Genomic DNA, 57,671 nt, shown 5'->3' on the forward strand with positions numbered 1-57,671 from the left:
TCCGCGAGAAGTTCGATGCTGACCACGACGGCGTCGGCTGCGAGCAGCCCGCTGACTACGAGAACTCTAACTCTGTAGATAACCAGAGCAACGGTGGTCAGAACTCTGGCGGTCAGACCTCTATTAACAACCTCTCCGCTGGTCAGAACTCTGGTAACGCTACCGAGAGCCACCGTTTCCAGAACTGCGCCGACGTTGAGGCTGCAGGCCTGGCACCGATCCGCAAGGATCACCCGGACTTCCGCGAGAAGTTCGATGCTGACCACGACGGCATCGGTTGCGAATGGCCGGTTGACTACGAGAATGCTACTAACGCATCCTCCAAGAGCTCTTCTTCCCTGGCTAAGACCGGTGCATCCGATGCGATGACCGCTGCTGGTCTGGGTCTGATTGCTCTGGGTGCTGGTGGCGCGACCATCGTGGCAACCCGCATGCGCAAGAAGGCATAATAACGCCTAGTCGCTAAGTTTTTAGCTGCTTTTATGGGCTCCCTCCATATCGGAGGGGGCCCATTTTTTTGTGCCTTTTGACACCGCAGAAGATGCAGAAAACGTAGTGGAGAGAGGAAAAAATAATAGCCTCTAGTGTATCTGACCAGCAGATTTACTAGAGACTTCTAACACTTATCTCTAAGTTAAGGGCAACACAGGGCAAACACAGCTTCGACCGGGATTCTAGATACCAAGCAGAAAACGAAAGACGCAAAGCACTGAGCTGAAGAACAGACAGCGAAGAGCACCGCGAACATCACGACACGATATCTGGAGCACCCAATGACTATTCTGACCATGGCGATTGCCGATGCCATAGCCATCGCAGCTCTCTGCACCCTCTACATGGTGCGGCACCGCAACCGCGAACTGATGATTTCCTACGCGGTCATCAACGCCGGCATCTTCACCGTCTCGGTGGCGCTGGTATCCGCCGGATCGAACGCATCCGCTATGGGTATGGGCCTCTTCGGTGTCCTGTCGATTATCCGATTGCGTTCCACCGCCCTGAGCCAGCGCGAGGTGGGTTACTACTTCGTAGCCCTCTCGGTCGGCATGATCGCGGGTGTGAACATTAGCCCGGCGTACATCGCCTTCGGCCTCATGGCTACCCTGGTCGGCCTCATCGCGATTCTCGACTCGCGCAGCACCCCGGTTTCTAAGGAGCTGACTCAGACCGTCACCGCCGATCGTGCGATTAGCGACGAGGAAGAGCTCAAGGCATACCTGAGCGCTCGCCTGGGTTACACCGTCACCTCGGCGAAGATCACCGAGCTGGACATGGTGAACAACCTGACCCGCGCCACCGTCACCTACCAGCCCAAGGAAACCACCGAGGGCGGCACCCCCGCGGCAGTGGAGGCGGCACAGGCTCACGTAGCACCCATCTCGGCAGTAGCTCAACCAGCAGCACCGCAGATTACTGCAACCCGCCAGCCTGTAGCACCCACCGCCGAAGCGCACGCCACGCTGGAAACCCAGATGATTCCGCTCCAGCGCACCCCGGTGGGCAAGTAAGACCAGCCGGTATCTAAGCCTCCGATTCACTCCAACTGCACAAACATCTCCAATACCCACGACACGCCGCCCCCCAGCGCACAGCACGCGGGGACGGCACCCCAGAAGGACGAAGACCCATGACTAACGCAGTCGCAAACATCATCCCCGCAGAGTGGAAGAGCATCAGCCTCGAAGCCATGAACGAGAAGGCAGCCATGCAGACCCGCGTGGACCGCAAGTACATTGTCGACGCAGAAACTGCCGCCAAGGTACTCTCCACGCTCGATGCAGACGCCTCCGTCATGGAAATCGATGGCCAGCGCGATTTCGCCTACGACTCGGTCTACTTCGACACCCCGCAGATGCAGAGCTACCACTCGGCAGCCTACAGCCGCGACGATACCTTCAAGATTCGTACCCGTAGCTACCTGGACTCGAAGCTGACCTTCCTGGAGGTCAAGACCGACGGTGAGCAGGATATGACCGTCAAGAAGCGTATCCCGTACACCTTCGAAAACCGCGATACGCTCACTGCGGAAGGTCACGAGTACATCACCGTAGCACTCGGCGATATCCTCGCCGGCCCCGTACACAAGCTGGAGGCGGTCCTGACCACCGGGTACCGCCGTACCACGGTCTTCCTGCCGCAGAGCGAGAAGAACCCGGTCGCCTCCCGTATGACCGTAGATAACGCCCTGACCTGGACCCCTCTGTCCGAGAACATCCTCATGGCGGGCGTGAACTACCGTAACTTCCACGGCAACCTGGTCGGCACCACCTACGGCCTGCCGAACGCGGTCATCATCGAAACCAAGTCGGGTGTGGAGCCCTCCGTAGCGGATCAGCACCTCTGGGATGCGGGCATCACCCCCTCAAAGATTTCCAAGTTTGCAACCGGCATGGCGGCGCTGAACCCGCAGCTGGCAAGCAACAAGTGGGAAGAAACCCTGAAGAACTGGATGCACCTGGAACCGGTTGAGGGCACCCGCCTGAACGTGGATGACATGACCGAAGAGGATTACCAGAAGCTGCTGACCGAGCGTTTTGCAGCCGCCTAAAACGGCAATCTGGAATGCGCGGGTAGGGTAGAGCACCTACCTTGCCCGCACCCCAGCCCCTCATCTATATCCCCCGAACCAAGCACAACATCGGCCTTATTCGCCCCACACAGGCAATAACCGCTCTCACACATATTCACATTTCACATACGTCTTACCCCTGTGGCGCTGGCTCTACGCGAGTGGTCACCCAAACACAAAGGAAAACCCGTGAAAAAGAGCAATATGATTAAGAGCGCAACCTCCATTACCCTCCTGGCAGCCCTGGCGTTGACCGGCTGCTCGGCAACCTCGGCATCGAATGCCAGCGCTTCGAGTGCAATCAGTACCTCCGCTTCGAGCACTTCGGGCACCACGTCGAAGGTGGCAGACTCCTTCTCCACCGACGTGAAGAGCGGCGCGAAGCTCGCCGAGGACACCCACTACTCCGCGAAGGACGTCACCTGGGACTCCTCCAGCGAAGTTACTATCGATCTTTCTAACCCGACCGCGACCGACGGCGTGACCGTCAGCGACGGCGTCATCACCATCACCAAGGCGGGCAACTACAAGCTCACCGGCACCTACGAGGGCCAGATTAAGGTTGAGGCAGCCGACAGCGACATGGTCCGCCTGATCCTGAACAACGCGACGATCACCAACTCCACCGGTGCAGCTATCAACGTTGTTGAGGCGGACGAGGTCGTTATCTACACCGCCTCGGGTACCACCAACACCGTCTCTGACGGCTCCTCCTACTCGGATACCGCCAGTGGTAGCCCCGACGCAGCTATCTACTCCAAGAGCGACCTGACCCTGGCGGGCGAAGGTACCCTGAAGGTTGAAGGTAAGTACGAAGAGGGTATCCACACCTCTGATGGCCTGGTCATTGCCTCCGGCACCCTGGAAGTGAACGCGGCAAACACCGGCATCAAGGGTAAGGACTACGTCGATATCCTGGACGGCACCATCACCGTGACCGCAACCAAGGACGGCATCAAGGCAACTAACGACACCGACGGCAACCGCGGCTGGGTGCGCCTGAGCGGCGGTACCGTGAACATCTCTGCAGGTGATGACGGTTTCAAGGCTGAGCGCGTGCTTGAAATCTCCGGCGGTACCCTGAACATCACCCAGGCGAACGAGGGTATCGAGGCGCAGTACATCAACATCCTGGACGGCACCGTGAACGTGACCAGCTCCGATGACGGTATCAACGCCTCGTACAGCACCACCTCGACCAGCACTAGCTCGACCAGCACTGAGTCGGCTACTGCAACCTCGACTACTGCAACCTCGACTAAGCAGAGCGCGCAGGGCGGCCAGAACTCTGCACCCCAGGCGCCCAGCGGTAGCGCAGGTCAGGCACCGGCAGGTGGCGGTCAGGCTCCCTCGGGCACTATGGGTCAGCCCCCGGCTGGTGGTGGCGCAGGTGGCGGCATGGGTGGCGGCGGCACCTTCGAGGTCGTCGACGCAACCATCAACATCTCCGGCGGTACCGTCACCGTGAACACGAACGGCGACGGCATCGATTCCAACGGTACGGCAACCCTCTCCGGTGGCACGCTGATTGTGAACGGTCCCTTCACCGGTGGTAACGCATCCCTGGACACCAACGGCGACCTGCTGCTCAACGGCACGACCGTGGCCGCGGGTAACTCCGGTGACATGTTCGAGGCGCCCTCGACCAACTCCACCAGCGGCTACGTGAAGATCAGCAACGTATCGAACCTGAGCGCCGGCACCACCGTACAGGTTGCCGACTCCTCCGGTAACGTGGTGGCGAACTACAAGGTGACTAACTCCAGCACCGCACTGATCCTGGTCTCCAGCTCCAAGATCACCAAGGGCGAGAGCTACACCGTGTACACCACCACCGATAGCGTGGATGCCTCCAGTACCACCCTGGCTTCTAACGCCACCTCGCTGGGCTCCTTTACCGCAAGCTAGCAGCTCCTTCGCGGCTCCCTTGCCGCAGGCTCAGCGGCAGGGGGCTCTCCCTTAGACCCCGTGCGGGATGTCATGACCTGCACGGTACCCTCTCTGAACCCGGTCTTGTGAGTGAGCCGGTAGGAGAGACACTCGCCCCGCATCGGATGTAGTGATATATCCGGTGCGGGGCTACGTGTTATATAGGGTGTGTGGCGTCTGGGGTAAAAAAGCCGCGGGTGCAAAATAAAACGGTTGTTCCGGTGCGAAGAAGTGCTCTGATACGCAAAATAGGTGCCGTTGAGCGAGACATTCAGGGCTGAAACAGGGTACTCTATAGTGTAGTAAAGACTGTTGAACGATCCGAGAGCGATGCGCCGCGCGTGCTGTTCGCCTCGGACAGGATGAAAGAGGGGGTCACGCCATGGGGCGCGGCCGTCAGAAGGCTAAAGCAACAAGGCAGGCTCGGGAGATGAAGTACTTCAGCCCCGAGACCGACTACAGCGCACTCGAGCGCGAGCTCAGCAGCGCGAAGAAAACGAAGTCCTCCGATTCGTCCCGCCGTCGCTATGACGACGAGGACGACTACTCGGCATACGCAGAAAAGTACGCGTCCTACGAGGATGAGGCATAAAGAATACGCGGAATGATTCGGTGCATATCGACCGAGCGTATTTCATAGATGATGAACCGGCTTGAGGCCCCGCACGGGGTGCTCAGCCGGTTTTTTCGTGCCCCCAGTTTTTGTGGATGCAGTTAGGCGTACGCGAGGACAGGTTGCCCGCGGGGGTTCTTGACTATGCGGAACACAAAGCCAATACACATGTTTATACATATATATGCATAGCACCATCTGGTAATAAAGCGTGGGCAGTAATAAAAAAGTTTTAAATGAATAAGCATACATAGCTTCTGCACAGCTTAGTCATGCCTGGCGCAGAGAATAGACCGGCATTCTAGAGACATGAACAACGAACAGAACATGACTCAGAGCATTGACCAGGCAACCCAGACCGCAGCAGAACAAGCTAACGCAGCGCAAACCGCAGCAGAGCAGAAGCTAGCCAAGAAGAAGCTCACCCGTCGAATCTTCATCGGCGGCGGCCTCGGCGCACTCGCAGTAGTCGGCGGCGGCGCAGGCTGGGCCTACAACCGCTACCTGGCAGAGCACACCGAAATTGAAGACACCACCGCCTACGAGGCGGCTGCAGCTCAGGCAAACGCAAGCGCCTCCGGCTCCGCAACCGCAGACCCCACCGAACTGACCGGCGTGAAGGTCAACGGTCAGAGCCTCACCGCTAACGAAGGCTCGATTACCATCACCTCCAACACCACCGGCAGCGGTTCCGACGCGGTCGTCTCCTTCGTAGCAGACATCAAGCTCGACAACGCAACCCTGCTGCGTAGCGCCTTCGCCAACAACAAGTTCGGCCAGAACATCATCGACACCCCCTCGAACATTGCCTCCGAGCACAACGGCATCTGGGCAATCAACGGTGACTACTACGGCTTCCGTACCACCGGCATCGTGATCCGAAACGGTGTTGTCTACCGTGACTCTGGCGCACGTGAAGGCCTCGCCTTCTACCGCGACGGCTCCGTCAAGCTCTACGACGAAACCGCAACCAACGCCCAGACCCTCGTCAACGAGGGCGTGTGGAACACCCTCTCCTTCGGCCCTGCACTGGTCAAGGACTCCGCAATCGTCGACGGCATCGACAGCGTCGAGGTGGACACCAACTTCGGTAACCACTCCATCCAGGGCAACCAACCGCGAACCGGTGTGGGCGTGCTCGGCACCAACCACCTGGTCTTCATCGTGGTCGACGGCCGCTCCACCAACTACTCGCGTGGCGTGACCATGCCCGAGTTCGCCCAAATGTTCAAGGACCTCGGCTGCGTGAGCGCCTACAACCTGGACGGTGGTGGCTCCTCCGCCATGGTCTTCAACAACAAGCTGGTCAACCGCCCGCAGGGTGGCACCAAGGAACGTGGCACCAGCGACATCCTCTACATTGCAGGGAGCGCATCGTGATTATCCTGATACCCGCCTATAAGCCGGACCAATCACTGGTCCGCCTTGCCCGGGCCCTGCGCGAACAGGACCCGCACGCCGAAATCCTCGTGATTGACGACGGATCCGGCAGCGCCTACGCACCCATCTTTACCGAACTGCGCATCGACGGCGTGACCGTGCAGACCCACCCCGCCAACAAAGGCAAGGGTGCGGCACTGCGCACCGGCATCGCCTGGGCGAAAGCAAACCGCCCCGGCGAGGTCATCGTCACCGCCGACGCGGACGGCCAGCACCTACCTCGGGACATCTTCCGTGTGGGCGTGCGCACCGAAACCGCCGCGGTGGCAGGTCAGCGGAGCATCATCCTCGGCGTGCGTACCAAGCCCGACCCGAACGCCGGCGAAGAAGGTACCAAGGTGCCGCTGCGCTCCAAAATTGGCAACAGCGCAACCGTAGGCTTCTTCGCCCTGGCGACCGGAGCCCGCGTGGCAGACACCCAGACCGGTCTGCGCGGCTTCACCCCGCAGATTCTGGACTGGCTGCTGCAGATTCCCGGCGATAAGTACGAGTACGAGTTCTCCATGCTGCTACGCGCAACCCGCGCAGACGTGGAACTGGTGCAGGTACCCATCGTGAAGGTCTACGAGCCCGGCAACCCGACCAGCCACTTTAGGCCTCTGCAGGACTCGGCGCTCATTTATGCACCGCTGCTTGCCTTCCTGGCATCGTCTTTCCTGACCGGCTTCCTCGTGGATGCTATCGCCCTCTTCGTCCTGGTGGGCATGGGTGCTCCGCTACTGGCAGCCGTGGTCGGTGCCCGCATCATCTCGGCGCTGACGAACTTCACCGTCAACCGAATGCTCATGCACGACGGAGGCGCACGCCCCTCGGTATCCTCCTCGCTGGTACGGTACACCGTGCTGGCGGTGGGCATCCTCGCAGCCAACGCGGCTCTGATGGAAGCTTTGACCGGCCTGGGCGCGTCCCTGCTGGTCGCCAAGATCCTGACCGAACTGATTCTGATCCCGATCAGCTTCGCGGTCCAGCGCCGCTGGGTTTTTCTACCCACCCAGCGTCAGGAAAATACGCGAGAAAAGACTCAGGCAATCGCCGCCTCTTCCGGCTTGCGCGCGGTGAGCTACGAGTCCACTCGCATGGAGGCTGCCGGTATCCGTACCGGTGTGCGCGCCTCCCAGGTACGCCCCTAGCTCGTCTACCCTAGCGTCCAGCTCGCTAGGGGCGTACCCCAAGATTTCTCCCACCTGTCAGTCGTGAGGGTGGGTGGGAGAAGCATGCTGCAGCACCAAAAGCCGCAGCGTTCTGTTCACGAAAAGCCCCCGCTGAGAAAACTCAACGGGGGCTTTTTGTATGTGGCATCCTTCAGAAGCCTATTGGCTCACCGGCTTCCGAGCTGGCAACATGCCGATTACTGACCGGGAATCAGGCCGTGAGCAGTAATCAGGAACGGCGGGTTGTGGTTAACAGCCGGGTTAGTCACGTAACCAACACGAGCCGCACGGGTCGGGTGCTTGGGTGCACGCTTCGGCCAGGGCTTTGCCTGCGGGTTCGGGTCCTTCTTGCCCTGCACCATAGCCAGTGCGCTCGCGGCGTTCACAATGCCGGAACCGCAACCGTTCACATCGCAGGTGAGCGGCTTGGAGCTCTGCTTCAGAATCTGCTTTGCACGCTCAGCGTTCAGCGAGGGATCCACGGACTTCATCAGAGCAATCACGCCAGCAACCTGGGGTGCTGCCATGGAGGTGCCGTCGTACTCGGTGTAGCCTGCGCCGGTGGACACGGTGGTACCCAGATCCACGGTGGACATGATGTTGCTGCCGGGAGCGCTCACATCAACAATCTTGCCGTAGTTGGAGAAGTCGCTACGCTTACCGTTCTGGTCGGTAGCGCCCACCACGATCGAACCGCCGCAGTTAGCCGGAGCGACCTTGGAAGTGTCCTGACCATCGTTACCAGCAGCGACAACGAGAATCGCGCCGCGCTTGTTCACTTCAGCAATAGCCTTGGAGTAGGTTGCGGGGCAGGTGCCTTCGCCGCCGAGGGAGAGGTTAATGATCTTGGCGGGGTTGGAGTTCGCAGGAACGCCTTCAACGGTGCCGCCGGCTGCCCAAACCATTGCATCCGCAATGTCGGAGTCGTAGCCGCCGCACATGCCCAGGGCACGCACGGGCAGGATCTTGGTGGAGGGTGCCACGCCGACGATACCGCGCTTATTGTTCATAATCGCCGCGATGGAGCCGGCAACGTGGGTGCCGTGCCAGTTCGACTCGCTTGCCTCTGCATCAGCACCGCAGACGCCCGCTTCTTCCCAGTTGCCCTGGTCGGTCGGGTCGGAGTCGCGGCCGTTGCCGTCACGAGCAATGGAGGGCTCGGTGATGAAGTCGTAGCCGGGCAGGACGTTAGCGTCCAGGTCGGGGTGCTTGACGATGCCGGAGTCAATCACAGCAACGGTCACGCCGGCACCCTGGGTGGTCTTCCACGCTTCGGGGGTAGCCAGACCCTTGGTGCCGTGCAGGTTCCACTGCTGCGGGTAGAGGGTGTCGTTCGGCGCCACAACCTGGTTCGACGCCTGGGCAGCCTGGGCTACCTGAGCGACCTTGGAGTTTGCGGCGGTACGGGTGCGTGCGTTGGAGCGGCGCAGCAGGTCGGGCTCAACCGACGCGACGGAGGGGTTAGAGCTCAGCGCCGCCATGTACTTCTCTGCCTGCTCCGCGGTGAGCTTGGAGGAGAGAGTCACCACGGTTGCCTTCTGAGCGGTGGTGCGTACGTAGTTGGTCTTGATTTTGAAGAGGTCATCGACGCTCTTCACCTCGGAGGTGAGACCCTGGTAGAGGCCGTCGTTCCAGGTGGCAACCTGGGTGCCTGCGGGGCTTGCCCAGTTGATGCCACCTGCGTTCAGAGCGCTATCGGTGTAGGTGATAACGAATCGGTTGAAGCCTGCCTTCTGCTGTGCGGAGCTGAGGGAGGAAATGGTGGTGTGCGCCTTGGCGCGCTCGGCTCCGTTAGCCTTGGCGGGTGCCGCGAAGGATGCGGGGGCGCCCAGGGTCGTGACGAGTGCTGCGGCGGTGCCCAGGCTCAGCGCGGTGCGTGCGACACCGCGCGCTGAGGGGTGAGTGGTAAAAGACATCGGGGTCCTTTGCGTATGTGAGTGCCGGAAGCGGCAAGTGGGTTGGTCATCCACTCACATAAATGCACCTTCGAGAAAATATTTGCATTCTTTTGCATATTTGCTTGTGAGGAGCGAATAGAAAAAGAAAATGCACATCACTGCATTGATGTGTATTTTTCTCTAAACCCCCGTGCGGGAGTTCATCGGAAGTAGTTTATGTGGTGAGATATCGCTATCCTAGCACCTTTTTCTATGTTTGGCGGGGCTAAAACTCGATAGTGTGGCGTAAATAATGAGATTTTTCTTTCATGTAAATGCAGATAAAGAAATGCCTAGTCGGAATATTCTCGCGACTTAAAGTAGTGATTTAAGTTTTACTCATCTATGCATAAAATGACCTGCATCACAAAGGTTATTTTATTCATAAAGTAACTGAAAAAGGGTGCTAGAGTATCTCACGGTGCGTACCCGTGCACGCACATTGTGGAACCACTTCACAGCACACACAATGCACCAACACCTCACTCTTCCGTATTCACTCGTACCGAGCACACGCCCTCAACGCGAGACGGCAACGCTACGCCGCATCGTGCGCACCCGGTACCACTCACCTCAAGGACGTCCATGCTTCGCATTGCTCGCCCCTCGCAGGCACGCTCCTCACAGCGTTCCCTGCTGAGCTTCGTCACCGCAACCTGCCTGCTCTCGGCAAGCGTGATCCCCGCCGTTGCGGCACCCACCGCGCAGGCTACCCACGCAACCCAGGCTTCTGTGGCGACACAGGCTTCTAACACCACCCAGTCCGCGCCCGTGGCATACAACCGCTTCATCATCACTTACACCGATGAGGCGAAGAACGCCGCCTCCACCGATGCCACCGCAGATCAGATTGACTGGTCCGCGGCCGCCGGCACCCAGCAGGCAACCTGGAACGACGCACTCTACGCGGGCATCACCTCCGAGGTGCAGAGCATTGACGAGCTGCTGAACATTAAGACCAGCTACGTCCGCTCCACCGCGCTGGATGCCAGCGTGGTCACCACCTCCGCGGAGCTCACCCCCGCTCAGGCCCAGCAGTACATGGACGCCCTGAGCGCGAACTCCAAGGTCGCCTCCGTGTCGCCAGATATGCGCCGCTACGCCACCGTGGATAACATCTCGGAGACCGTCAAGATCAACGACCCGAAGATGAACCGAATGTGGTCCCTCACCGGTGAGAAGGGCATCTCCGCCCTGGAGGCGTGGGGCACCACCCGCGGCAAGGGCGTGACCGTGGCGGTGCTGGACTCTGGCATTACCGCCCACCCGGACCTGGACGCTAACGTGCTGCCCGGCTACGACTTCATTGCCGAGTCGGCGTTCTCCAACGACGGTAACGGCCGCGACTCCGACCCGACCGATGCTGGCAACTGGACCGTAGATAACCAGTGCTTCACCGGTTCGAAGGCGACCGCCTCCGACTGGCACGGCACCCACGTGGCGGGCACTATTGCCGCTATCGCGAACAATAACGAAGGCATTGCCGGTGTGGCACCCGAGGCGAAGATTGTGCCCGTGCGCGTTCTGGGCGCCTGCGGCGGCTTCGACTCGGACATCACCGACGGTATTATCTGGGCTGCTGGCGGTAGCGTGCGCGGCGTTCCGGCAAACCAGAACCCCGCCCAGGTCATTAACATGTCCATCGGTAGCGAGGGCACCTGCACCACCCCGTACCGCCAGGCGATTGCTCAGGCGAATAAGCGCGGCTCCATCGTGGTTGTCGCGGCGGGTAACAACAACTTTGATGCCTCGAAGTCCAGCCCCGGCAACTGCGAGGACGTCATCAATGTGGGCGCAACCGATAAGAATGGCAAGCGCTCCTACTTCTCTAACTACGGCTCCCGCGTGGACGTGAGCGCACCCGGTGGCGACCGCCGCTACTGGGGTGGCGGTATTCTCTCCACCCTGAACGCCGGTAAGACTGCTCCCGGTAAGGCCGACTACGCCGAGTACCAGGGCACTTCCATGGCGGCACCGCATGTTGCCGGTATTGTGGCGCTCATGAAGTCGGTCGACCCGAAGCTGACGTATGCTCAGGCGAAGAAGGCTCTGCAATCCACCTCTCAGGGTGTTGAGTGCGACCAGTCCGCGTGCGGTTCCGGCATTGTGAATGCGGCGCGCGCGGTTCAGCAGGTCCGCTCCGACCGTGAGGCTGCGGATGCTGCCGCGGCTGAAGAGGCAGCACGCAAGAAGGCTGAGGAGGAAGCCGCACGTAAGAAGGCGGCTGAAGAGGCGGCACGCAAGAAGGCTGAAGAGGACGCTAAGCGTCAGCAGGCCCCCGCGCCTAAGGCAACCCCGGCTCCGAAGGTGACCCCCGCTCCTAAGGCTAGGACCCGCCCGTCCCGCCCGGTGACTCGCCCCTCCTACCCGTCGCGTCCGCGTCACGGTCACACCTCCCGTTACCGCTCCTGGTACGGTGCTTCTGCGAACACCTACCCGAGCAGCGGTTACCCGAGCAGTGCATACCCGAACACTGGCTACCTGGGCTTCGCGACCGGTAATCACCGCTAGTCAAAACTGATTTTAGATACGAAAAGCCCCCGATGAGTTCTCTCATCGGGGGCTTTTACTATGCGCTGTCGACTGGGCCTGGTGCGAAGCCGGTAGCGGATAGCTTATTGTTCATTGACCTCGCGGGGCTTCTGGGCGGGGTTGGTGACTAGCGGTTCGTCCTGGGTGATGGGCTCGGCGTCACCGTTCAGGTCGTAGACCTGGGCATCTTCGGGGATTTCCATGGCGGGAGCGCCGGGAATCCGGTCGTAGTCACCGGTGAGGCTCTCGCCGTTGGCTCCTGCCGTGAGAGCTTCTGTGGTTGCTTTGGCTGCCTCGGCGGCGGCGGCTCTATCGGCAATCTTGGTGTTAGACGCGCCTGCGCTCAGTCCCTTAGAGATCACCTTGATCGTCTTGCGCGGTCGTAGGTAGGTCACCCTACCGTTCGCGTCCAGGTTTCCAGCCTGTTTAGCCAGTTTGAAGCTGTTGATAATGCCTCGTCCACAGAAGTACTTATCGCATTTGATGCGGTTCGTCCCCATGAGAGTAAACGCCTCCTCGACCTGCTTAGTGGTCATGGAGGTGCCGTTGACCAGCTGCTGCGCCAGCAGAGCGGAGACGTGCGGTGCCGACATGGAGGTGCCGCTCTCATAGTCGTAGCTGAACTTAGTATTATCAGGGCGGTCGAGGCTGTTCATGGACAGGGTGAGGATGTTTTCACCCGGTGCCAAGATGTTAACCCTCGTGCCGTAGTTCGAGAATGATGCTCGCGTGCCAGCCTTAGTGGTTGCGCCAACCGTGATGACGCCCATGCAGTTGGCGGGCGCGTACTTGGAGGCCTCCGTGTTGCCGTTACCCGCTGCTGCGACCACGATTGCGCCCTTGGAGCGGGCGATGTTGATGGCGCGCTGGTAAGCGGCGGGGCACTGGGTTACGGTGCCGATGGACATGTTGATAATCTTGGCGGGGTAGGTGTTATCAGGCACCCCGTCGACGTGTCCGCCGGCTGCCCAGATGATGGCGTCGGCAATGTCGGAGGTGCGGCCACCGCATCGGCCCAGCACGCGCACGGGCTGCACACGGGCGAGGTCGGCGGTACCAACCATGCCCATGCCGTTGTTGCCGCGGGCGCCGATAATGCCGGCAACGCTGGTGCCGTGCCAGGTGGAGGTGTGGGCGTTCGCTTGATCCTTGCAGAGGTTGTAGGGCGCGTAGTCGCCTTCATCCTTGGGGTTGGGGTCGCGGCCGTCGCCGTCGCGGGCGCTGAGGGGGTCGCTGACGAAGTCGTAGCCGTTCGCCATGCCGGTGACCAGGTCGGGGTGCGGTACGTAGCCGGTGTCGAGTACGGCGACCTTCACGTATGCGCCGCGGCGCAGGCGTGCGTTACCGGTGTTCTGAACGCCGGTGGTGGGGTTGGTGAGGTTCCACTGCTTGCTGTACTGCGGGTCGTTGTACTGGAAGGTGATGTCGCCCTCTGCGGCGGGGTAGTTGATGTAGTCGGGTTCGACGGAGGCTACGTCCGGGTCGGAGGCGACCTTCGCCATGAACTCCTTCGCCTCGTTTTTGTTGAGGGTTTTGGAGGTCTGGATGACGGCGTCATCGGTGGAGGTACTGCGCAGGATTTGAGTGTCAACGTTCAGAGATTCACTGGCAACATCAACGGTGTCTTTAACGTCATTAGCAATGTCTTGGATTGCATCCCGATTGCCTTCGTTCTGCTGCTTACGCTGCTTGGCTTCGTCGGTGTAGGTGACGATGAATCGGTCGAAGTTCTGCTGGGGAAGCGTGCCGGGGGCTGCCGCGGTGGGGGTGGTGGGGCGTGCTACGCCGTTGCGTGTGAGGGTGAGGGGGCTGACGGGGCCTTCAATCTGGGGCGCTGCCTGAGCTGCTGCCAGGATGGCTTCGTCGCTGGGTGCCTGCGCGAGGACGGCGGGTAGGTCGCCTCCGAAGAGGAGTGCGCCGGCGGCGAGCAGGCTCATGGCTGCGTGTGCGGGGCGCTTGCGGCGGCGGTTATCGGGGCAGGGGTCATCGGTGCGGCGGTTATCGGTGTAGAGGTTATCGGTGCGGCGGTTATCGATGCGGGGGCGAGGAGGTGTTTCGGTGCGCTGCGCACCGATGTATGGAAGCCTCATCTGGTTCTCCTGATGTAGGTGGTATGCGGACTGTGTGATGTGTACTGGTGCTTCCGTCTGCAGATGCACGAGGTGCGTATAGGGTTTTTACAGGGCACTAAAAGGGACCTCTTTGGGTGCGCTGAAGTAATGAATGGGGTGAGGGAATAGTGTTTTGTAGACCCTTTTTCGTACCGAAAGAACCCTTTTTTGGACGGTGTGCAACGTACATTTCTAAGGTATCACCTCAAGGTGAACTTGAGGGATTTTTGAGGTGCTTTTCACGGGTTAATGTGCAGAAAATCAACCTCTGGAGGCTGAATAGTGCCCAATGATTGAGAGTTTATGTAAGTAAAGCTTGAGGGTTGGAATATGCGAGGCAGGATATGCGGTACCTCTTGCTGACAGGGGAGAGAAATAAATGTTTTAACACTGTGGTGTAAGCACTGAAATGCATTAAAAATGCAGTTGATAGCAAAAAATAAAAATAGCCCAAAATACGCGTGAAAATAAATAAAAAGCTGGCATCAAACACACGGGGCAGCACGCCCCGCCGGTAGACACACAAAGACCGGGGCGGCCACCGCATCGGTGACCGCCCCGGTCTATAGAATCATCAGCACCAGCAAACTGGCGCTCGCTACCTACTGGAGAAAGCGTCCTTAGGAAGCGTAGGAGCCCAGCAGGCGAACCGCGCCGCCGTCCACGCCCTTAGCGCCCTGAACGTAATCGGGGTTGTTAGCCTCGGGCTCACCGGCGGCAACAACGTCACCCATAATCCAGGAGGGGATACCGCGGTCGTTCAGACGCTTGGTAGCAGCCTCAGCCACGGAGGGGTCAACGATAGCAATCATGCCCACGCCCAGGTTCAGGGTGCGCTCCAGGTCGGCAAGGGGCACGTTGCCCAGCGAACCGATCAGGGAGAAGATGGCGGGAATCTGCCAGGTGGAGCGGTCCACGCGACCCTCCAGGCCCTGAGGCAGAACGCGAGCCAGGTTAGCAGCCAGGCCGCCGCCGGTCACGTGCGAGAAGCCGCGTACACCGCTACCGGTGGTGCCGTCTTCGCCGTTGACGGGGAATGCCGCCGCCAGATCCAGGCAGTCCGCCGCGTACACGCGGGTGGGCTCGAGTAGCTCCTCACCGATGGTGCGACCCAGCTCGTCCACCTGGCGCTCCAGGCCCCAGCCGGCTACGTTCAGGACCTTGCGGACCAGGGAGTAGCCGTTGGAGTGAATACCGGAGGACGCCATAGCGATCAGCACGTCACCCTCGCGCACGCGGTCCGGGCCGAGCAGCTCGTCCGCTTCAACCAGACCGGTTGCGGCACCGGCGACATCGTACTCATCCTCGGCCAGCAGGCCGGGGTGCTCAGCGGTTTCGCCGCCAACCAGGGCGGTGCCAGCCTGTGCACATGCGCCAGCGATACCGCGCACAATGTCAGCGATACGCTCGGGAACGACCTTGCCGGTGGCAATGTAGTCGGTCATGAACAGCGGCTTAGCGCCGCAGACCACGATGTCGTCCACGACCATGCCGACCAGGTCGTAGCCGATGGTGTCGTGAATATCGAGTGCCTGCGCAATAGCGACCTTGGTGCCCACACCGTCGGTGGAGGTAGCCAGGTAGGGCTTGCGGTACTTGACGAGCTCGGAGACGTCGTACAGGCCCGCGAAGCCGCCCACGCCACCAACGACGGAGGAGTTGTGGGTCGCCTTGATAGCGCCCTTCATCAGCTCAACGGCGCGATCGCCAGCCTCTACGTCAACACCTGCGCTCGCGTAGGTTACGGTGGTGGTGTTCTCGCTCATTAGGATTCCTTCGGGGTAGCGGTAGCGGAGGAGTTTGCGGGGATGCGGTCCTGCTCGGTGAGCAATGCCTCGAGGTCGGCGTCGGGGCCGGGGTTGCACATGCCCATACCGGCGTCGTCTGCGGCAACCTGTACTGCGGAAGGGTCGAACTTCGTTTCGAGAGTTTCGGTGCCTTCGCGGGTCTCAATGGAGACGGCCTCGGCGTGCTCAGGCTTGGAGGGGACGGGGCGCTCCACGGTCACCTCAGCTGCCTTGCCGGCGAGGGGTCCGCCCTTGCCCTTTTCTCCAGCGTCGAAGAGGGACTTGCCGCGTCGTTCCTCGCTCGGCAGCTCGATCGGGTATTTGCCGGTGAAGCATGCGGTGCACATGTTTTCGGCGGGCTGCTCGGTGGCTGCCATCATGCCGTCCTGAGAGATGAAGCCGAGCGAATCGGCACCCAGGGAGGACGCGATTTCGTCCACGGACAGACCGTTCGCAATCAGCTCCGCACGGGAGGCGAAGTCAATACCGTAGAAGCAAGGCCACTTCACGGGCGGGGAGGAGATGCGCACGTGCACTTCCTTCGCGCCAGCTTCGCGGAGCATACGCACGAGGGCACGCTGAGTGTTACCGCGAACAATGGAGTCGTCAATGACGACGAGGCGCTTACCGGCAACCACGGACTTCAGCGGGTTCAGCTTCAGGCGGATACCGAGCTGGCGGATAGTCTGCGAGGGCTGAATGAAGGTTCGGCCCACGTAGGCGTTCTTGACCAGGCCGTTACCGTAGGGGATGCCGGACTCTTCGGCGTAACCAATAGCAGCCGGAACACCGGATTCGGGGGTGGGCATGACCAGGTCAGCTTCAACAGCGTGTTCGCGGGCGAGCTGACGGCCCATTTCTACGCGGGATTCGTAGACGCTACGGCCGGAGATGGTGGTGTCCGGGCGTGCGAGGTAGACGTACTCGAAGACGCAACCGGCGGGCTTAGCTTCTGCGAAACGCTGGGAACGCAGACCGTTCTCGTCAATGGTGAGGAATTCGCCGGGCTCCACTTCACGCACGTAGGATGCGCCGACAATATCAAGTGCCGCGGTTTCGGATGCGACAACCCAGCCACGCTCCAGACGACCGAGCACGAGGGGGCGTACACCCTGCGGGTCGCGTGCAGCGTAGAGGGTGTGCTCATCCATGAAGGTGAGGCAGAAAGCACCGCGAAGGGTCGGCAATAGGTCGAGTGCTGCTTCTTCAAGGGAATCGAAGTCATGCTCTGCCAGTAGAGCCGTAACGAGTGCGGTGTCGGTGGTGTTACCCTGAGCAAGCTCACCGTGCTTGGGGGGCTTGCCGCCGTTCTTTTCGAGGATACGGTCGTAAAGGTCAGCGGAATTGGTGAGGTTACCGTTGTGCGCCAGGCAGAGCGTGCCGTGCGGGGTGGTACCGAGGGTGGGTTGTGCGTTAGCCCAGTGGGATGCGCCGGTGGTGGAGTATCGGGCGTGGCCGATAGCGTGGTCGCCGGGCATGGAGCTGAGGGTGGCTTCGTCAAAGACCTGGGAGACGAGTCCCATATCTTTGTACACGTGGATGCGTTTGCCGTTACTGGTTGCGATACCTGCTGATTCCTGGCCGCGGTGCTGGAGCGCGTACAGGCCGTAGTAGGTTAGCTTTGCCACGTCCTCGCCGGGTGCCCACACGCCGAAGACGCCGCAGGCGTCCTTGGGGCCGTGGTCAATCGGATCGAGGTCGTGAGTGAGTTTTCCGTCGGGGCGAATCAATTCACTTCTTTTCGACGATGGGACTGCGGATGCGTCTGTGCAAGCGCAAGATTAGGGCGTGTTGCCGCACTCACACCTGCCTGTGTGTGCTGTAGCATACACCAGACCTTTAAAAGTGTACCGGGTTTCGGAGCCGATGCGGTGAAAGATGCGCTAAATACCTCAGGATGGACCACTAGAACAGGCACCAAACACGCCAAATCACGAAAACTGCGTGGACCTGTGAGCTCGTAGCGAACTCTAGAAGAGCGGCAACAAACCCGAAAGGTCACTACGCTCACCCGACGCATCCAGCGCACCGGCACTCACCGCCTGCGCCCACGAACAGGCACCCAGAACCAGCGCCGCCCACACGAGCGGAGGCGCCTCCACCACGGACGGCGGGGTGCCGCGCGTATGGCGAGGACCCGCCACGCACTGGGTCACGCCCAGCGGGGGCACACGTACCTCCACACTATTGCCGGGGGCGAGGGTCGCCAGCTCCTCCAGGGTGAAGCGCACAAAGGTAGCGCGCACCGGGCGGGGGAGCGCGGCAAACGCCTGCTCCACCTCGGGGCTGTTCAGCAGGTACTCGCCTCGGGCATGCGAATCTGCAAGTTCACCGGCTGCCGCACGCTGCGCCTCAAAGAAGGCACGCACTTCGCGTACCGCCGCCATGCCCGCTTCTTCGCTAGTCTTACGCCGAATCGCCATGACTAGTTCTCTTCCGGGGAGCCGGGAACCAAATCCTCGCGGGTGAAAAGCTCCTCATGTACGCGCAGCTCACCCACCACAACCGGCTTGCCGTCCACGTAGCCGCCGGTCACCGGACGCACCACCAGCGCGAGCAGGCGCTCGCATTCCTCGGCGCTCAGGTAGCCGCCAGCTTGCAGAGCACGCAGAGCCACGGCGTACATGGCGCGGTGCGAACCGTCGCTCATCTTCACCACCACGGACGCGCCCGAACGCAGACCAATGCAGAGCACGCCCTCCGCGCCGCCCTTGACGATTGCGTCCAGTTCTTCGCTGAGCACGGTGTCGGGGGAGCCGGGTGCCTGAATCAGTTCGGGGTAGTCCACCATGGCGGTGGCGACCGTGGAGGCGCGCGCATCCGCCCCGAGGTTGCGGATTGCTGAGCCGAGGGTCGAGTAGGCGCGTGCGGCACCGGCAAGGGAGACGGCGTGCACGGGTGCGCCGCAACCGTCAACGCCGATGGTGGCTACCGGCTCGCCGGTGAACGCCTCAATTTCTTCGGTGATGACCTGCTGCAGCGGGTGTGCGGGGTCGAGGTAGTTGTGCAGGGTCCAATTCTGCGAGCCCTCTTCGAGGTCGCCGCGCTCAAGCTTGGCGGTGCACGCCCACAGGAATGCTGCGTGCTTGCCGGAGCAGGGGTGCGCCAGGGCAGTAGCGGCAAGGTTCGCCTGAGTCATTGCCTGGCGTGCCTGCTTATCGGCAGGGAGCATGGGCTTGAGCGCCAGGTTTGCCGGGGTGAGCGGGTTGGTTTCGGTGCTGCCCTGGGTGAGTACGTCCTGCACGGCGCGCATCTGTTCGAAGGTGCCGCGGTGCGAACCGCAGGCGATGGCGACCTGGGAACCGCGCAGGGGTGCGCCCGCCTTCATAGATCCGATGGCCTGCAGTGGCTTGAGCGCCGAGCGCAAGAAGAAAGGCTTGCGGGCGTCGCCGAGGCTCAGGGCGACTTCTCCCTTGGGAGAGAGGACGACGAGGCGTCCGCGGTAGGTGGCTTCGACTAGGTCGTTGCGGGTGAGCTGCGCGAGTTCTACGTCGAAGGCGCTGCTGTGGTCGGTGGTGTGAGTGGTTGCCTGTGGGGTGGTGCTGTTGGTCATTCTTCTAGTTTAAACGGGGCGTGCGGCTTGGCCCTATTTGTCTCTGGTGGCGCGGAGCTAGGATGGGCTGGCGCAGTCGAGGGAGGGGCGTGTGAAGAGATTCACGTTTACTGCGAGTTGAAGTTATGAGTAACTCATTTTTATAATTGAAGTGCGCTCAAGCGCAACGGGTAAGACTAAGGTACGTGAGCGAGGCACAGCCCGCACGAACCGAAAAACCCAGCACCGCATAGGACCGACCACGATCGACGCCCGACGAACCATTCCGGAGCCTCGACGTACCGCCTCATGAATATGGCGATGACCAAGGCAGCGGCAGATGAGCAAAACCCCACCCCGTCAATCGATGAGCTATGAGTGTATCCATGGTTCATCATCTCTGACATGCCCCAATATGCAGTCTGAGAACGGGTATATGTATCCAGTTAGGAAATTGATGCGGCCCCGGGGTCCTATATCTAGGCGAAACTAGTTAGACGCGACCCGGTACGAGTATGCATCCTTAACGCCGCTCACCCCTCAACTCACTCTTGATTGGTGAGCGGCAAACCATGTAAAGGAGTACATCCATGGCAGAGCAGAACAACACCTCCGCAAACACCTCCGCACAGAACACCTCCCCCAAGGGCGGTTTGAGCGCAGAATCTGAATTCCACGCAAAGTTCTTCCCCATCCTGGCTCGCGTTGCTTCTGTGACTGCAGTGCTCATGTACGTGTTCTACTTCCCGCAGATTATCGGTAACCTGAACGGTCACAAGGGTGACTGGATCCAGCCTCTGGTTGCTGCTGTGAACTGCACCCTGTGGGTTCTGTACGGTCTGTGGCGCCCCAAGAAGGATGTTCCGATTATCATCGCGAACGCTCCCGGTATTCTTTTCGGCGGCCTGGCAGCTATTACCGCCCTCATCTAGTGCTTTTAGCTTGATTCGGTAGCTTCGGTTACCGCGCTGTGCGGCTCTTCTCTAGCGTGCATTCTTGCGAATGTGCCGCTACATGAGAAGGGCCGCATTTTTAGTGTGCTCAGCTCACATTTTTGAGAGGGTACCGGGTACCCTAAATACTATGAAGGTTTTGGTACTGGGCCCCGGCGGCCGTGAACACGCTATTATCCGTGCGCTTCTGCGCGACCCTGAGGTGACTGAGGTGCACAGCGCCCCCGGCAACGCCGGTATTGCTCAGGATGTTCCCGTCCACGCAATTGATGCGAATGATCCCGCCCAGGCAACCGCCCTGGCACGCGAACTGAACGCCGACCTGGTCGTTATTGGCCCGGAGGCACCGCTGGTCGCCGGTGTTTCTGATGCACTGCGTGAGGCGGGTTTTGATGTTTTCGGCCCCTCTGCAGCTGCCGCTCAGCTGGAGGGTTCTAAGGCTTTCGCTAAGCAGGTCATGGAAGAGGCTTCCGTGCCGACCGCTCGCGCCTACGTGGCAACGAACGCCGCTGAGGCGCAGGCGGCACTGGATGAGTTCGGTGCACCCTACGTGGTCAAGGATGACGGCCTGGCTGCGGGTAAGGGCGTTGTGGTGACCGAGGACCGTGCTGCGGCGCTGGAGCACGCTCAGGCTTGCTTCAACGCTGGCGGCACCGTGGTCATCGAAGAGTTCCTGGACGGCCCCGAGGTGTCCCTCTTCGTCATCTCTGACGGTAAGAACGTTCTGCCGCTGTCCCCGGCTCAGGACTTCAAGCGCATTTTCGACAACGACGAGGGCCCGAACACCGGCGGTATGGGCGCCTACACCCCGCTTCCCTGGCTGCCCGAGGGCTTCGTACAGGAGGTCGTGGAGAAGGTTGCCCGCCCGACCGTGGCACGTATGGCTGAGCGCGGCACCCCGTTCGTGGGCGTGCTCTTCTGCGGTCTGGCTGTGACCAGCCGCGGCGTGCGCGTTATCGAGTTCAACGCCCGCTTTGGCGACCCCGAAACCCAGGCGGTTCTGGCGCGTCTGCGCACCCCGCTGGGCCAGCTGCTGCGTGCGGCTGCTCGCGGTGAAATTTCTGAGGGTACCGAGCTGGAGTGGGATCCCCGCACCGCAGTGGACGTGGTCATGGCTGCTGAGAACTACCCGGACACTCCCCGCAAGGGTGACGTCATCTCCGGTCTGGACGAGGCGAACGCTCTGGAGGGCGTGCACGTGATTCACGCGGGCACCGTGGTTTCCGGCGAGGAGATTCACACCGCTGGCGGCCGCGTGCTGGCTGTTGTGGCGCTCGGTGAGAACCTGGGCGCTGCCCGCGATGCCGCCTACGAGGGCGTCCGCGCTATCTCCTGGGCTGGCGCGCAGTACCGCACCGACATCGCGCTGAAGGCTGTGGAGAACCGCATCCAGATTCCCGCCCCGCGCGGCTAAAACCTAAGGTGACCGGCTTCCCCGCTTGAGGGTGGGGGAGCCGGTCGCTTCTTTGCCACTCGCTTCTTTATTCCTCGCCGCCTCAGCTTTTCCCGGGTTCATTTCCTCAGCTCGGGGTGCTGTCGGCGGCGACCGGGGCAGGTTGGGCTCTCAAGATTGTGCCGTATTGATGACTGGTTGGCACTATCGGGAGCCGTGCCTGTCGCGGTATTGTAATTACACAGACTTTTTGCATCCACATCACACCACCTCATCAGGAGAAATTCTCATGACTTCTCGTTCTAACCCCGTGGAAATCCCGGGCTGGACTCACATTTATTCCGGTAAGGTCCGCGACCTGTACGTTCCGAATGAGGAACGTTTTGATGCTACCGGCTTGACCGTCAATGATGACGCTGAGCTGCGTGCCGGTTCGGTTATGGTTGTTGCCTCGGACCGTATTAGCGCTTTTGACCGTATTCTGCCCACCGAGATTCCGGATAAGGGCAAGATTCTGACTCAGATGTCCCTGTGGTGGTTTGAGCAGCTTAAGCAGGTTCCGAACCACGTGCTGTCCACTGACGTTCCGGATGTTGTGGCTGGTCGAGCAATGATTTGCCGCTCCCTGAACATGTTCCCGGTGGAATGCATTGTGCGCGGTTACCTGACCGGTTCGGGTTTGGCTGTGTACAACGAGACTGGTGAGATTGCTGGCGTGAAGTTGCCTGCGGGTCTGGTGGATGGTTCCCGCCTGGAGACCCCGATTTTCACTCCGACCGGTAAGGCTGAGGTCGGTGAGCATGATGAGCTGGTGACCCGTGAGGAGCTGTACGCTGAGGTTGGTCAGCCGGTGGGTGAGCGCCTGGAGGAGCTGAGCCTGAGCCTGTACACCACTGCGGAGAAGATTGCTCGTGAGCAGGGCATTATTCTGGCGGATACCAAGATGGAGTTCGGTACCGATTCGTACCGCGGCGAGATCACTCTGGGTGATGAGGTTCTGACCCCGGATTCTTCGCGTTTCTGGGATGCCCAGCAGTACGAGCCGGGTCATGCCCAGCCGAGCTTCGATAAGCAGTATGTGCGTGACTGGCTGCGTTCCCCGGAGGCGGGTTGGGACGGTTCGGATAACGTGCCGCACCTGCCTGAGGAGGTTGTGGAGAAGACTCGTGCCCGTTACGTTGAGGCGTATGAGCGTCTGACCGGCACGAAGTTCTAAACTCTATATTTCGGGCTGAAATAAGTCTTTGAGATAGCTAAAGGGCGGTGCCCCGGAAGGTCATTCTTCCGGGGCACCGCCCTTTAATCCATAAGCTCTTTTACATGCATTCTTATAGGTGCTATACGTCATAAATACATCTTGTGTGTCTATTGTACGGGGGGGGTTGTCCTCTATCATACTTAGTAATCGGCTCATGATGCTTCTACTCCGCAAAACGCAGGTTTACACCATATAGCTGGTCTGTAGATAGCCCTCACGATACGCTCGTATCACTGCCGGTTCTCGCCCATCAATGATGCTTGAGAAAGGTGAAGTCCATGGCAAAGAAGCCCTTCGCATCCCTCGCCCTTATCGGTATTGCCTGTTGCCTAGGCGTATCGAGTTGCTCCACCACTGTTGAAGTTAAGCAAGACATTCGTAATGTCCTGGCAAGCTACGAGAATCCCTCCCCGGATATTAACGTGGCCCTCGTCAACGAGGTCAAAAAGTGTATGAGCGAGAAGTCCTTCACCTACTCCGGTAGCCAGAACATTATTGACGGCTCCTCCGTTCATGAACTTGCGATGAGTGGCGCCCACTTCGCCAACGAAGAAGCGGCCACCCAGGGATACTGGTCCACCCGGCAGGGCAACGCTAGCTCCAGCAATGCACCCGCGATGGAAAACCCGGCATATCGGAAAGCATTTCAAGGCGACCCCCAAGCCGCAGACAGCAAAACCGTTACCATCACGATGAGTAACGGCGCTCAGTTCGGCATGGCAACAGATTCTTGCATCGGACGTGCGGCAGAAGCTGTCTTCGGCTCAGCAGAAAACTACCTCAAATACACCAACTTCGTTAACGAACTCATCACGGGTGGATCCAAAAATAACGCGGTAGAAGAAATGGGGAAATACTACCGTAATGACACCACCTACGGTGCATGCATGAAAGAAGGCGGATACGCCGATATCCAGCACTTCGGAGATGCTCCCAGCTACGCAGAGAAAACCTGGGGTAAGTACAAGGCAGCCAATGTAGCCGCCAATGCGGAAGAGCAGTCCCTAGCTCACGCCGACTACAACTGCCAAAAGTCCACTGGAATCCTGACTAAGGCACAGAATATCTACTACGAAAAGGCCGCGACCTGGCTCAATGAGCATGAGCCGCTCATCCTTGAAGTACGCGATATCGAACGTCAGGCCCAGGAGCGTGCCGCAGCTCTACTCAACGGCAACTAGCCAAGGGCAACTAGCCAACGGCAAATAGTAAACGCTGATTCCTCGTTGGACATTTTCTAGCGAGATTTTTCTACCGATCCTCTGCTCTCAACCGCTTTCACCAGCGGATGAGGGCAGAGGATACAGCCCTTTATTCAGTCCCCGCCACGTTGTTTCCCTCAGCAATTACCTCTAGTCCCGCCCCATATTTCACCGCAGAAAGGTGAACCCATGAACACGCAGCAGAGTTCAGAAAACCCCCGCCGCGCCGCCACGACGGCAACCATACGCGCCTACCTGGTTCCGGTGCTCGTCATTCTGCTCGTCATCACCGGCGGGTTCTCCATCTACGCGCTCAACACGGGGCTACGCACCAATGTTGAATCCAATGCGCAGCCGTCCCGCGCCGCGCAACTAACAACCCGAATCAGCACGCAGACTGTTACCCGCACCTACTCGGGAGAAGTCAGCGTGTCACCCGCCCGAAGCTACACCGTAGGAACCCCTCAAGGGGTGGTGACCAGGGACGGCGCCAAAGCGGGCACCCAGCTGAGTAACGGCTCAATTATCACCACTATCAATGAGCGTCCCATCATTGCGTTCAAAGGTAGCATTCCCGCCTACCGCGACCTTGCCGTAGGCGCTCGCGGCGATGACGTTAAACAGCTCCAAGAAGCTCTAGAATCGCTCGGCTACAGTATCTGGGATGAGGAAGGAAGCTACGGCGAAGCAACCGCCAACGCTGTCTACCGTTTCTACCTGGATCGTGGCTACTACCCTCCCGGGGATACTGACCGAACCGAAGAAGGACGCTACAGTACCGCACTGCCGCTCTCTGAATACCTCTTCGCTGACGGCAATGAATACACCGTAGATAACAGCTGCGGTACCAAAGGCCAAACCTCAACTCCGGCGCTGTGCACCCTATCCGCGGGTGGATACCGTCTGGTACTCTCCGCGGACGGTAGCGCTCTCAGCAATGAACTCGCTGAGGGACAGAAAGTCCAGATTCTTACCGATAACGGAAGTCCCCTCGAAGGCACCCTGGGCGCGGCCCTCACACCCGAAGGTTCAACTAACGCTGACGGCGGCGCTAACGCAGGTACCTCCAACGGTGCGCAGAACAGCGCGCGACCTAACAGCGATACCTCCGCACAGGGAGCTACCGCACGGAAACGCTACCCCATCACAATCGACTTGCCGGAAAACACGACGGCATCAACACGTTTTCAAGCAACCGTCACTCTCAACCGAGGCGCTGAAAACGCCCTCGCAGTGCTCGAAGCAGCCGTCAAAACCGAAGAAAACGGAACGCACTCCATCACCCTGGAGAACGGTCAGAGCGTTCCCGTCACCCTCGGTGTGTGCTCCGCCGGAATCTGCGAGCTCGTCAACCCCGCTGCAGAACTCAAGGCAGGTACCGTCGTGAAGCTGAAGGAGCGCTAAAATGCCTCATCACGAGACAGAACGTGCCCTCCCCGCGAGCTCTACCGCCACAAAACCTAATATCGAGTGCCACAATATTGCGCGTTTCTTCCCGCCCTCCACCTGGGCACTAAAAAACGCGACCCTCAGCATTCATGAAGGCGAATCAGTGGCCATTACCGGCGCCTCCGGAAGCGGAAAATCTACGCTCCTCTCTATCATTGGGCTACTCGATCAGCCCTCCGAAGGTGAGCTGAAAATATTGGGCCAAAACATGGGCACCGCCAGCGACGCCGAGCGAACTGTAGCACGCCGTGAGCATATTGCCTTCGTCTTTCAGGCGTACCACCTCATTGCTCATCTGAACGCCACCGAGAACATTACCCACACCCTCCGGATGCGTGGCGTACCGGGCCGTCAGGCACATCAGCGTGCGTTGCAGGCACTCGAACAGGTGGGTTTGGGGCACCGTCTGGAGGTTCTTCCACGCAACATGTCCGGTGGTGAACAGCAACGAGTCGCGGTTGCGCGCGCGTTAGCCTGCGCCCCGCGCATCCTGCTCTGCGATGAGCCTACAGGCAACCTCGACACTGAAAACTCTCACAAGGTGTTGGATCTGCTCCTCGCCGGCCGTGCGGAGAAGCAAAGCCTGGTCATCATCACCCATGAACCCGATATCGCGGCTCGCTGCGACCGGCAGCTGCACATGGTCGATGGGATGCTCGTTAGCCCCGAACTCACTCGTCCCGAAGATCCTGCCCACCAATCGCTCAAAGAACCCGTTGTCAGGGGAGGATAGATGCTAAGGAACAACCTTCACTACGCTCTCCTTGCAGTTGTTCGCCGTTGGCGCCGCAACCTGCTCACGGTACTGGCGATGCTTGCAGGAACAACCACCATCATCATGCTGGTGGGCGTCAGCGAGTCGTCGGCGCTCAATACGAGCTCGCAGCTGGCCAGCTACGATTCCACCCGGCTCGGTGTGCGCCTCCAGCCGCAGACCTGGGATATACCGGAGGATGAACTGCTCTGGCGCGTTAACCAAGTTCCAGAGGTCAAAGCTGCCGGTACAGTCACCATCGATACGCAGACAACGCGTCCACAAGTCAACAGGCCGGGGTATGAGGGCCAACAGACACCCCTCGCAATCGTTTCAGAAGCAGGTTTGAAAGCACGAGGTGCGCACCTTGTTGAGGGGCACTTTTCGGAGCCTGCCCGCGAACGCCCCGGTGAGCCTACCGTCTATCTGGGCGTTGCCCTCGCGAAGGAGCTAGGGGTCAGCACTGAGCCCGGGCGGAACATGATTGAGGTCAACGGAATGCGAGCCTACGTGCTCGGCATTATCCGTGACGGCGGCAAAAACGCTGCTCTCAGTAGCGCTCTTATTCTGCCGACCACCTCCACTTTCTTGCCGCAAGCCCACACCCTGCAACGCGGTATGGACGTCATCGTGAATCCAGGAAGTGCAGATACGGTCGCGGAACAGCTCAAGCAGGTACTCGATCCGCAGCGCGCCCCCGTTGATACAAACATTGAGATTCCGCCTTCACCGGTGACTCTTCGTGCTTCCTTGACGAAGGATAGCCGAGCTCTTACGACCATTATTCTGGTGGTTCTTATCGTCTCGACAAGCTTCGGCATTGTGATGACCATGCAGATTTCGGTCTGGGAACGCCGCCGGGAAATCGGCATTAACCGTGCATTAGGGTTGGGACGGCGAGATGTGGCGGTGAGCTTCCTTGCGAGGCGGCTCTCCTCGGGACCCTGGGCGCTCTTGGAGGCTTCATCCTCGGTGTTCTCGGTTCCTGGGTTGTGTGCCTTCTCAACGGATGGGCACTATCTCTGCCGCCCCTTATCCTAGGGATTCCTTTCCTCGGCTTGGGGGTGGGCATCGTGGCGGGTGCATTGCCCGCCTACGCGGCAACGAAGGTTCAGCCGCTTGAGCTCCTGCAATAATTGCCCCGCTGAAATAATTGCTCGGCGCATAAGGGCGGTGCCCCGGAAGACTGATCTTCCGGGGCACTGCCCTTAGCTATGTGGGTTTATGAGAGCGAGATACGAATGTGAGGGGTGCACCTTAGCTGCTGTGCACGCCTTCGTGGCATAAATCCTCGTGCAGAATATCCCGCGCCGGATGCTGCCGCGCCCGCTCCTCCGCAGCCCGGTCAGACAGCGAATAGAACCACGTAATGTGCTCACACACCCGCTCATAGGCTGCCTGCTCATCGTGAGAGGCAATCGCCTCAATAATGCCGTAATGCTGCTGCTGCAACGTGCGCTTGACCGCTTCCCAATCCTTCAAGAAAGGAACTGCCTCCTGCACATAGCTCATCGTCGCCATGTGCAGAGAGTCAATCACCGTATCAAGCACAATATTGCCGCCGAGCTTCGAGAGCTCATAGTGAAAACGCGTATCGCAGAAATGGAAGCGCTCATCGCTGATCTGCTCATCCATCTCCGCCAGATGCACGCGCGCCCGCTCCAGCGCCGCCTCACGCTCCGGGGAATCCGGTGCCGCGGCTGCCGCACGTGCCGCAGGGCCCTCCAACAGCAGGCGGGTTGAGACAACGTCCTTCACCGGCAGGCTACGGGTCGCAATGTGCATGCGCAGCGCCCAGCTGAGCGCATCCGACGGCTCCGAAATGATAATCGCACCCGACTTCGGACCCGAACCCGTGCTGGAACGAATCAGACCCAGCGCGTTCAAAACCCGCAGACCCTCACGGACCGAAGGGCGGGAAATGCCGTGACGTGCCGCCAGCTCACGTTCGGAGGGGAGCTTATCCCCCACACGCAGCTCACCCAGACGCAGGCGACGCTCAAAAGTCTCCAGGATGATGCTGTAGCTGCGGTCCGCCAGAATCGGCTGACGCTCAACTACAGGGGGCGCCTCTGCAGGCTGGGTGTCGTCAAAAGAACGAGGCATACTCTCTCCTGATAACGAGGCGGATAACGAAAAGAAGTCTCGACTCAGCATGTTCTCCCAAACTATTGGGGCAACCTGTCGAGTCATAAGGGGCATAAAAAGCGGGGCGGCAGAACCGAGAAGGTTCGCCGCCCCGCCGTGGCCACCGGAAAATACCGGGGCGAATGTCCTACGGCCCTTGAGGCTTTCACCTCAAGAACTCTCTAAGGGGTGAGCCTCAGATTAGGGAACCAGGAAGGACAGAACGTTGGTCTGCAGGAAGACCAGGACGCAGACGAACAGGAGCATAGCGAAGGACCAGGGGAGGACAGCCTTGAGGATGTCGGATTCCTTGCCTTCCATGTCCACGGAGGTAGCAGCAATAGCCAGCGACTGCGGGGAGATCATCTTACCGACCACACCACCGGTGGTGTTAGCAGCCAGCATGAGCTCGGGGGTTGCGCCGTGGATACCTGCGTGCTGCAGGTTCTCAGCAGCAGACACCTGCAGCTTGGAGAACAGTGCGTTCGCACTGGTGTCCGAACCGGTCACAGCGGTACCGATCCAGCCCAGAGCCGGTGCGAGGAACGCGTAGACGGTGCCCAGGCCTGCCAGGAAGGTACCCATAGCAATGGTCTGACCAGAGAAGTTCATGACGTATGCCAGTGCCAGAACCGAAGCAATGGTCAGGATGGACCAACGCATGCGGTAGACAACGGAACCGAACTCGGTGAAGATTGCCGGGAACTTGAAGGCGTAGCGGCCCTTCTCGTTGAAGAAGAAGTAGACCACAGCAACAACCAGACCGGAGATGATCAGCAGGGTGCCGGGGTTGGACATCCACGCGAAGTTGTAGACTGCATCCTTGACGGGCTTGCCGTCAGCGGTGACGAGGCGGGAGCTCAGAGCCTGGATGTCGATCTTGAGGACGAAGCTCTTCAGCCATGCCTTCAGGCCAGCGTGCAGGTTAGCAACACCGAAGATTGCAACGACGATGACGTAGGGCAGCAGTGCCATCCAGACGCGAACGGCGGGCAGAGCTTCCTTCTCTTCAGCCTGTGCGGGCAGGCCGTAGCGTTCACGAACGCCCTCGACGCCGCGCGGCTTCCAGAACTGCAGGAAGATAACAGCAACACCCATGGAGACGATGCAAGCAACAACGTCGGTCAGGTTGAACGCGGGGGTAGCAGCGGTGACCCACTGGGTAATTGCGAAGGAAACACCGATGATCAGTGCGGGCAGCCAAGCGTCCTTCAGGCCCTTCATACCGTCGAGGATGACGAGCAGGATGAGCGGAACGAGCATTGCCAGGAACGGAGCCTGGTGACCAACGATGGTTGCGATAACGTGTGCGTCCTTGCCGCCGACGTCAGCTGCGGTGGTAATCGGGACAGCAACTGCGCCGAATGCCACGGGTGCGGTGTTAGCGAGCAGAACGGTAATAGCAGCCTTGAGGGGCTTAACGCCCAGGGCGAGAATCATGGTTGCGGTAATTGCAACGGGAGCGCCGAAGCCAGCCAGTGCCTCGAGCAGACCGCCGAAGCAGAATGCGATGAGGATAGCCTGGATGCGCAGGTCGCCGCCGCCGAGGCGGTCGAAGACGCGGCGCAGGTCTTCAAAGCGGCCGGAGAGAACGGTGAGCTGGTAGAACCAGATTGCACCGAGGATAACCCAGCAGATGACCAGGCCGTAGATGCCACCGCGGACGGCGCTCAGACCGGCGAGGTCAGCGGGCATGTGGAAGCCCAGGACTGCTACGAGGATGGATGCTGCCAGTGCCACGAGTGCGGACCAGTGAGCGCGTGCCTTAACGCCCAGTAGCATCACAAAGAAGGTGAGGAGGGGAATGGTTGCCACGAGTGCGCTGAGGCCGAGGCTACCTCCCACTGCATTGGTTACAGCGGTATAAGTTTCCACTGGAACTCCTTTGGTTCAGGGTGTGTCTTGTGTGTGGTCAGACCATAGATAATCCCGCTGGGGAACGGGTCATTGTTTCCCATGCGGGGATGTGGTCAGACCATTGATCGCATGTTTAGAAGAGTACCGGATAATGTGGTGTTTCACCAAAAGTGACCTGACTCATTTTTGTGGAAGGCGACCGGAACCTGGGCTCGCTTCCAGTGAAACTGCCGAAATATTGCGGTTCTGATAGTTAATTCCAGGTTCTGAAACTCGAATATTTTCAGATACATCACGAGTTGGGTGTATGGGTCATTGGTTTACCCAGGGGAGAGTCTTCATTTGGACGCATATACCCGAAAAGAATGTTGTTTTAAAAAGGAAAAGCCCCATAAAACAACCATAAAATCTTCAGAACGGCGGATTTCTAGGGGGTTTATGGTCCACTTCTGTGTGTTTGATAAATGTTCAATCTGCGAAAAGAATATAGGGGTCTTACGGGGGGTGCATGGGAGATGAGGTCACATGTACCGGAAGGTAGGGAAATATACCTTAAGGTCAGGTCGACCTAACCGGTTATTTAACAAGGAAAGTATGTGCTATTCCAACTAGAGAAAAGCCGCCCAACGGTGTTAAATGGCTAGAAAGATAAAAGACATCACCACGGTTTCTGATCCCACCGCATCCCACCTCCACTTGGGGCGCGCACATCAGCCGGAACCTACCGGCCCAGCTTCCCCGACTCAATACATCTGAGTCGCCTCTTTGGAAGACCGAACTTATTCGGACTGTGCCCCGCCTGCCCCAGACGCAGGCGGTGAGACCGAGAAACTCTGAACACAGAGGAAAGGACGGACAAGTCATGCGCATTGCACTCTTCTCCACGTGCATCGTTGACGGCATGTACCCCCGCGTAGCACGCGCCACCGTCGAAATTCTTGAGCGCCTGGGCCACGAGGTTGTCTTCCCCCCGAACCAGACCTGCTGCTCCCAGATGCACGTCAACTCCGGTTACTTCGATGACGGCTACGAAGTCATCAAGAACCACGTCGAGGCATTCGACTCCTGGGACTGGGACGTTGCTGTTGCACCCTCGGGCTCCTGCGTTGCCTCCCTACGTCACCAGCAGGCAATGGTTGCTCGTAGCCGCGGCGACGAAGCGCTGGCTCTGAAGGCAGAGCAGATTGCTTCCCGCACCTTCGAGCTTTCCCAGCTGCTAATCGACATCCTGGGCATCACCAACGCTGCCGAGCAGCTCGGCTCCTACTTCCCCGAGCACGTCACCTACCACAGCTCCTGCCACGGTATGCGTATGCTCGGCCTGGGCACCCGCCAGCAGGACCTGGTCCGCACCGTCGAAGGCATCAAGTACACCCAGCTCGAGGGCATGGACCAGTGCTGCGGCTTCGGTGGTACCTTCTCCTTCAAGAACGCTGACGTCTCCGGCGCAATGGTCAACGACAAGGCAGACAACGTTGAAGCAACCGGTGCTTCCGTCTGCACCGGCGGCGACTGCTCCTGCCTGATGAACATCGGCGGTGCGCTGATGCGTCGCGGCTCGGACGTTCAGACCATCCACTTCGCTGAAATCCTCGCATCCACCAAGGAAAACCCGCTCAAGATCAACTCCGAGCGTGTTGAGCTCTCGATCGGCTAAGGAAAGATAAGACCTCATGACCGCTATTCAGCTTGGTATGCCCAAGGTCGTTCACTACGGCGAGGGCAACATTTTCGAAGAAACCCCCTTCCCCAAGTACGCGAAGGAAGAGCTCAAGAACGAGCAGCTACGCGCCAACCTGCGCTTCGTGACCCACGCGATCCGTAACAAGCGCGCACGCGTCACCGCAGAGGTGCCCGACTGGCAGGACCTGCGTAACACCGGTGAGTCCGTCAAGAACTACGTTCTGGCGAACCTGCCCGAGCTGCTCGAACAGTTCGAGCGTAACTTCACTGCCGCAGGCGGCCACGTGCACTGGGCACGCAACGCCACCGAGGCAAACCAGATTGCTTTGGACCTGATCCGCGAGCAGGGCGTGGACGAAATCATCAAGATTAAGTCCATGGCAACCGCAGAGACCGGCCTGAACGAATTCCTCGAGGAAAACGGCATCAACGCTATTGAGACCGACCTCGCGGAAGAAATCGTCCAGCTCGGCCACGACCGCCCCTCCCACATTCTGGTGCCCGCAATTCACCGCAACCGCCGCGAAATCCGCGACATCTTCCTGCGCGAAATTGAGGGTATTAACCCGGACATCACCGATGAGCCGGCAGAACTGGCAGAGGCATCGCGTAACCGTCTGCGTAACAAGTTCCTGAACACCACCGTGGCAGTCTCCGGCACCAACTTCGGTATTGCTGAGACCGGTACCCTGACCATCGTGGAGTCCGAAGGTAACGGCCGTATGTGCCTGACCCTGCCCGACACCCTCATTACCTTCATGGGTATTGAGAAGATTCTGCCCACCTTCCAGGACTACGAGGCATTCCTGCAGCTGCTGCCCCGCTCCTCCACCGGTGAGCGCATGAACCCCTACACCTCCATGTGGACCGGTGTGACCCCCGGTGACGGCCCGCAGAACATGCACGTCATCCTCATCGACAACGGCCGTACCGCCGTTCTGTCCGACGAGCTGGGCCGCCAGGCACTGCGTTGCATCCGCTGCTCCGCTTGCATGAACGTGTGCCCCGTATACGAGCGCGCAGGCGGTCACGCCTACGGCTCCACCTACCCGGGCCCCATCGGCGCGATTCTGTCCCCGCAGCTCTCCGGTATCGAGGCTGCAGAGAACAACTCCCTGCCGTACGCGTCCTCCCTCTGCGGCGCATGCTACGAGGTCTGCCCCGTGAAGATTAACTTCCCCGAGGTCCTCGTGCACCTGCGCGCTAAGGACGTCGAGTCCAAGCACGCTATCCGCGAGTTCGAGGGTAACAAGAAGGCTCCCTTCTCGCAGATGGACGGCATGATGCTCGGTGCGAAGAAGCTCTTCACCTCCGGCAAGATGATGTCGATTGCAGAGCGTGGTCTGCCCATGTCCCGCCTCATCAGCGGCCGCAAGCACAGGATCACCGCTGTTCCCGGTATCGTCGGCGGCTGGACCGCTTACCGCGACATCCCCGAGCCTCCCAAGGAATCCTTCCGCAACTGGTGGAAGAAGGAGAAGGGTCAGGCTCCGGCACGCGATAACGCTCAGCGCGTTGACATTCAGGCCCTCATCGAGGCTAACAAGGGTAAGGCAGCTGAAGCGGCTGCAAACGCTAAGGCTGCTCAGGAAGCCCGTGAAGCTAAGGAGAACAACTAATGTCCTCTGCTAAGGAAGATATCCTCGCACGTATCCGCTCGTCCCTGGCTGACGCACCCGTCGCCCCCGAGCCCGTACGTAACTACCGCCGCGTCAGCGAGCTGACCGAAGAGCAGACCATTGAGATGCTCGTCGACCGCCTCATTGACTACAAGGCAAACGTGTTCCACGCGAACAAGGAGAACATCTCCGAGGTCATCGCAGAACGCCTGGGTGAAAAGTCCACCTACGTGGTTCCCGAGGGCCTGAACATGGAGTGGTTGCCGGCTGACACCGCTGACCGCAAGCGCGTTACCGACTCCGGTAGCACCCTCAAGCCCGGCTGCCTGTCCCTGAAGGAACTGGACGCAGTTGACGCTGTGGTGACCGGTTCGACCGTCTCCTGCGCAGAGACCGGCACGATCTTCTTGAACACCAACCCCGATGAGGGTCGCCGCGCCATCACCCTGGTGCCCGACCACCACATCTGCGTGGTGCCCCGTTCCACCGTGGTGGAGCTGGTTCCCGAGTCGATCGAGCGTATCACCTACACCCGCCCCGTGACCATGATTTCCGGTCCGTCGGCAACCAGTGATATCGAGCTGATCCGCGTGGAGGGCGTGCACGGCCCCCGTACCCTGGACGTCATCATCTACGACGCCTAAGGTAAAGCGCCAGAAGGCAAACCTCTAAAGAAACCGCCCGAGAGCTAAGGCTCCCGGGCGGTTTCTTTATGCCCTCTCCGGATTCTGCATCTTTCAGAACAGTAGAGAGCGGCGGAGAAGACAAGCGAACGGTGGCGGGCCCATGTTTCCCGCCACCGTTCTGTGCTTTATAGGTGGTGTATCGACGGTTAGCGTCGTAGCGCCCCGTGAGGGTGCTTAGGCGCGTGCGTCGAAGTGCTGCAGACCGGAGTCCTCACGGCTACCGCCCTGGCCATCGCCAACATCGTGGTAGTCCTTGATCCACTCGATCTTCTGAACCCACTTGACCATCTTGTAGCCGTGCATGGAGTCCGCACGCAGACGGAGCGGGCCACCGTACACATCCGGCAGGGGCTTGTCGTTCATGCCCCACGCCAGGATGGTCTCATCTTCCATTGCCATGGAGATGTCCAGGCACTCGTAGTAGGGTTCGGTCGGGCGGCCGTCGTAGGTGTGGCCCACGTGGCCGAAGGAGGTCACCATAACGTAGCGTGCCTCGTCGGTCTTCTCGACCAGTGCGAGAACGTCGCGCAGGCGCACGCCCTCCCACTTGGCGATGCCGGTCCAACCCTGCATGCAGGTGTGCATGGTGATGTTGACTTCCTTGCCCAGCTGCTTGAGCTCGTCAATGCTCAGGGACTTGGATTCCTTCACCAGGCCGCCCAGCTCGAGGCGGTAGTCAACGAACTCGTGCTCCTTCAGGCGGTTCCACTCGGTGCTCTCACGCTCTGTCGGCGGGCGAGTGTTAACCCAGTGGAAGGGCGAGATGTCGGCATCGGTGAAGGTCTTCTTCTGCACCTGACGGGAGGTGATACGGTCCAGCAGGACGTTACGAATCGGCTGGGTCAGACCCCAAATGAAGGTCTGGGTGAATCGCAGGTCGCGCAGGGACCAGTACGAAGCGAAAATCCACAGAGCCACAGCGAAGACAATGCCGCCAATGAGCATGGTGACTGCCTGAGCGAACTGTGCTGCGTCGACCTCGTTGTAGGGCTTGTTCAGCATCATGTGGGCGATGTTGTACTGGGGGTGAACCACGAACACCAGCGCCACGTGAATGACGGTGAAGACGCAGTAGAACGCCATGCCCAGGAAGTGGATGGAACGTGCGGTCTGGCGGTTACGGAAGAGGCGCACGTAGCCGGGGAAGCGGCCGCAGAATGCCGGGCTCATAATCGGGCCGGTTGCAATCATCAGCGGTGCCACGATGAACACCACAGTGAAGTACATAATCTGCTGCAGAGCGTCGTACGGCTGGAAATGCTCAATCGAGGGAATCTGGAAGCCAGCGTAAATCTGGATGGATTCCCACGCCTGCGGGATGATGTCCCAGCTGGTCGGGACGATGCGGCGCCACTGACCGGTCAGGAACAGCAGGGAGACATATACCAGACCGTTAACAATCCAGATGACGGTCACCAGCGCGTGCCATGCGCGGCCCAGACCAATCTGAGCCTTACCGGGCAGAGAAATCAGGGGAGACAGGGTGCGCTGGTCATCGCGCGCAGTAAATGCGCCGGGGGTGGTAGGGACCTTGTCCTTGGTGAACTTAATCCACTCAGAACCCGGGGTACAGTGGTTGTTCCAGTACAGGCGGGGGTGAGAGGCGAGAACTTCCCAACCTGAACGAATCAGGAAGCCCATCATAATGAAGTTGATAAAGTGCGTAATTCGGAGCCAGGCCGGGAAGTCCAGCTCTACGCCACCAGTGCTCGCGGTGAGGAGTAGTTGGTGCATGATATTTCCTTCGGAAATGACTGTGTGTGCAGACAATCGTTAGGATTCAGTGCGAGGCCTTGAGATGCGAAGTTAGAAATAGTTACCTTTCTGAACCATATAATCCTCCTCCATGGTTGGGAGCCGCCGGGGGTATCGTCGCGGATACTCCCGAAAGGGGCGCCTCCCGTGTGTGAGATGGGAGGTGCGCCAGCTCCCGCTGGGGCGGAAGCGACTCTGTGTATGTATGTTGGTTTATGTGTGTTTTAGGGAAATTCCCTGTCCGCTTTCAATTTTATAGGACAAAGTGTCAGTCGTGAAAGCTAAGACACGTCATGTTCTGTAATATTTGCATAAAAAATCCGAATTTAAGGAAGATTCTCATCTTTCCGTGGTTTATAGGGTCTTTCGGGTGCAAAAAAACCCACCGCAGCCTCAAGAGGGGATGCGGTGGGTTTTGATTCTATATGTGGGATGCATGTTGGTTTGCAGGGCTTTAACTGCCTGGTATTGTGTGGTTTTATAAATTCAATCCCACATAAGGTTGCGGCGACTGTAAGCGAGATTCTCACTTAAACCGGTTTGTAACCGACCTTGAAACGCCGAAGGCAACCGTACCGTAGCCGCTGCTAGATTTCTGCAGAACCCGTATTTTCCGCAGAACCCTTACGCTTCTTTGCCCCAGCCCGAGAGGCTGCTCGGGACGCAACGCTAGAACCAGCGGAAGCGCCCGTAGCCTCGGCAGAGCCGGGCTGAGCATCAGCCGGGGACTCAGAATCGGGCTGGGACTCAGAATCAGGCTGGGTTTCGGAATCAGCCTGCGACTTCAAACGAACCACCGGAATCATGCCCGTGGCAAGCTTCGCCTGCGCATTACGCTGAGCCTTCAACGCATTCATCTGCTCCTTACGGCTCGGCTCCTGTTGCGCCGGCTGGCCAGAACCAAACGCCTGACGAATACCCAACGCCCATAGCGGGAACAGCAGAACCGTCAGCGCGCCGCCGGCAACCAGCAGCGACGCCGTGGACTCCTCCAAAAGATCCGAACTGGTCGCAACCTCCGTCACCGCCACAATAATCGGCAGACCCGCAGCCGAATACAACGCCAACTGCGCCTTCTGCGCGCGAGTAGTCAACCCCGAACGGGTATCAAAGAAATGCTCCGCCAAAAGAACCGGAACGCCGCGGCACAGCAGAATACCCACCACCACAGCAAGCAGACCCAAAGGATTAGCCACCACAGCAGAGACATCAATGCCCATACCGCTGACCACAAAGAACAGCGGAATCATGAACGTAAAACCAACCACCTCAAGGCGGCGAGTTATCATATGCAAAGCCGCCGGAGGGGTCAGAGTACGCAGAATCAAGCCCGCCGCAAAGGCACCGAGCACCGCATCCAAATCAAAGAGGGCAGTGCACATAATCAGGGTCGCCAGCAGGAACATCGCAAGACGCAGAACCGTCTGACCGGTCGTATTCGCCTCCGCAGCCATAATCTGACGCAGACCCGGCACATGCGCAAACAGACGATGCGGAATCAACGCCACAATCACCGCAACCACCATAAACGCCAGCAACACCACAATCGCCATGCCCGGCGAACGCGAAGACAGCAGCAACGAGATAGCGAAAATCGGCAGAAGCTCACCCACAGCACCGTGTACCAGCACCGCATTACCCACCGGCGTACCGGCAGCACCGTGAGACTTCAACATCGGCAACAGCGTGCCCAACGCCGTAGAACTCAACGCCACACCCACCGCAATATACGTATTCAGCTCATGCGAGAACGACGTAATAACCGCCGCACCCGCCATACCCAAAGCAAAGCACACCACCCACGTGGCAATAGCGCTATAACCCTGACGGCTACGCAACGAGGACACGTTAATCTCAAAGCCCGCAATCAAAAAGAGCATGCCCAAGCCAAGCTCCTTCAGCAGCGGGATACCGCCCTCACTGCTGGCAAGGTTGAACATATTCGGGCCAATGAGCAGACCAAAAATGAGCAGGAAAACCACATCAGGGATCTTCTTACCCGTCAGCCGCGAAAGAATCGGGGACAGCAACGCAACCAACGTAATCCAGAAAATGGACACAAACTGGCCGCTATCGTGGCTCGACCCTTCCGACAGAGTCGTACCCGAAGCGAGAAGAGCACCAGAAGTCCCCAAATCCGTCAAGAAAAGCGGGGAAAAAGTCGAAAACATAAAACCTCAACGTGGTGTGTGCAGGTGGGGCGCGTTTGGGACAGTAAAAGGAGCGAAATCATGCTCCCGCGGGATTGCCCCACCTTTAAGAACGTACCAATGGTACACACCTAACCTCGTGCAACAACACTTGAACATCACCAACAGGGCAAGAAGCTCCAGCCAGCAGCCGACAGAGACACGGTATGAGAGCAAAACCTCCGCGCCACCACCCGAGCAGACACAGCTTCCACCGTTACACTTAACACCTATGCCAGCGCATCCGGCACACACCACCGGGTAGGCAATACCCTGGCAACGCACATCCCCTAGCAGGGCACACACCCTGGCAGGGCGCACAGACTCTCAAACACGGCACTACAAGGAGCGAGGACATGGCAGCAGGGCGCACACAACCCATCCCCACCGTCAGTAGCGGGGCACGCGCCGCCTCCCTCGGAGGTACCCGACGCGACCTCGGGCTCGACCTTGCTCGCGCCTTCGCCGTGCTCAGCCTGCTCATCCCCTTCGGATACTGGCTGCAACTGATCCCAGTGTCCTGGAAGTTCTGGATTCCTCAGACCCTCGTACCTGCAGAACCGCTCTTCGCCGCAATCCTGGGTGCCGCCGCCTGGCGGTACGCCCGCACCGCGAACTTCCCACAACTCTTCGCCGGAACCATCGTGCGATTCCTCGCGCTACTTCTGCTGGGCGTGGCACTCATGCAGGGCGTCACCTACCTGCCGCAAGCTGACGTGACCGTACCCGCGCAGGGCTTCTCCTACTCCCTGCCCTTCGACATGCTCGTGCACCTGGCGCTACTCACCCTGCTGACCCTATTCGTCGTGCACCTGCCCCTGTGGGCAATCGCAGTGCTAGCGGTAGTCACCAGCCCCTTCATTACCTGGACCTACACCCTGCTCATGGACGTAGCCGCCCAGGCAGATGCGTGGACCGCCGTCCAGCTACCCTTCCTCGCAAGCCACGGCGTCAACCACGCCCAAAGCGCCCAGCTCATCTGGGTCATGTGTCTGGGCATCGTACTCGTGCGCCTCTACGACAACCTGCAGGCAAAGCTCGCAATCCCCGTAGTACTCGCCGTGCTGGCGCTCGCCGTCTACCGCACCTTCAACCCCTACACCGAGCTCGGCTTCCTCAACAGCCCGCAGGTGCTGCTAACCCTAAACCTCGCGGCAACCCTCTACTTCTGGGCCGAATGCGCGCGCCTGCTCTCCGCACAGGCGGGAATGCTCACCCCGATTGCACGCCTGGGCCAGATGTCGCTGAGCGCCTCCATTGTGCTGAGCGGAATCATTATTTACGCCGGTCCCACCGTCAAGGCTCTCACCGTGGGGGAGCACTACATCGCCACCGGAGGCTGGGGCACCGCCGTGTACTGGAGCGCCTTCCTGCTGCTCGGCGCCGCAATCGCCCTGGGCTTCTGCACCCTCTGGTCACGCATGGCACGCTCCATTGCCGGACGCGGCCCCCTGGAGGCGATTCTCGCCCTCATCTCCGGGCGCGGCTAACCCAATCTGAACTCAATACGAAAGCGACCCCCTCCCCGCGTTCCTGCGCGGGTAGGGGGTCGCCTCTATGTGCTCAACATCTGCAACAGAAATACTGCGGGTACGACAAAGCCCCGGTCCAGAGGACCGGGGCTATCTGTCGGGATGACAGGATTTGAACCTGCGACCTCGTCGTCCCGAACGACGCGCGCTACCAAGCTGCGCCACATCCCGATGTTGACCTATCAGTGAATACCGTAGGCAACTCACCTAGGATAACCCAAAAAAATTCAGAACGCAACACAGCGGCACACCACCGCTCGGAGGAGGGACAGATAAAGCTTCTAGGCTTCAGTCTCCTGAACCTGATTCAGCTCATCCCAGGAGGCGTACATCGCCGCAAAACGACCGCCGGAGGCAATCAGTTGCTGCGGGGAGCCATCCTCCACCACGGAGCCCTCATGAATCACCAGCACACGATCAGCACCCAGAACTGTCGAGAGGCGATGCGCAATCACCAGCGCCGTACGCCCCGCCAACACGGTTCGCAGCGCCGCCTGCACCGCACGCTCACTCGGAATGTCCAGCGAAGCCGTCGCCTCATCCAGAATCAGCACCCGCGGATTCGCCAAGAACACGCGAGCAAAGGACACCAGCTGACGCTGACCCGCCGACAGGGTAATACCGCCGCGGCCCAGCTGCGACTCGTAGCCCTCACACAGACGCTCAATGAACGCGTCAGCACCCACCGCCTTCGCGGCTGTCTTCACCTGCTCATCGGAGGCCTGCGGGTTACCCATGCGGATATTCTCCAGAATCGACGCGGAGAACAGGAACACCTCCTGGGTCAGCATGAGCACCTCACGGCGCAGCTGCACATCCGCCAGCTGGCGGACATCCACGCCGTCAATACGCACCTGACCGGCTGAGACATCGTAGAAACGAGCTACCAGCTTAGCGATAGTCGACTTACCGGCACCCGTAGCACCCACCAGCGCCACGGTCGTACCCGGCTCGATGCGCAGGGTCGTCTCCTTCAGCGCGTGACGATCCGACGTGTACCCAAAGACCGCCGAATCCAGCTCCACCAGGGCACCCTGAACCTTGCCGGACGCGCCCTCAGCGGTACCGGCGGCAGGCTCTACAGTCCGCTCATACGGATGATCCGGCTCAGCAACCTCCGGCTCCTCAGCCAAGAACGACGACAGCTTCTCCAGCGCAGACATCGCAGACTGGAACATGTTGTAGAACTCAGAAAGCTGCATGACCGGCTCAAACACACGGTTCGCGTAAATCACCAGAGCCAGCAGGGTGCCAATCTGCATGGTGCCGCCCAGCACCGCATAACCACCCAGCACCAGCGCACCGGCAATAAACACATTGCCTAAAAGCATCAGCATGGGCGAGTAGACGCCGAAAATCTTAATCGAATCCATCACCGCAAGGCGGTAACGCTCCGACGCCTGCGCGTACTCGGAACGCATCTGCGCCTCCGCACCAAACGCCTTCACCGCGCGGATACCCGTAAAAGTCTCCACAAAACGGCTCGTCAAATGCGCAGATTCGGTACGCATCATGCGGAAAACCGGCACCGCCGTCTTCTGGAACCAGCGCGTCAAGAAGTAAATCGGCACGCCCATGACCAGCATGAACAGGCCAATACGCCAATCCAGAAGGAAAATAGCGACCGCAGAAATCACCATGGACAGCAAGGTAATCGCCAACTGGCTGATGCCGCTATCCAAGAAGCTGCGGACCGTATCAATATCGCTGGTTAAACGCGAAATGACCTTGCCCGAGGTGTACCGCTCATGGAACGACACGCTCAGCAACTGCGCGTGACGGAACACCCGCTTACGCAGGTACACCACCACGCCCAGCGACACGCGCACCGTGTACGCCACGTTGACCCACGAAAAAATCGCGGTCACCGCGGTAGCCACCACAAAAAACGTCAGCAGGGTCAGTAGGGGAGAAACGTCACCCTGCTTGAGTGGCTCAATGGAACTATCCAAAACGCGGGCAATCAGAATCGGCGCAACCGCCGAGGAACCCGAGACCAAAAGCACTGAAATAATCGACAGAGCCAACGCCCCACGGTGCGGGCGCAACATCTGGCGCAGCAGAGCCATCGAGCGTTCACGGGTCTCCGCGCGCTCCTGCGGGCTCATCTGCTCCCGCGGCTCCGCCGGACGATGATGGGCCATTAGCCCTCCTCCATCGTCATCAGCTGACGGTACTGCTCCGAAGAGTCCATCAGCTCAGCGTGAGTGCCCTCAGCGACCACGGCACCATCAACCATCAGCAGCACGCGGTCAGCCAGAGCTACCGTGGAGGGGCGGTGCGCCGTCAACAGGGTAGTAGCGCCGCCCAGGCCCTCCAGACCCTCACGCAGGCCGGTAATAATACGCTCCTCGGTGTTCACATCCAGCGCCGAGAACGGGTCATCCAGCAGCAGCACGGAGGGGCGCTTCGCCAGGGCACGTGCCAACGACAGACGCTGACGCTGACCACCCGAAAGGCTCAGACCCTCCTCACCAATGACGGTATCCAGACCCTGCGGAAGCTCCGCCACGAAATCGCACGCAGCCAGCTGTAGCGCGGTCTGGAGGGTCGCCTCCAGCTCTTCTGCGGCGGGGTAGTCCTCATCCTCGGTGCCGCGCTCGTACTGTTCAGCAACGCCCATCAGCACGTTCTCGCGGACCGTGCCGGAGAAGAGCACCGCCTCCTCAAAGACGAACGCGGTCTGGGCGCGCACCTCCTCAATAGACATGTCGGCGGTATCTCGGGTGCCAAAACGCAGGGAGCCGGAGGTCGGCTCGTAGAAACGCGGAACCAGCGACAGCACGGTCGACTTGCCGCTACCGGTTGCACCCACCAGCGCCAGAATCTCGCCCGGGAAGACCTTGAAATCTACGTCCTTCAGCACGGAAACCTCGGGTGCCTTCGTCTCAGAAGCAACTTCAGAATTCGCCTCAGTGGTAGCCTCCGCCGGCGCCTTGATAGCGTCGTAGCTGAACTGAACGTGATCGAAAGTGACAGATACTGCGCCACCGCTGGGGTACTGCATAGTTTCCTTCCCGGAGCCGCCCTCGGCAGATACTCCAGCTACTGTTGACGAATCAGAAGCACCCTGCGGATGCTCGGGCCCAGACACAGCCGCGGAGCCACGAACCAGCGGCACCGCCTCAAAGCCGGGCTCGTCCATGACCTCGTTGTGGCGTTCCAACGCCACCTTATAGCTCAAATAGGCAGACATCAGCGCGGTCGAGCGCGTCACGTGGCTGAGCACGGTCGTCTGCACCGCAAAGTAGGCGGTCATCGCACCCAGGCTCAAGGTGCCTGCCGCAACCTGCGAAGCGCCCACAGCCAGCGCCACCGCCGTAGAGACACCCACGATCAGGCCCTGGTACAGGGCAACACGAGCCACCAGCATCGACCTGCCGTACTCGCGCACCTGCAGGGCGTCCACCGACTCGGAATATTCCTGAATCTGCTCGGGGGAGCGGCCCAGCGCCTTAATCACGCGGATGCCGCGCACCGACTCCTCAATACGGGTGGAGAGGTCGCCCGTCATCTGCTGAATCTCATGTGAAGCGCGGTAGTACTTGCGGGTGAAGTTCACCAGCGACAGCACCAGAATAGGCACGGTCACCACGAACACCAGCGCCAGAGACGGCGAAGAACGCAGCATGAAGAAGCCACCGACCAGGAACATCACCGCAACAGTCAGCATCTGAACGATACCGAAAGACAACCAACGGCGAATCGTCCCCAGATCGCTCATGGAGCGGGTCAGCAACTGACCGGAGGGCCAACGATCCAGCAGAGAAAGCGGGGCGCTGAGCAGGCGGTCAAAGAAATTCATGCGCATGGACAGCTCAATCGTGGAGGTCGGGTCCACAATCAGCCAGCGCCTCCAATACATGAAGGAGGCATGCGCAATACCCAGCAGAAGCACCAGGCCGCCGGCAATCCAGATGGCGCTCTCGGTGGTGCTCTGCGAGAGATGATCCACAATAATCTGCAGTACCTGCGGGATGGAAATCTCAAGGGCACCGGCACCGAACGCCACGAGCAGACCCACGCCCCAGCGCACACGAATCGGACGCGCATACGCGGCGAGGGTGTGCGGGGCACGCTGACCGTGCGCGTAGTCGATCGGGTCGGGGGTCGGTTCGCTCGCCGTCTCCAAGAAGGGGTTACGGCGGCGCTTAGTCGTGCGTGCTGTAGAAGCCTCAGACATTAGCGGCGGCCACCTTTCGAAGCGTCGGCCTCACCCTTATCGCGAGCCGTGAGGGTCACCAGGATTGCCTCCGGCGGGCAGAACAGACGGACCGGCGCAAAACGAGAGGTGCCCAAACCGGCAGAAACCTGAACCGGAATACCGGACTGCTCACTGACACCCTTCGCACGCGAAGGCGGCAAATCGCAATTGCTGACCAGGGCGTGACCGCCGGGTAGGCAGACCTGACCGCCGTGCGTATGACCGGCAAAAATAGCCTGCGCGCCGTCCTGCACGAAGCGGTACAGGGTACGCATGTAGGGGGCGTGCGCCACGCCGATACGGACGCTCGGCTCCTGCCCCTCATCGAAGGCGCCGGGGGCGAAGCCGGGGTGTTCATCGTAGCGCAGGTGCGGGTCATCCACACCGGAGAACTCCAGACGCAGACCCTTAAGGTTCAGCGTGTCGTAGCGGTTGACCAGGCCCGTCCAGCCGCGCGACTCGAACGCCTCGTGCATCCGCTCAATGGGCAGTGCTACACGCGAGCCCTCCTCAATCATCTGCGGGGTGCGCGGCTGCCACAGGTAGCGTGCCGGGTTCTTGAAGACGGGCGCGAAATAGCAATTCGAGCCGGGCACAAACACGCCGGGGAAATCCATGAGCGGGTCGAGCGCCTCCAGCAGCGGACCCATACCGTCCACGTGGGAGAGATTATCGCCCGTGTTCATCACCAAATCCGGCTCCAGGGCAGCCAGCGAGTGCATGAAATCAATCTTCTTCTGCTGGCCCGGAATCATGTGCATATCCGAAATATGCAGAATCCTGAAGTCGGGGCTACCGGCGGGCAGCACCGGCAGGGACTCGGTGCGGAGCTGAAAATTATTCAGCTCAATAAAGTGCCCATACGCCGCCGTGGCGGCCCCCAAGGCTGCAGTGGCGGCTACCGCCCCCGCAACCTTCTTCAGGAGCGGGGAGGAGCCGCGTGCGCCGGGGACCGCCACGGGGACGCGGGCGTTGACTGCGTTTTCACACATGATCAATCGCCTTTCAGGCTTCAGCTGATGAGCTGTGATTCTAGCTGTACGACAGAATCTTATCGCTGGGGGTGGTGAAGTCCTTCGTGTTGTACTTCGGAGCGATCGTCTTCATGAACGACTGCCACTGAGCACCGGCGTAGGTCGCACCATCCACATAGTTCAGAACACGACCGTTAATGCCCACACCGTTCAGGGAACGGAAGCCGAGGTTGTTAGAACCAACCCAAGACGCGGTGGACAGGCCACGAGTGTAGCCAACCTGCCAGGTCTGGGAGGAGTTATCGTTTGTACCGGTCTTCGCAGCCGAACCGTTCGGCAGACCAATACCGCGCTGAGAAGCGGAACCGCCGGGCTGGATAACACCCTTCAGAACCCAGCTGACACCGTTCGCGATGTCCGGATCCAGAACCTGCTCACACTGGTTCTGGTATTCCTTGAGAGTCTCGCCGTCAGTCTTGGTGATCTTCTCAATCGGGCGCGGGGTGCAGTACTTACCCTCAGAAGCGAAGATAGCGTACATGGATGCGCTGGTCAGCGGGGAGATACCGTACTTGGTACCACCAATGTTGGTACCCAGGTCGGGGATGCTGTGCAGCGGTTCGCCGGTACCGTCCAGGGCGTGCATCTTGATGGACAGGTCGTGCACATCGCACAGGTCAATCTGGGAGAGCATGCCGTACAGGTACGAGTTCAACGACTGGCGAATACCGTACGCCGCGGTGTTGTAGCCTAGGCCACCGTTGAACGCGTTCTTGTAGGACCAGCCGTTCGGCTGACCGGTGTAGTAGTACTTACCGCCCTCGTAGCACTTGGCGTTCCAACCGAAGCTGGTGGGCCAGAACAGCTGGGTACCGTTCACGGTAGCGTTAGCGCCGCGGCCACTGATGAGCCACTGAGCCAGAATAATCGGCTTGAACGTCGAACCGGGCTGGAAGCCAGGGGTACCACCGTACGCTACATCAACGTTGTAGTTGTACTCGGTCTTGGAGTGGTCGTTTGCGTCTGCGGGGCTACCGAGCTCGGTGTTCTGTGCCATTGCGATGACGCGACCAGTGCCGGGCTCAACACTGGTCAGCGCGGAGTTCACGTCGTTCCAGTTGGTTGCAGCCGGCTGGGTGGAGTCCACAGCCTGCTTTGCCGCAACCTGAGCCTCGGGGTTCAGGGTGGTGACAACCTTCAGGCCGCCACGCTTAATCGCGGTGTTGCGCAGCTCAGCGGTTGCGCCGAGGGACTCGTCCTGCAGCAGGTAGTTGACCACGTAGCGGCAGAAGAACGCCTTGTCACCCGCCAGGGAGCAACCCTGGGACTTGGGGTGGACGTTGAGCTTAATGTCGCTGGCGATGGCGTCGCTGTATTCCTTATCGGAAATCTTGCCGTCGCGGAGCATGGTGCCCAGAACGATGTCGCGGCGTTCACGGGCGAGTTCGGGGTTCACGGTCGGGTCGTACACGTTCGGTGCCTGCACCAGGCCGGCAAGAAGCGCGGACTGAGCCACGTTCAGGTCCTTAGCGGAAATACCCCAGTAGTACTGTGCGGCAGCCTCAACACCGTAGTTCGAACCACCGAGGTTCACGATGTTCAGGTAGCCTTCAAGGATTTCGTCCTTGGACTTGTTCTGCTCCATAGAGATCGCAAGCTTCATCTCGCGAATCTTTGCGGCGTAGGTCTTGTTACCGTTCAGGGTTGCGGTAGCGTCCTCACCACGAGCCACAGCGGAGTCAACAATGAGGTTGTTAACGTACTGCTGGGTCAGGGTGGATGCACCCTGACGGCGGCCGCTGTTGGAGTTAATGATGTTGTTCAGGAACGCACGACCGATACCGATAGCGGAGACCGCACCGTGCTTGTAAAAGTCGCGGTCCTCCACCGAGACGATGGCGTCCTTCATGTGCTGCGAAATCTGATCCAGCTTGACCGGGTCGCGGTTCTCTTCGAAGAAGGTCGCGATTTCGGTCTTGCCGTCAGCAGCGTAAATAGTAGAAGGACGGGAAGAGATGCCATCGGCAATGTCGTCAGGAAGGTCCTGGAACCATGACATCGACGCGTTCGCGACCATACCGGCACTCACAGCCGGGGGTACGACAATAATTGCCGCGAGGAAACCGGCAATCACGCTGAACGCGAGGAACTGCAAAAAATCTCCCGGGCGGCGACGCGCACGGGTTTTCTTAGATGAAGCCATTCATTCAGTTTATCCCATGAAACTGTGAGAAGAAGCCCGTCTCGGCACCCCACAGGGAGGTGGGCGCTTCAGCCCTGAGAATAAAGCCCCCAAAAGCGCCGGACATTGACCAAAACCATAGTGAATCCCTTTTACTTATTGAACACCGGGCGATAGTCTAGAGGGTATGAAGAAATGGGAATACGCAACTGTACCGCTGATGATCCACACGACCAAGGCAATCCTCGACAACTGGGGTGAAGACGGCTGGGAGCTCGTAACCGTTCTCCCCGGCGCATCCGCACCTGCTGGCGCAACCCCCGCGTCGAACATGGTCGCTCCGACTCAGGGCAACCCCATCGCCTACTTTAAGCGCGAGAAGGCTGACTAAGAGCAGCGTACCCGGCGGTCACCTCGCTATCCCGACTCTCCTTTAACTAGGGGAGCGCGGGAATAGATGAGGAAGGCCGCCGGTTAGCCGTTTAACAGCTGCCTGAATATCAGTAGCGTTTAGATTTGCGGCGTTCCCCCTATCACCGTTTGGGTGCCAGCACCCGCCATCCTTCTGGAGTAATCATGACTGAATCCCGTATTGAAGCACGTATCCGCGAACTCGGTTACGAACTGCCCGTAGCACCCGCCCCCGTTGCCGCCTACGTTCCCGCGGTGACCTCCGGCTCCTACGTGTACACCTCCGGCCAGCTGCCCTTCGTTGACGGCGCCCTGCCCGAAACCGGTAAGGTGTCCGACTCCGGCGTTGAAGGTTTCGTGACCCCCGAGGATGCAAAGAAGTACGCGGGTATCAGCCTGCTCAACGCCCTGGCAGCGGTCAAGTCCGTCATTGGCGACCTGGACCGCGTGCAGCGCGTCGTGAAGGTCGTTGGCTTCGTGGCATCCGAGGTGAACTTCACCGCTCAGCCCGCTGTCATTAACGGCGCATCCGAGCTGCTCGGCGAAATCTTCGGCGAGGCAGGCCAGCACGCACGCTCCGCTGTGGGTGTTCCCGTTCTTCCCCTCGATTCGCCCGTAGAGGTCGAGATTATCGTTGAGTATGTCTAATCTGTACACCGGCGCGCTGCCGCTGTCTGCTATTCGTGCTGCCCAGGCTCAGCGGGCGGCACAAAGTGGCGCCCAAAAGACGGTGAACGGTATCGACGGTCACGGATCAGGCGGAGCACAGGACATCAAGACCCTGCCCCTGCCGGTGCAGGAACGCCGCTTCGGCACCCCCACCCCGGCTGATGGCGTGGAACGCCCGCGCATGTTCACCGGTCGACAGTCCGCGGCTAACCCGCGAACCTCCTGCATTCAGCGTCTCTACACGATTCCCGAGTTCATGCGCACCGCCGCCGAAAGCTGGCGCGAAGGCGGCAACGAAGGGGCGACCGGCTGCACGATGCGCCAGGCGGCATCCGTCATTTTTGTGCGCGACGGCGACAACGGCCTCGAAACGATTCTGACCTACCGCCCCGGCACCTCTCCGCTGGGCGTGGTGGCGTTCCCCGGCGGTACGGCTCTTCCCGGTGATGATGAGTCCGCCTCCTGGGTGGGCCCCGGCGCCGAATATTGGGAAGAGCAGTTCCACTTCTCCGACATCGCTCAGGCACGCCGTAGCGTCATGGCTGCCGTGCGTGAATCCTTCGAAGAGACCGGTATTCTGCTTGCCGGCGAGGACGAACAGGACGTCGTGGAGCGCTCCAGCACCCCCGAGCTCATGAGCTGGCGTGAAGCGGTTGCGGCACAGGACAAGAGCTTCTCAGACTTCCTGACCTCCAGCGGCTTGAGCGTGCGCGCTGACCTACTGCGCCCCGTGGCGCGTTGGCAGTCCCCGGACTTCTTCCTCAAGCGTTACGACATTGCCTACTTCACCACGGCGCTACCCGTAGGCCAGGACCCGAAGCTGCTGCTCGGTAAGGGCGTGTGGGGCGACTGGCTAAACGTGCGCGAACTGCTCGAAGCCAAGGACACCAGCGAACTGGGCGACCGCATCGGCCAGTCCAATACGGTGGGTCGTACCCTCGATCAGCTCATCACCCCCGGTGTGATGTGCATGCTCGAGTCGCTGGCGAAGGCTCAGACCTCCGTCGCGTGGCTGTCGAAGCGCCGCAAGATTGAGGTGAAGAAGCCCGTGCTCGTCACCCACAATGGTGCATGCATGCTTTCCTTCACCGAGGTGGTTCCGGCTACGACCGGTTCCATGTACACCGGCGCGATGGGTGTGCTCTAGCAGGTTTGCCGCAGCCGCTCGCTCTTGAGAAGAAGCGTTAAATAAATCAGGAGCCGTTTCCCCATGCAGAGGGAAATGGCTCCTGATTTATTTAAGTCGTGCGTCTTTTAGCGAGGGCGTCCTAGAAAGCCCCGGCTCCAAGAAACCTTAGCGGGAACGCTGGCGCAGGCGGGGCAGGTCCAGAATGACCACCGCGCGTGCCTCCAGGCGAATCCAGCCACGAGAAACGAACTCGGCAAGAGCCTTGTTCACGGTCTCGCGGGATGCGCCAACCAGCTGTGCCAGCTCTTCCTGGGTCAGCTCGTGAGCAACGAGCACGCCGTCGGTCGCGGGGCGGCCGAAGCGGTCAGCCAGGTCCAGCAGAGCCTTAGCGAGGCGGCCGGGAACGTCGGAGAAGACCAGGTCAGCCAGTGCCTCGTTAGCGTGGCGCAGGCGGCGAGCCAGAGTCTTAATAACCTGATCGGAAATCGAGGGGTCCAGCTGCTGTGCGCGCTTGAAGGACTCGTGCTTGATGGCAGCCAAGCGGGTCTCAGAAACAGCCACAGCGTTGGTCGAACGGGGCGAAGGATCGAAGAGAGCCATCTCGCCGAAAACGTCACCGGGACCCATAATCGCGACCATGTTCTCGCGGCCGTCAGCAGCGGTGCGGCCCAGCTTGACCTTACCGGAGAGCACAGCGAAAAGCTGGTCGTCCTGGTCACCCTCGTAGAAGAGGACAGCGTTGCGGGAGAGGTCAATCTCCTGAATGTCATCGGTCAGCAGAGCGAAAGCTGCATCGTCGAGGTTAGCAAAGAGAGGGGTACGACGGAGGATCTCGAGATCCATAAAGTTCTCCTAGATATGAGGTGATGAGCCGAAGCCCGTAAATGTTCAGTGAGTGAGCCCGAACCGGTGTCATGCGTCTCAACATCTGAAATGTGAGAAGGCTCAAGCTAGTGTGACATATTCAACTGATATGAGCGTACCCTAAAAAAGCGCTTTATGCATTCCGATATAGGGCGCTTTACAGCAAAAGTTATTTCTTTCGAGAAAATTCAAAGCTTACCCACAGGTTCAGCACCTAATATCAAGCATCCAGGTGTGTACTTTTTCGGTACCAAGCACGCTGACACCCTCATGACAAACCCTCATGACAAGGAGGCGCACCGCCTCCACACGCGGTACGATGCGACGAGGCAGAACCCGGTCTCAACAACCCCGGAACCGCCCGTCACGCCCGCCGCAGGGTACAGCGTGCCACCACACTCACCGGGCACAGCCCGCACCAACCACAATGCGCACACCGTGACCACTTCTACCCACCAAGGAGGCAATTAGTCGTGACGACCGGCATCAACCTGCTTGATATTGCTATCCCCATCATTCTGCTGCTCTACTTCCTCGCCGGAGTCCGCAGCGGATTCTTCACCACCCTCGGAACCTTCCTCGGCCTGGGCCTGGGCGTCTGCGCTGCAGCCTGGCTCGTGCCCCTCGCCGTCGCCTCCGTGGGATCCCAGTGGAGCCTCATTACCGCCGTCGGTGTGCTCATCATCTGCCTGACCATCGGACAGTGGCTCGGCCTCGTCGCCGGACGCACCATCCGCCGCGTCACCGACATTACCCCGCTCAAGGGCATTGAACGCTTCTTCGGCGGAGTGCTGAACCTCGCCGCCTGCGCCCTGGTCATGGTCGTGCTGACCATCTCCATGCGCACCGTGCCCATCCCGCAGCTCAACACCGTGCTCAGCGAATCCAAGACCCTCTCCTGGATGGTCGCCTCCACCCCCGAGGTCGTCAAGGACCGCATCAACACGGTACGCAACGACGTGCTCGCCTTCGGAACCATTCCCGAAGTCAGCCAGCTCATCGCCCCCGAAACCAGCGCCCCCACCCAGACCGTAGAATCCGCGGCACTGGACCGGGCGGCAGCCTCCGTGGTTGAGATTCTGGGAGCCGCAGAGCAGTGCGGCTACACCTCCACCGGCTCCGGCTTCGTCGCCGATAACGGCCTGGTCGTCACCAACGCCCACGTGGTCGCCGGCGTGACCTCCCCGGTCGTACAGGACTCCCGAGGCCGCACCTGGCCCGGCACCGTCGTCTACATGGACAGCGAACAGGACATCGCCTTCATCAGCGTCCCCAAGCTGCCGCTTGAACCGCTGAACATCGGCACCAACGCCGCCGCAGGTAGCCTCGTAACCTTCATGGGCTACCCCAAGGGCGGCCCGTTCAAGGCACTGCCCGCCACCGTGCAGGGCATCGGCAACACCCAGACCATCGACGCCGACACCGGCCGCGCCAACGCCATGCGCCAGGTCTACCAGCTGGCAGCCGACGTGCAGCACGGCAACTCCGGCGGCCCCGTCCTCGACGAAAACGGCAACGTGGTCGGCGTGATCTTCGGCAAGGCAACCAGCGGCCAGACCGGCTACGCCATCACCGCAAGCACCCTCAAGCAGGCACTGGCTGAAGGTGGCGACAACACCGCCGCTGTCTCCACCGGATCCTGCCGCAAGTAACTAGCCGCTAGACAGCGATAAAAGTTCAGGCTCCCGCCCTCAAGTAAGGGACGGGAGCCTGAACTGTTTAACAAGGGGGGGGGATAGGCGGGGCTATTCCGCCCAGATGCTGTGCTGCTACTCAGCGAGGTGCTGCGCTGGGTTATTCCGCCAAATGCTGGGCGAGGAAATCAACCGCCATAACGTAGCCGTATGCGCCCGCACCGGCAATCACCGCAGTAGCCTGCGGCGACACAAACGAATGATGACGGAACTCCTCACGACGATGCACATTCGACAGATGCACCTCAACCACCGGAAGCTCAGCCGCCTCCAGCGCATCATGTAGCGCCACCGACGTGTGCGTATACGCCGCCGGGTTGATAATAATCGCCGCACTACGGGTACGAGCACGCTGAATCTCATCCACCAGCGCACCCTCATGATTCGACTGCATAAACTCAACATCAAAACCATGAGCCGCCGCGCGCTCACGCACCATACGCTCAATATCGTGCAGAGTGGTGTAGCCGTACACCTCGGGGCGGCGCTGCCCAAGCAGGTTCAAATTCGGTCCATTAAGCACAAAAATCGTATCTGACATAAAACCAGTGTGGCACAGCGAGCGACCGCACAGCAGGAGCCGACGCGAACTGCCCAGAAAATGACGGGGAGGGGCGAGAAACGCCACGAGCTAAGTACGGTGAACCTCGCTACCGCACACACCCAAAGCCCGGTAACCTCGCGCTATGACCGAGAACGCCATCCGCACCGAAGTAGACGCACAGAACACCGCGGCAGAGAATGCCGAATCGCTCCTGCAGATTCGCTTCGTTCCCGAATTCAAAGCCGCAGCCGCCGCCCGCCGCCTCAACGCACGCGCACCCGAAAGCCACCTCGCCACCGTGCGCCGCGCCCGCAAAATCAACCGCATCCTCGGCGAAACCTACCCCTACGCCGTCGCAGAACTCGACTTCGACAACCCCTTCGAGCTGCTCATCGCCACCGTGCTCTCGGCACAAACCACCGACGTGCGCGTCAACTCCGTCACCGGTGCTCTCTTCGCACGCTACCCGGACGCTGCCGCGCTCGCCTCCGCACGCACCGAAGAGGTCGAACCCTATATTCAGTCCCTCGGCTTCTACCGCGCCAAGGCACGCTCCATCATCACCCTCTCCCAGCAGCTTGTAGAACGCCACAACGGGCAGGTTCCCTCAACCCTCGAAGAGCTCGTAGAACTCGCCGGAGTCGGCCGCAAAACCGCGAACGTAGTCCTCGGAAACGCTTTTGACGTGCCCGGACTGACCGTAGACACCCACTTCGGCCGCCTCGCCCGCCGCATGGGGTTCACCACCGCAGACGCCCCCGAAAGGGTCGAAAAAGACGTCGCCGAACTCATCGACCGCAAAGACTGGACGCTCTTCTCACACCGCATGGTCTACCACGGCCGCCGCATCTGCCACGCCAAAAAGCCCGCCTGCGGTGTATGCCCCGTTGCCGACCTCTGCCCGTCCTATGGAGCCGGGGAGACGAACGAACAAGCAGCACGTAAACTCATGAAATACGAAATGGCACCCGGTCGAGAAGACCTGCACCTGCGATTCCTGCAGGGCGCAACCCGCCGCGAACTCATGGCAGAAGGCTACCCGCTCAGCGCCTAACGGCGACTGAACCAAACCGGAATGCAGCCGCACAGAAGAGAGGTACACAGATGAGCGCACCCGAGGTACAACCCGAACAGGCGGGGCAGGAGGCACAGCACCCCGCCCAGCAGGCACTGGCGGCTCTCGCAGAGGGCGGCGTGGAATTCGACGTCCAAGCCCTGCTAAGCAGCGCACCCGCCAGCCCGTTGAACAAAGAAGCCGCCGTGCTGATTCTCTTCGGCGTGCTCGACAACTCGCCCTCCACCGGCGAATTTGAAGGCTGCCCCGAGAACGTCAGCGCCGACCTGGATGTACTGCTCCTCGTGCGTGCCGCAACCCTGCGCTCACACGCCGGTCAGCCCGCCTTCCCCGGCGGCAAAATCGACCCTGAAGACTACGCGCACGCCGAAACCACCGGCGAACCCGTCGCCCACATCGCCGCCCTGCGCGAGGCGGTCGAAGAAACTGGGCTAGACCCCGCCGGCGTGCAGATCCTCGGCCAGCTGCACACCCTGCCGCTACCCATCAGCAACTTCATGGTCACCCCCGTGCTTGCCTGGTGGAACAGCCCCGTGCCCGTCGAAGTCGTCGACCACAACGAGTCCGCGCTCATCGCCCGCGTGCCCGTGCGTGACCTGCTCAACCCTGCCAACCGGCACACCGCCTACGTCAAACACGGCCGCACTTCACACCGCACCCCCGCCTTCGAGGTGCGCATGCCCGGCGGCGAAGAATTCACCGTGTGGGGATTCACCGCGATTCTACTGGACCGGATCTTCGACTCGCTCGGCTGGACCGTGCCCTGGGATACAAAAAAGATGCGCCCGGCACCCGGCTACGAGGAGTAACTACGAGGAGTAAAACCGGCTGGAATAAATACCTGACCAGCGGATACAGGGTGCAGAATAGTGCGCAAATAGGGGCGGCAGATAGCTTGAATGAAGCTACCTGCCGCCCCTATTTTCACCCTTGTACGGTGCCGCTTATGTGCGGCTGATTATTTACCGCCGATTATTTGCCGTCCGCGTAGTTGCGCACCCGCGCCACCGACACCGGAAAATCAACCGGCACCCGACCGAAGAGCAGACGTGCCGCCTCCGCAGCGCCCTCACGCACAATACGCTCCACGCGATCCGCCTCCAGCTCGGGACCGCACAGCAGAAGCTCATCGTGCAAAAAATACACAATGCGGGTGCGCATCGGCATACCAAAAATTCGCTCCGACAACAGGCGAGAACGCACCGCGCCCATCCAGCACAGAGCCCACTCAGCCGCCGTACCCTGCACAATAAAATTGCGGGTCATACGCCCGTGCGCACGTGCAGTCGACACCGCACGCGACTCAGCCGCCGGCGAAGACCGATCAGCCACAATCTCACGGAAACGCTCATCCACCGGCGGGGACGTACGACCCAAAAAAGTCGTCACCTGACCGCCCGCCTCACCAATGCGCGCGGCACGCTCCGTAAACTCCATCGCCTGCGGAAAAAGCGCCGCCACATGCGGCAACAGGGCACCAATCTCACCGCTACGGCCGCCATACATAATCGCCAGCATGCCCACCTTCGCGTGGGAACGCTCCGTCAAACCCACACCCTTCATGCGCGCCAACTCGGCAATGCCCGCATACAGGTCAGCGCCACGACCCGCCGAAGCGAGCACCTCATCACGGCTCAACGCCGCCAGAATACGCGGCTCAATCTGCGAGCCATCCGTCACCGTCAGTACCTGACCCTCCGGCGCCTGCACCGCCTGACGAATCTCCGCAGGCAGCTGCAACGCACCACCGCCGGAAGCGCCCCAGCGCCCGGTCGCGGCTCCACCCACCTCAAGATGCGGGCGGAACGCCCCCTCAGAAACCCAGGTATCAGCCCACGTCCAGCCGTTAGCAGTCCAAATACGGTACAGCTTCTTATAGCGCAGAATCGGGTCAATCATCGCCCAACGCTTCTGCCGCTGAGCCGGAATCGCATCCGCCCAACTCTTCAACTCCCACGAACGCGTAGACTTCACCGAAACCCCCGCAGACTGCAAAGCACGCAAAAGATCCTGCGGCGAATCCGGATTCAACGACGGCATAAACAGCATGCGCTGAATCTGCTCCGCCAACTCCTGCATCTTCTGCGGACGCTCCCCAGGCACCGGGCGCGGACCCAACAACTCGCACAGATGCTCATGATGCGCCTGCACATTAAACGGGATGCCGTAATAACCAATCTCAGCCGCCACCAACGCACCGGCAGACTCCGCCGCCGCCAAAAGACGCAGCCGCTCCGGGTGCCTCGACTCGCTAATAGCGCGCGCCTGCGCCAGCCACTCACGCATCAGCACACGCACCACCGGATGCTCCGGCAACAGAGTCACCGGGCCCGCCGCCAACTGCGGGGCAAAAGGCTCATGAGGCGCCGCCTCCAGGAAATCCGGGGAGGAATCGGCAGGAGAACCGGCGGGTGCGGCGGAAGAGGTAGCGGGCGCACTCAAAAAATCAGCGCCGAACAGCTCCTCCTGACCCTGAATCTGCCGCGCCACCGGCAGATACCCCTGCGGCTCCACCGCCTCACGCACATCAGAAAGATCCAACACCGGGCTGTACTCCACAAAACCGCTCGGATGCGTAGCGGCAGTTACCAAAATTCGCTGTACCAGACGCAAATCATGGCACAGATGCACCCGCACCCCGCGGCGCAGTAGCAGCGGGTCAACGTGGCGGGTATCAGCCCAAATCCAGCGGGGGAAACGCGCCTGTACCGAATCTGCCGCTTGCCGCTCTACCTCTCGCACATACGCCGGAAGATTTGCCGCACTCACCCGATCCGCGCGCGTAATCCGCGGAATAAAGGTCGGGTCCTGCAACTGCTCAGCGGTCGGCGCCGAAAAATGAAAAGCACCCCACGAGGTCACCGGCTGAGCACCGCGCGGGGACGCACCCGCGGCAATAGCCGACGTGACCGGGTGCGCGGAGGTGCCGGTCTGGGCGGTAATACCCGCGCCGGTGGCAGGACTGAGCAGAACGTACATTCTTCCATTATCGAGGATGTGCCGGTAGAACGGGTGGTGCGTGGTTATCACCAGAATGTACGAGTGGTTTGTCATAAAAGCGCCGGATGCGTGCGTTTTGTTCGTTTGAGGTGCGTGCATCGTGGATATTTCGGGGTGCACGAGGAGTTATCCACAGAACGCTCATTCTCTTAAAAGTTCGGGGTGGGTGCAATGCTCTCCTAGAGCCATGAACCCCGCCATGAACCCCTCCAGCAATCCCGCCGGGCACCCTGCCAACAATCCCGGCAGCCCCAACGGTTGCCCGCCGCGTGCCGCACAGGGCGCGAATCAGCCGGGCGCACAGAATACGGGCGTCCAGAACACCCGCACGCACTCGCTACCCGCCCTGCTCATTCCCGAAGACTATCGCGCCCGCGCCGTCGCCCTGCACGCCCGCGAGCTGATTCTGCGCTCGCCGCAGATGAGCGCTATCGCCCTGGGTGGTTTTAGTGGCGGATTCAGTGTCGGGCTCGAGAAGGCTGGGGAGCGGCCGTCCGTAGAGGGCATGGTTGCCGCGGGCAGTGCAAACACCGCGAGTGCCGCGGGCAGTGGGTTACTCCAAGAATCCCAACCCCTCCGCGAGATCCTCGAAAACGCCGTGGACGAGGCAATCTGCACCATCGACGGTGGATACCAGGGGAACACCTGGGGGAACGCGAGCGCAGAAGGAACGGGCGCAGACGGAACTAATGCGACGAAGCCCCGAAAATTCCGCACCAAAACGGTGCAACCCGCGCCCACCTCCTGGAGCTACCCCAGCGTGGAATACGTGCCCGTCAACCAGCAGACCGCGCTGCGCTACCTCGCCGCGGAACTCTACGGCCTCGGCGCCCTCGAACTGCTCCTTGACGAGGGGCAACGCGCCGG

The 57,671-nt window shown here is 60.2% G+C and carries 43 protein-coding genes and 1 tRNA gene (1 of these 44 running past the window's edge); 26 read left to right on the plus strand and 18 right to left on the minus strand.

Annotation, left to right across the window (positions count from 1 at the left end; all coding sequences use genetic code 11):
* The 7 genes from HMPREF2712_RS09140 to HMPREF2712_RS03860 all read left to right on the plus strand — a co-directional run.
* Window positions 1-449 (plus strand): excalibur calcium-binding domain-containing protein (locus tag HMPREF2712_RS09140; RefSeq protein ID WP_141762576.1); only part of this gene is annotated, 449 nt, incomplete at its 5' end.
* A 324-nt stretch (window positions 450-773) separates the two neighbouring features.
* Window positions 774-1,508 (plus strand): DUF4956 domain-containing protein, encoded by a 735-nt coding sequence (locus HMPREF2712_RS03835; RefSeq protein ID WP_070819313.1) that lies wholly within the window; start codon window positions 774-776, stop codon window positions 1,506-1,508.
* 119 nt (window positions 1,509-1,627) lie between these two features.
* Window positions 1,628-2,548 carry a polyphosphate polymerase domain-containing protein gene (locus tag HMPREF2712_RS03840; protein WP_070819314.1) on the plus strand — a complete coding sequence of 307 codons (921 nt, stop codon included), beginning with the start codon at window positions 1,628-1,630 and terminating at the stop codon, window positions 2,546-2,548.
* A 210-nt stretch (window positions 2,549-2,758) separates the two neighbouring features.
* Window positions 2,759-4,477 (plus strand): carbohydrate-binding domain-containing protein, encoded by a 1,719-nt coding sequence (locus HMPREF2712_RS03845; protein WP_070819315.1) that lies wholly within the window; start codon window positions 2,759-2,761, stop codon window positions 4,475-4,477.
* 403 nt (window positions 4,478-4,880) lie between these two features.
* Window positions 4,881-5,090 carry a DUF3073 domain-containing protein gene (locus HMPREF2712_RS03850; RefSeq protein WP_005504588.1) on the plus strand — a complete coding sequence of 70 codons (210 nt, stop codon included), beginning with the start codon at window positions 4,881-4,883 and terminating at the stop codon, window positions 5,088-5,090.
* Between the two features lie 330 nt (window positions 5,091-5,420).
* Window positions 5,421-6,491 (plus strand): phosphodiester glycosidase family protein, encoded by a 1,071-nt coding sequence (locus tag HMPREF2712_RS03855; RefSeq protein WP_070819316.1) that lies wholly within the window; start codon window positions 5,421-5,423, stop codon window positions 6,489-6,491.
* Window positions 6,488-7,681 (plus strand): bifunctional glycosyltransferase family 2/GtrA family protein, encoded by a 1,194-nt coding sequence (locus HMPREF2712_RS03860; RefSeq protein ID WP_070819317.1) that lies wholly within the window; start codon window positions 6,488-6,490, stop codon window positions 7,679-7,681. The genes HMPREF2712_RS03855 and HMPREF2712_RS03860 overlap by 4 nt, the downstream gene beginning before the upstream one ends.
* 218 nt (window positions 7,682-7,899) lie before the next feature.
* Here the strand turns inward: HMPREF2712_RS03860 and HMPREF2712_RS03865 are convergent, their stop codons facing one another.
* A complete protein-coding gene (locus HMPREF2712_RS03865; RefSeq protein ID WP_070819318.1) occupies window positions 7,900-9,618 on the minus strand; it encodes a S8 family peptidase in 1,719 nt (572 codons plus the stop codon).
* Window positions 9,619-10,224: 606 nt separating this feature from the next.
* Here HMPREF2712_RS03865 and HMPREF2712_RS03870 point away from each other — a divergent pair.
* A complete protein-coding gene (locus HMPREF2712_RS03870; RefSeq protein WP_070819319.1) occupies window positions 10,225-12,150 on the plus strand; it encodes a S8 family peptidase in 1,926 nt (641 codons plus the stop codon).
* A 104-nt stretch (window positions 12,151-12,254) separates the two neighbouring features.
* Here HMPREF2712_RS03870 and HMPREF2712_RS03875 read toward each other — a convergent pair whose 3' ends face one another.
* From HMPREF2712_RS03875 to HMPREF2712_RS03895, 5 genes are all read right to left on the minus strand, one after another.
* Complete coding sequence (locus HMPREF2712_RS03875; protein ID WP_049327452.1) at window positions 12,255-14,261, minus strand: S8 family peptidase; 2,007 nt, start codon at window positions 14,259-14,261, stop codon at window positions 12,255-12,257.
* A gap of 641 nt (window positions 14,262-14,902) precedes the next feature.
* Window positions 14,903-16,048: a phosphoribosylformylglycinamidine cyclo-ligase gene (purM, locus tag HMPREF2712_RS03880; RefSeq protein WP_060824316.1), complete on the minus strand. Its 1,146-nt coding sequence runs from the start codon at window positions 16,046-16,048 to the stop codon at window positions 14,903-14,905.
* On the minus strand, window positions 16,048-17,799 hold the full coding sequence (purF, locus tag HMPREF2712_RS03885) for an amidophosphoribosyltransferase (RefSeq protein ID WP_070819320.1): 1,752 nt from the start codon (window positions 17,797-17,799) through the stop codon (window positions 16,048-16,050). The genes purM and purF overlap by 1 nt, the downstream gene beginning before the upstream one ends.
* A gap of 240 nt (window positions 17,800-18,039) precedes the next feature.
* Window positions 18,040-18,492, minus strand: a complete 453-nt coding sequence (locus HMPREF2712_RS03890; protein WP_070819321.1) for a sterol carrier family protein — start codon at window positions 18,490-18,492, stop codon at window positions 18,040-18,042.
* Between the two features lie 2 nt (window positions 18,493-18,494).
* Window positions 18,495-19,622 (minus strand): asparaginase, encoded by a 1,128-nt coding sequence (locus HMPREF2712_RS03895; protein ID WP_060824318.1) that lies wholly within the window; start codon window positions 19,620-19,622, stop codon window positions 18,495-18,497.
* A 569-nt stretch (window positions 19,623-20,191) separates the two neighbouring features.
* Between HMPREF2712_RS03895 and HMPREF2712_RS09145 the strand changes: the two genes are divergently transcribed.
* From HMPREF2712_RS09145 to HMPREF2712_RS03930, 7 genes are all read left to right on the plus strand, one after another.
* Window positions 20,192-20,533, plus strand: coding sequence for a hypothetical protein (locus HMPREF2712_RS09145; RefSeq protein WP_070819322.1), 342 nt, complete (start codon window positions 20,192-20,194; stop codon window positions 20,531-20,533).
* Window positions 20,534-20,684: 151 nt separating this feature from the next.
* Complete coding sequence (purD, locus tag HMPREF2712_RS03905; protein WP_070819323.1) at window positions 20,685-21,968, plus strand: phosphoribosylamine--glycine ligase; 1,284 nt, start codon at window positions 20,685-20,687, stop codon at window positions 21,966-21,968.
* A 268-nt stretch (window positions 21,969-22,236) separates the two neighbouring features.
* Window positions 22,237-23,163 (plus strand): phosphoribosylaminoimidazolesuccinocarboxamide synthase, encoded by a 927-nt coding sequence (locus HMPREF2712_RS03910; protein WP_049340964.1) that lies wholly within the window; start codon window positions 22,237-22,239, stop codon window positions 23,161-23,163.
* 320 nt (window positions 23,164-23,483) lie between these two features.
* Window positions 23,484-24,386: an adenylate cyclase gene (locus HMPREF2712_RS03915; RefSeq protein WP_070819324.1), complete on the plus strand. Its 903-nt coding sequence runs from the start codon at window positions 23,484-23,486 to the stop codon at window positions 24,384-24,386.
* A gap of 210 nt (window positions 24,387-24,596) precedes the next feature.
* Window positions 24,597-25,811 carry a peptidoglycan-binding domain-containing protein gene (locus HMPREF2712_RS03920; protein WP_070819325.1) on the plus strand — a complete coding sequence of 405 codons (1,215 nt, stop codon included), beginning with the start codon at window positions 24,597-24,599 and terminating at the stop codon, window positions 25,809-25,811.
* A 1-nt stretch (window position 25,812) separates the two neighbouring features.
* On the plus strand, window positions 25,813-26,589 hold the full coding sequence (locus HMPREF2712_RS03925; RefSeq protein WP_070819326.1) for an ABC transporter ATP-binding protein: 777 nt from the start codon (window positions 25,813-25,815) through the stop codon (window positions 26,587-26,589).
* Window positions 26,590-27,651, plus strand: a complete 1,062-nt coding sequence (locus HMPREF2712_RS03930) for an ABC transporter permease (RefSeq protein WP_246828669.1) — start codon at window positions 26,590-26,592, stop codon at window positions 27,649-27,651. It abuts the gene before it with no gap.
* A gap of 216 nt (window positions 27,652-27,867) precedes the next feature.
* On the opposite strand, the gene HMPREF2712_RS03935 is transcribed toward HMPREF2712_RS03930, so the two are convergent.
* Complete coding sequence (locus HMPREF2712_RS03935) at window positions 27,868-28,716, minus strand: FadR/GntR family transcriptional regulator (protein WP_070819327.1); 849 nt, start codon at window positions 28,714-28,716, stop codon at window positions 27,868-27,870.
* A gap of 222 nt (window positions 28,717-28,938) precedes the next feature.
* The gene (locus HMPREF2712_RS03940; protein ID WP_070649925.1) at window positions 28,939-30,612 is read right to left on the minus strand and encodes an L-lactate permease; all 1,674 of its coding nucleotides are present in this window, start codon (window positions 30,610-30,612) and stop codon (window positions 28,939-28,941) included.
* A gap of 844 nt (window positions 30,613-31,456) precedes the next feature.
* On the opposite strand from HMPREF2712_RS03940, the gene HMPREF2712_RS03945 reads away from it, so the two are divergent.
* The 3 genes from HMPREF2712_RS03945 to HMPREF2712_RS03955 are packed head-to-tail and all read left to right on the plus strand — an operon-like array spanning window position 31,457 to window position 34,540.
* The gene (locus HMPREF2712_RS03945; protein WP_005504630.1) at window positions 31,457-32,251 is read left to right on the plus strand and encodes a (Fe-S)-binding protein; all 795 of its coding nucleotides are present in this window, start codon (window positions 31,457-31,459) and stop codon (window positions 32,249-32,251) included.
* Between the two features lie 16 nt (window positions 32,252-32,267).
* Window positions 32,268-33,896, plus strand: coding sequence for a lactate utilization protein B (locus HMPREF2712_RS03950; protein WP_005508245.1), 1,629 nt, complete (start codon window positions 32,268-32,270; stop codon window positions 33,894-33,896).
* A complete protein-coding gene (locus HMPREF2712_RS03955) occupies window positions 33,896-34,540 on the plus strand; it encodes a LutC/YkgG family protein (protein WP_049338337.1) in 645 nt (214 codons plus the stop codon). The genes HMPREF2712_RS03950 and HMPREF2712_RS03955 overlap by 1 nt, the downstream gene beginning before the upstream one ends.
* Before the next feature lie 216 nt (window positions 34,541-34,756).
* Here HMPREF2712_RS03955 and HMPREF2712_RS03960 read toward each other — a convergent pair whose 3' ends face one another.
* Together HMPREF2712_RS03960 and HMPREF2712_RS03965 are read right to left on the minus strand one after the other, a co-directional pair.
* The gene (locus HMPREF2712_RS03960) at window positions 34,757-36,316 is read right to left on the minus strand and encodes a molybdopterin-dependent oxidoreductase (protein WP_005504634.1); all 1,560 of its coding nucleotides are present in this window, start codon (window positions 36,314-36,316) and stop codon (window positions 34,757-34,759) included.
* Between the two features lie 608 nt (window positions 36,317-36,924).
* The gene (locus HMPREF2712_RS03965; protein WP_070819328.1) at window positions 36,925-38,508 is read right to left on the minus strand and encodes a cation:proton antiporter; all 1,584 of its coding nucleotides are present in this window, start codon (window positions 38,506-38,508) and stop codon (window positions 36,925-36,927) included.
* A 374-nt stretch (window positions 38,509-38,882) separates the two neighbouring features.
* Between HMPREF2712_RS03965 and HMPREF2712_RS03970 the strand changes: the two genes are divergently transcribed.
* Window positions 38,883-40,016 carry a hypothetical protein gene (locus HMPREF2712_RS03970; protein WP_070819329.1) on the plus strand — a complete coding sequence of 378 codons (1,134 nt, stop codon included), beginning with the start codon at window positions 38,883-38,885 and terminating at the stop codon, window positions 40,014-40,016.
* Window positions 40,017-40,155: 139 nt separating this feature from the next.
* Here the strand turns inward: HMPREF2712_RS03970 and HMPREF2712_RS03975 are convergent.
* From HMPREF2712_RS03975 to HMPREF2712_RS03995, 5 genes are all read right to left on the minus strand, one after another.
* Window positions 40,156-40,229: transfer RNA gene (locus HMPREF2712_RS03975), tRNA-Pro, on the minus strand.
* Between the two features lie 110 nt (window positions 40,230-40,339).
* Window positions 40,340-42,202, minus strand: a complete 1,863-nt coding sequence (locus tag HMPREF2712_RS03980; RefSeq protein ID WP_070819330.1) for an ABC transporter ATP-binding protein — start codon at window positions 42,200-42,202, stop codon at window positions 40,340-40,342.
* Window positions 42,202-44,241, minus strand: a complete 2,040-nt coding sequence (locus HMPREF2712_RS03985) for an ABC transporter ATP-binding protein (protein WP_070819331.1) — start codon at window positions 44,239-44,241, stop codon at window positions 42,202-42,204. Before HMPREF2712_RS03985 ends, HMPREF2712_RS03980 begins: the two co-directional genes overlap by 1 nt.
* Window positions 44,241-45,254, minus strand: a complete 1,014-nt coding sequence (locus HMPREF2712_RS03990; protein ID WP_049351944.1) for a metallophosphoesterase — start codon at window positions 45,252-45,254, stop codon at window positions 44,241-44,243. The genes HMPREF2712_RS03985 and HMPREF2712_RS03990 overlap by 1 nt, the downstream gene beginning before the upstream one ends.
* A 40-nt stretch (window positions 45,255-45,294) precedes the next feature.
* The gene (locus HMPREF2712_RS03995; RefSeq protein WP_070819332.1) at window positions 45,295-47,439 is read right to left on the minus strand and encodes a transglycosylase domain-containing protein; all 2,145 of its coding nucleotides are present in this window, start codon (window positions 47,437-47,439) and stop codon (window positions 45,295-45,297) included.
* Between the two features lie 166 nt (window positions 47,440-47,605).
* On the opposite strand from HMPREF2712_RS03995, the gene HMPREF2712_RS04000 reads away from it, so the two are divergent.
* The 3 genes from HMPREF2712_RS04000 (at window position 47,606) to HMPREF2712_RS04010 (ending at window position 49,645) form a co-directional block, all read left to right on the plus strand.
* Complete coding sequence (locus HMPREF2712_RS04000) at window positions 47,606-47,809, plus strand: DUF4177 domain-containing protein (protein ID WP_005504647.1); 204 nt, start codon at window positions 47,606-47,608, stop codon at window positions 47,807-47,809.
* A gap of 185 nt (window positions 47,810-47,994) precedes the next feature.
* Window positions 47,995-48,477, plus strand: a complete 483-nt coding sequence (locus tag HMPREF2712_RS04005; RefSeq protein WP_070819333.1) for a RidA family protein — start codon at window positions 47,995-47,997, stop codon at window positions 48,475-48,477.
* A complete protein-coding gene (locus HMPREF2712_RS04010; protein ID WP_070819334.1) occupies window positions 48,470-49,645 on the plus strand; it encodes an NUDIX hydrolase in 1,176 nt (391 codons plus the stop codon). The genes HMPREF2712_RS04005 and HMPREF2712_RS04010 overlap by 8 nt, the downstream gene beginning before the upstream one ends.
* A gap of 147 nt (window positions 49,646-49,792) precedes the next feature.
* Here the strand turns inward: HMPREF2712_RS04010 and HMPREF2712_RS04015 are convergent, their stop codons facing one another.
* Window positions 49,793-50,470 (minus strand): Crp/Fnr family transcriptional regulator, encoded by a 678-nt coding sequence (locus tag HMPREF2712_RS04015; RefSeq protein ID WP_005504653.1) that lies wholly within the window; start codon window positions 50,468-50,470, stop codon window positions 49,793-49,795.
* A 494-nt stretch (window positions 50,471-50,964) separates the two neighbouring features.
* Here HMPREF2712_RS04015 and HMPREF2712_RS04020 point away from each other — a divergent pair, with 494 nt between their 5' ends.
* Window positions 50,965-52,143 (plus strand): MarP family serine protease, encoded by a 1,179-nt coding sequence (locus HMPREF2712_RS04020; protein WP_070819335.1) that lies wholly within the window; start codon window positions 50,965-50,967, stop codon window positions 52,141-52,143.
* A gap of 142 nt (window positions 52,144-52,285) precedes the next feature.
* Here HMPREF2712_RS04020 and aroQ read toward each other — a convergent pair whose 3' ends face one another.
* The gene (gene aroQ, locus HMPREF2712_RS04025) at window positions 52,286-52,726 is read right to left on the minus strand and encodes a type II 3-dehydroquinate dehydratase (RefSeq protein ID WP_070819336.1); all 441 of its coding nucleotides are present in this window, start codon (window positions 52,724-52,726) and stop codon (window positions 52,286-52,288) included.
* Window positions 52,727-52,871: 145 nt separating this feature from the next.
* On the opposite strand from aroQ, the gene nth reads away from it, so the two are divergent.
* Window positions 52,872-53,783 carry an endonuclease III gene (gene nth / locus HMPREF2712_RS04030; protein ID WP_070819337.1) on the plus strand — a complete coding sequence of 304 codons (912 nt, stop codon included), beginning with the start codon at window positions 52,872-52,874 and terminating at the stop codon, window positions 53,781-53,783.
* Between the two features lie 50 nt (window positions 53,784-53,833).
* Window positions 53,834-54,613, plus strand: a complete 780-nt coding sequence (locus HMPREF2712_RS04035; protein ID WP_049360386.1) for an NUDIX hydrolase — start codon at window positions 53,834-53,836, stop codon at window positions 54,611-54,613.
* 163 nt (window positions 54,614-54,776) lie between these two features.
* Here HMPREF2712_RS04035 and HMPREF2712_RS04040 read toward each other — a convergent pair whose 3' ends face one another.
* On the minus strand, window positions 54,777-56,783 hold the full coding sequence (locus HMPREF2712_RS04040) for a bifunctional 3'-5' exonuclease/DNA polymerase (protein WP_070819338.1): 2,007 nt from the start codon (window positions 56,781-56,783) through the stop codon (window positions 54,777-54,779).
* 208 nt (window positions 56,784-56,991) lie between these two features.
* On the opposite strand from HMPREF2712_RS04040, the gene HMPREF2712_RS04045 reads away from it, so the two are divergent.
* Window positions 56,992-57,671, plus strand: partial view of a TadA family conjugal transfer-associated ATPase gene (locus tag HMPREF2712_RS04045; RefSeq protein ID WP_246828670.1) — the start only. It continues 907 nt past the right edge of the window; 680 of the gene's 1,587 nt are visible here — the first part of the coding sequence; it begins with the start codon at window positions 56,992-56,994; its stop codon lies beyond the right edge, outside the window.

Origin of the sequence: Rothia sp. HMSC064F07, from assembly GCF_001837265.1 — a bacterium.
Classification (GTDB): domain Bacteria; phylum Actinomycetota; class Actinomycetes; order Actinomycetales; family Micrococcaceae; genus Rothia; species Rothia mucilaginosa.

Bases quoted from the DNA above. Each gene is read 5' to 3' on its own strand.
- HMPREF2712_RS03835 (WP_070819313.1), top strand. From the start codon at position 774: ATGACTATTCTGACCATGGCGATTGCCGATGCCATAGCCATCGCAGCT.
- HMPREF2712_RS03840 (WP_070819314.1), top strand. From the start codon at position 1,628: ATGACTAACGCAGTCGCAAACATCATCCCCGCAGAGTGGAAGAGCATC.
- HMPREF2712_RS03850 (WP_005504588.1), top strand. From the start codon at position 4,881: ATGGGGCGCGGCCGTCAGAAGGCTAAAGCAACAAGGCAGGCTCGGGAG.
- HMPREF2712_RS03855 (WP_070819316.1), top strand. From the start codon at position 5,421: ATGAACAACGAACAGAACATGACTCAGAGCATTGACCAGGCAACCCAG.
- HMPREF2712_RS03865 (WP_070819318.1), bottom strand. From the start codon at position 9,618: ATGTCTTTTACCACTCACCCCTCAGCGCGCGGTGTCGCACGCACCGCG.
- HMPREF2712_RS03870 (WP_070819319.1), top strand. From the start codon at position 10,225: ATGCTTCGCATTGCTCGCCCCTCGCAGGCACGCTCCTCACAGCGTTCC.
- HMPREF2712_RS03875 (WP_049327452.1), bottom strand. From the start codon at position 14,261: ATGAGGCTTCCATACATCGGTGCGCAGCGCACCGAAACACCTCCTCGC.
- purM (WP_060824316.1), bottom strand. From the start codon at position 16,048: ATGAGCGAGAACACCACCACCGTAACCTACGCGAGCGCAGGTGTTGAC.
- HMPREF2712_RS03890 (WP_070819321.1), bottom strand. From the start codon at position 18,492: ATGGCGATTCGGCGTAAGACTAGCGAAGAAGCGGGCATGGCGGCGGTA.
- HMPREF2712_RS03895 (WP_060824318.1), bottom strand. From the start codon at position 19,622: ATGACCAACAGCACCACCCCACAGGCAACCACTCACACCACCGACCAC.
- HMPREF2712_RS09145 (WP_070819322.1), top strand. From the start codon at position 20,192: ATGGCAGAGCAGAACAACACCTCCGCAAACACCTCCGCACAGAACACC.
- purD (WP_070819323.1), top strand. From the start codon at position 20,685: ATGAAGGTTTTGGTACTGGGCCCCGGCGGCCGTGAACACGCTATTATC.
- HMPREF2712_RS03910 (WP_049340964.1), top strand. From the start codon at position 22,237: ATGACTTCTCGTTCTAACCCCGTGGAAATCCCGGGCTGGACTCACATT.
- HMPREF2712_RS03915 (WP_070819324.1), top strand. From the start codon at position 23,484: ATGGCAAAGAAGCCCTTCGCATCCCTCGCCCTTATCGGTATTGCCTGT.
- HMPREF2712_RS03920 (WP_070819325.1), top strand. From the start codon at position 24,597: ATGAACACGCAGCAGAGTTCAGAAAACCCCCGCCGCGCCGCCACGACG.
- HMPREF2712_RS03925 (WP_070819326.1), top strand. From the start codon at position 25,813: ATGCCTCATCACGAGACAGAACGTGCCCTCCCCGCGAGCTCTACCGCC.
- HMPREF2712_RS03930 (WP_246828669.1), top strand. From the start codon at position 26,590: ATGCTAAGGAACAACCTTCACTACGCTCTCCTTGCAGTTGTTCGCCGT.
- HMPREF2712_RS03935 (WP_070819327.1), bottom strand. From the start codon at position 28,716: ATGCCTCGTTCTTTTGACGACACCCAGCCTGCAGAGGCGCCCCCTGTA.
- HMPREF2712_RS03945 (WP_005504630.1), top strand. From the start codon at position 31,457: ATGCGCATTGCACTCTTCTCCACGTGCATCGTTGACGGCATGTACCCC.
- HMPREF2712_RS03950 (WP_005508245.1), top strand. From the start codon at position 32,268: ATGACCGCTATTCAGCTTGGTATGCCCAAGGTCGTTCACTACGGCGAG.
- HMPREF2712_RS03955 (WP_049338337.1), top strand. From the start codon at position 33,896: ATGTCCTCTGCTAAGGAAGATATCCTCGCACGTATCCGCTCGTCCCTG.
- HMPREF2712_RS03960 (WP_005504634.1), bottom strand. From the start codon at position 36,316: ATGCACCAACTACTCCTCACCGCGAGCACTGGTGGCGTAGAGCTGGAC.
- HMPREF2712_RS03965 (WP_070819328.1), bottom strand. From the start codon at position 38,508: ATGTTTTCGACTTTTTCCCCGCTTTTCTTGACGGATTTGGGGACTTCT.
- HMPREF2712_RS03970 (WP_070819329.1), top strand. From the start codon at position 38,883: ATGGCAGCAGGGCGCACACAACCCATCCCCACCGTCAGTAGCGGGGCA.
- HMPREF2712_RS03980 (WP_070819330.1), bottom strand. From the start codon at position 42,202: ATGGCCCATCATCGTCCGGCGGAGCCGCGGGAGCAGATGAGCCCGCAG.
- HMPREF2712_RS03985 (WP_070819331.1), bottom strand. From the start codon at position 44,241: ATGTCTGAGGCTTCTACAGCACGCACGACTAAGCGCCGCCGTAACCCC.
- HMPREF2712_RS03990 (WP_049351944.1), bottom strand. From the start codon at position 45,254: ATGTGTGAAAACGCAGTCAACGCCCGCGTCCCCGTGGCGGTCCCCGGC.
- HMPREF2712_RS03995 (WP_070819332.1), bottom strand. From the start codon at position 47,439: ATGGCTTCATCTAAGAAAACCCGTGCGCGTCGCCGCCCGGGAGATTTT.
- HMPREF2712_RS04000 (WP_005504647.1), top strand. From the start codon at position 47,606: ATGAAGAAATGGGAATACGCAACTGTACCGCTGATGATCCACACGACC.
- HMPREF2712_RS04005 (WP_070819333.1), top strand. From the start codon at position 47,995: ATGACTGAATCCCGTATTGAAGCACGTATCCGCGAACTCGGTTACGAA.
- HMPREF2712_RS04010 (WP_070819334.1), top strand. From the start codon at position 48,470: ATGTCTAATCTGTACACCGGCGCGCTGCCGCTGTCTGCTATTCGTGCT.
- HMPREF2712_RS04015 (WP_005504653.1), bottom strand. From the start codon at position 50,470: ATGGATCTCGAGATCCTCCGTCGTACCCCTCTCTTTGCTAACCTCGAC.
- aroQ (WP_070819336.1), bottom strand. From the start codon at position 52,726: ATGTCAGATACGATTTTTGTGCTTAATGGACCGAATTTGAACCTGCTT.
- nth (WP_070819337.1), top strand. From the start codon at position 52,872: ATGACCGAGAACGCCATCCGCACCGAAGTAGACGCACAGAACACCGCG.
- HMPREF2712_RS04035 (WP_049360386.1), top strand. From the start codon at position 53,834: ATGAGCGCACCCGAGGTACAACCCGAACAGGCGGGGCAGGAGGCACAG.
- HMPREF2712_RS04040 (WP_070819338.1), bottom strand. From the start codon at position 56,783: ATGTACGTTCTGCTCAGTCCTGCCACCGGCGCGGGTATTACCGCCCAG.